Source organism: Pantoea sp. VS1 (assembly GCF_002207995.1).
GTDB lineage: Bacteria > Pseudomonadota > Gammaproteobacteria > Enterobacterales > Enterobacteriaceae > Pantoea > Pantoea dispersa.
The window spans coordinates 448144-505814 of record NZ_NHZE01000013.1; the positions used below are offsets into that span (position 1 = coordinate 448144).

General features: G+C 58.0%; 49 protein-coding genes and 2 tRNA genes (2 of these 51 only partly in view). 27 read left to right on the forward strand and 24 right to left on the reverse strand.

What is annotated here, in order from left to right; genetic code table 11:
• The 7 genes from cmoM to CBW22_RS08240 all read left to right on the forward strand — a co-directional run.
• A protein-coding gene (cmoM, locus tag CBW22_RS08210) for a tRNA uridine 5-oxyacetic acid(34) methyltransferase CmoM (RefSeq protein ID WP_058769552.1) crosses the window boundary here: on the forward strand, positions 1-427 show its 3' portion. Its footprint begins 344 nt before the window's first position; 427 of the gene's 771 nt are visible here — the last part of the coding sequence; its start codon lies beyond the left edge, outside the window; the stop codon is at positions 425-427.
• 11 nt (positions 428-438) lie between these two features.
• Complete coding sequence (mukF, locus tag CBW22_RS08215; RefSeq protein WP_058757757.1) at positions 439-1761, forward strand: chromosome partition protein MukF; 1323 nt, start codon at positions 439-441, stop codon at positions 1759-1761.
• A complete protein-coding gene (gene mukE / locus CBW22_RS08220) occupies positions 1742-2470 on the forward strand; it encodes a chromosome partition protein MukE (protein ID WP_031279857.1) in 729 nt (242 codons plus the stop codon). The genes mukF and mukE overlap by 20 nt, the downstream gene beginning before the upstream one ends.
• Positions 2467-6933, forward strand: coding sequence for a chromosome partition protein MukB (mukB, locus tag CBW22_RS08225; RefSeq protein ID WP_088516426.1), 4467 nt, complete (start codon positions 2467-2469; stop codon positions 6931-6933). Before mukE ends, mukB begins: the two co-directional genes overlap by 4 nt.
• A gap of 156 nt (positions 6934-7089) precedes the next feature.
• Positions 7090-8892, forward strand: coding sequence for a L,D-transpeptidase (gene ldtD / locus CBW22_RS08230; protein WP_088516427.1), 1803 nt, complete (start codon positions 7090-7092; stop codon positions 8890-8892).
• Positions 8893-9080: 188 nt separating this feature from the next.
• A complete protein-coding gene (locus CBW22_RS08235) occupies positions 9081-9632 on the forward strand; it encodes a YcbK family protein (RefSeq protein ID WP_031279855.1) in 552 nt (183 codons plus the stop codon).
• A gap of 36 nt (positions 9633-9668) precedes the next feature.
• Positions 9669-10298: an MBL fold metallo-hydrolase gene (locus CBW22_RS08240; RefSeq protein WP_088516428.1), complete on the forward strand. Its 630-nt coding sequence runs from the start codon at positions 9669-9671 to the stop codon at positions 10296-10298.
• A gap of 32 nt (positions 10299-10330) precedes the next feature.
• Here the strand turns inward: CBW22_RS08240 and CBW22_RS08245 are convergent, their stop codons facing one another.
• From CBW22_RS08245 to pncB, 4 genes are all read right to left on the reverse strand, one after another.
• Entirely contained in the window at positions 10331-11521 is a 1191-nt protein-coding gene (locus tag CBW22_RS08245; protein ID WP_088516429.1) for an amino acid aminotransferase, read from the reverse strand.
• Positions 11522-11721: 200 nt separating this feature from the next.
• On the reverse strand, positions 11722-12843 hold the full coding sequence (ompC, locus tag CBW22_RS08250; RefSeq protein WP_021508329.1) for a porin OmpC: 1122 nt from the start codon (positions 12841-12843) through the stop codon (positions 11722-11724).
• Between the two features lie 300 nt (positions 12844-13143).
• Positions 13144-14544 (reverse strand): asparagine--tRNA ligase, encoded by a 1401-nt coding sequence (gene asnS / locus CBW22_RS08255; protein ID WP_031279853.1) that lies wholly within the window; start codon positions 14542-14544, stop codon positions 13144-13146.
• 155 nt (positions 14545-14699) lie between these two features.
• Positions 14700-15905 carry a nicotinate phosphoribosyltransferase gene (pncB, locus tag CBW22_RS08260; RefSeq protein WP_058780857.1) on the reverse strand — a complete coding sequence of 402 codons (1206 nt, stop codon included), beginning with the start codon at positions 15903-15905 and terminating at the stop codon, positions 14700-14702.
• Positions 15906-16150: 245 nt separating this feature from the next.
• Here pncB and pepN point away from each other — a divergent pair, with 245 nt between their 5' ends.
• A complete protein-coding gene (pepN, locus tag CBW22_RS08265) occupies positions 16151-18766 on the forward strand; it encodes an aminopeptidase N (protein ID WP_088516430.1) in 2616 nt (871 codons plus the stop codon).
• A gap of 79 nt (positions 18767-18845) precedes the next feature.
• Here pepN and ssuB read toward each other — a convergent pair whose 3' ends face one another.
• Genes ssuB through ssuE form a run of 5 tightly spaced genes read right to left on the reverse strand, consistent with a single transcriptional unit; the run spans position 18846 to position 23114 of the window.
• Positions 18846-19637 (reverse strand): aliphatic sulfonates ABC transporter ATP-binding protein, encoded by a 792-nt coding sequence (gene ssuB, locus CBW22_RS08270; protein WP_021508325.1) that lies wholly within the window; start codon positions 19635-19637, stop codon positions 18846-18848.
• Positions 19634-20425 (reverse strand): aliphatic sulfonate ABC transporter permease SsuC, encoded by a 792-nt coding sequence (gene ssuC, locus CBW22_RS08275; RefSeq protein WP_058769561.1) that lies wholly within the window; start codon positions 20423-20425, stop codon positions 19634-19636. Before ssuC ends, ssuB begins: the two co-directional genes overlap by 4 nt.
• 10 nt (positions 20426-20435) lie before the next feature.
• The gene (gene ssuD / locus CBW22_RS08280) at positions 20436-21581 is read right to left on the reverse strand and encodes an FMNH2-dependent alkanesulfonate monooxygenase (protein ID WP_058775379.1); all 1146 of its coding nucleotides are present in this window, start codon (positions 21579-21581) and stop codon (positions 20436-20438) included.
• Between the two features lie 11 nt (positions 21582-21592).
• The gene (locus tag CBW22_RS08285; protein WP_021508322.1) at positions 21593-22552 is read right to left on the reverse strand and encodes a sulfonate ABC transporter substrate-binding protein; all 960 of its coding nucleotides are present in this window, start codon (positions 22550-22552) and stop codon (positions 21593-21595) included.
• A 10-nt stretch (positions 22553-22562) separates the two neighbouring features.
• Entirely contained in the window at positions 22563-23114 is a 552-nt protein-coding gene (gene ssuE / locus CBW22_RS08290; protein WP_088516431.1) for an NADPH-dependent FMN reductase, read from the reverse strand.
• A 731-nt stretch (positions 23115-23845) separates the two neighbouring features.
• On the opposite strand from ssuE, the gene CBW22_RS08295 reads away from it, so the two are divergent.
• The 5 genes from CBW22_RS08295 to CBW22_RS08315 all read left to right on the forward strand — a co-directional run bounded on the left by CBW22_RS08295 (position 23846) and on the right by CBW22_RS08315 (position 29085).
• Complete coding sequence (locus CBW22_RS08295; protein ID WP_141097300.1) at positions 23846-24640, forward strand: hypothetical protein; 795 nt, start codon at positions 23846-23848, stop codon at positions 24638-24640.
• Positions 24641-24742: 102 nt separating this feature from the next.
• Entirely contained in the window at positions 24743-26260 is a 1518-nt protein-coding gene (locus tag CBW22_RS08300) for a lipopolysaccharide biosynthesis protein (RefSeq protein WP_021508319.1), read from the forward strand.
• Positions 26257-27261, forward strand: coding sequence for a glycosyltransferase family 2 protein (locus tag CBW22_RS08305; protein ID WP_088516433.1), 1005 nt, complete (start codon positions 26257-26259; stop codon positions 27259-27261). Before CBW22_RS08300 ends, CBW22_RS08305 begins: the two co-directional genes overlap by 4 nt.
• A gap of 120 nt (positions 27262-27381) precedes the next feature.
• Positions 27382-28392, forward strand: coding sequence for a quinone-dependent dihydroorotate dehydrogenase (gene pyrD, locus CBW22_RS08310; protein ID WP_021508317.1), 1011 nt, complete (start codon positions 27382-27384; stop codon positions 28390-28392).
• Positions 28393-28542: 150 nt separating this feature from the next.
• Positions 28543-29085, forward strand: a complete 543-nt coding sequence (locus tag CBW22_RS08315; protein ID WP_088516434.1) for a cell division protein ZapC — start codon at positions 28543-28545, stop codon at positions 29083-29085.
• Positions 29086-29088: 3 nt separating this feature from the next.
• On the opposite strand, the gene CBW22_RS08320 is transcribed toward CBW22_RS08315, so the two are convergent.
• Positions 29089-30198, reverse strand: a complete 1110-nt coding sequence (locus tag CBW22_RS08320) for a YcbX family protein (protein WP_088516435.1) — start codon at positions 30196-30198, stop codon at positions 29089-29091.
• Positions 30199-30294: 96 nt separating this feature from the next.
• Here CBW22_RS08320 and rlmKL point away from each other — a divergent pair, with 96 nt between their 5' ends.
• The 6 genes from rlmKL to rmf all read left to right on the forward strand — a co-directional run bounded on the left by rlmKL (position 30295) and on the right by rmf (position 38238).
• Positions 30295-32412, forward strand: coding sequence for a bifunctional 23S rRNA (guanine(2069)-N(7))-methyltransferase RlmK/23S rRNA (guanine(2445)-N(2))-methyltransferase RlmL (gene rlmKL, locus CBW22_RS08325; protein ID WP_088516487.1), 2118 nt, complete (start codon positions 30295-30297; stop codon positions 32410-32412).
• A gap of 5 nt (positions 32413-32417) precedes the next feature.
• Complete coding sequence (locus tag CBW22_RS08330) at positions 32418-34325, forward strand: ABC transporter ATP-binding protein (protein ID WP_058775386.1); 1908 nt, start codon at positions 32418-32420, stop codon at positions 34323-34325.
• Positions 34326-34341: 16 nt separating this feature from the next.
• Positions 34342-35625, forward strand: coding sequence for a membrane integrity-associated transporter subunit PqiA (pqiA, locus tag CBW22_RS08335; protein ID WP_088516436.1), 1284 nt, complete (start codon positions 34342-34344; stop codon positions 35623-35625).
• Positions 35597-37240, forward strand: coding sequence for an intermembrane transport protein PqiB (gene pqiB, locus CBW22_RS08340; RefSeq protein ID WP_021508311.1), 1644 nt, complete (start codon positions 35597-35599; stop codon positions 37238-37240). The genes pqiA and pqiB overlap by 29 nt, the downstream gene beginning before the upstream one ends.
• Positions 37237-37803 carry a membrane integrity-associated transporter subunit PqiC gene (gene pqiC, locus CBW22_RS08345; protein WP_021508310.1) on the forward strand — a complete coding sequence of 189 codons (567 nt, stop codon included), beginning with the start codon at positions 37237-37239 and terminating at the stop codon, positions 37801-37803. Before pqiB ends, pqiC begins: the two co-directional genes overlap by 4 nt.
• Before the next feature lie 267 nt (positions 37804-38070).
• On the forward strand, positions 38071-38238 hold the full coding sequence (rmf, locus tag CBW22_RS08350; protein ID WP_013508548.1) for a ribosome modulation factor: 168 nt from the start codon (positions 38071-38073) through the stop codon (positions 38236-38238).
• A 65-nt stretch (positions 38239-38303) separates the two neighbouring features.
• On the opposite strand, the gene fabA is transcribed toward rmf, so the two are convergent.
• A complete protein-coding gene (fabA, locus tag CBW22_RS08355; RefSeq protein WP_010616565.1) occupies positions 38304-38822 on the reverse strand; it encodes a bifunctional 3-hydroxydecanoyl-ACP dehydratase/trans-2-decenoyl-ACP isomerase in 519 nt (172 codons plus the stop codon).
• A gap of 67 nt (positions 38823-38889) precedes the next feature.
• Complete coding sequence (locus tag CBW22_RS08360; protein ID WP_088516437.1) at positions 38890-40752, reverse strand: AAA family ATPase; 1863 nt, start codon at positions 40750-40752, stop codon at positions 38890-38892.
• A 53-nt stretch (positions 40753-40805) separates the two neighbouring features.
• On the opposite strand from CBW22_RS08360, the gene matP reads away from it, so the two are divergent.
• Positions 40806-41273, forward strand: coding sequence for a macrodomain Ter protein MatP (matP, locus tag CBW22_RS08365; protein ID WP_021508308.1), 468 nt, complete (start codon positions 40806-40808; stop codon positions 41271-41273).
• 69 nt (positions 41274-41342) lie between these two features.
• Here the strand turns inward: matP and ompA are convergent, their stop codons facing one another.
• Entirely contained in the window at positions 41343-42413 is a 1071-nt protein-coding gene (ompA, locus tag CBW22_RS08370) for a porin OmpA (protein WP_058759727.1), read from the reverse strand.
• A gap of 348 nt (positions 42414-42761) precedes the next feature.
• Entirely contained in the window at positions 42762-43253 is a 492-nt protein-coding gene (gene sulA, locus CBW22_RS08375) for an SOS-induced cell division inhibitor SulA (protein WP_031279848.1), read from the reverse strand.
• A 224-nt stretch (positions 43254-43477) separates the two neighbouring features.
• On the opposite strand from sulA, the gene CBW22_RS08380 reads away from it, so the two are divergent.
• Positions 43478-44107 carry a TfoX/Sxy family DNA transformation protein gene (locus CBW22_RS08380; protein WP_021508305.1) on the forward strand — a complete coding sequence of 210 codons (630 nt, stop codon included), beginning with the start codon at positions 43478-43480 and terminating at the stop codon, positions 44105-44107.
• Here CBW22_RS08380 and yccS read toward each other — a convergent pair.
• Together yccS and CBW22_RS08390 are read right to left on the reverse strand one after the other, a co-directional pair.
• Positions 44104-46242 carry a YccS family putative transporter gene (gene yccS / locus CBW22_RS08385; RefSeq protein WP_088516438.1) on the reverse strand — a complete coding sequence of 713 codons (2139 nt, stop codon included), beginning with the start codon at positions 46240-46242 and terminating at the stop codon, positions 44104-44106. The genes CBW22_RS08380 and yccS overlap by 4 nt on opposite strands.
• 8 nt (positions 46243-46250) lie before the next feature.
• Positions 46251-46694 (reverse strand): YccF domain-containing protein, encoded by a 444-nt coding sequence (locus CBW22_RS08390; protein ID WP_021508303.1) that lies wholly within the window; start codon positions 46692-46694, stop codon positions 46251-46253.
• A gap of 123 nt (positions 46695-46817) precedes the next feature.
• On the opposite strand from CBW22_RS08390, the gene helD reads away from it, so the two are divergent.
• Entirely contained in the window at positions 46818-48872 is a 2055-nt protein-coding gene (helD, locus tag CBW22_RS08395) for a DNA helicase IV (RefSeq protein WP_088516439.1), read from the forward strand.
• A gap of 4 nt (positions 48873-48876) precedes the next feature.
• Here helD and CBW22_RS08400 read toward each other — a convergent pair whose 3' ends face one another.
• Both CBW22_RS08400 and CBW22_RS08405 read right to left on the reverse strand, forming a co-directional pair.
• Complete coding sequence (locus CBW22_RS08400; RefSeq protein WP_088516440.1) at positions 48877-49338, reverse strand: methylglyoxal synthase; 462 nt, start codon at positions 49336-49338, stop codon at positions 48877-48879.
• A gap of 68 nt (positions 49339-49406) precedes the next feature.
• Positions 49407-50033: a YccT family protein gene (locus CBW22_RS08405; RefSeq protein WP_021508300.1), complete on the reverse strand. Its 627-nt coding sequence runs from the start codon at positions 50031-50033 to the stop codon at positions 49407-49409.
• A gap of 174 nt (positions 50034-50207) precedes the next feature.
• On the opposite strand from CBW22_RS08405, the gene CBW22_RS08410 reads away from it, so the two are divergent.
• Positions 50208-50621 (forward strand): CoA-binding protein, encoded by a 414-nt coding sequence (locus CBW22_RS08410; protein WP_088516441.1) that lies wholly within the window; start codon positions 50208-50210, stop codon positions 50619-50621.
• Positions 50622-50652: 31 nt separating this feature from the next.
• On the opposite strand, the gene hspQ is transcribed toward CBW22_RS08410, so the two are convergent.
• On the reverse strand, positions 50653-50970 hold the full coding sequence (gene hspQ, locus CBW22_RS08415) for a heat shock protein HspQ (protein WP_021508298.1): 318 nt from the start codon (positions 50968-50970) through the stop codon (positions 50653-50655).
• Positions 50971-51029: 59 nt separating this feature from the next.
• On the reverse strand, positions 51030-52220 hold the full coding sequence (gene rlmI, locus CBW22_RS08420; protein ID WP_031279846.1) for a 23S rRNA (cytosine(1962)-C(5))-methyltransferase RlmI: 1191 nt from the start codon (positions 52218-52220) through the stop codon (positions 51030-51032).
• Positions 52221-52302: 82 nt separating this feature from the next.
• On the opposite strand from rlmI, the gene yccX reads away from it, so the two are divergent.
• Positions 52303-52581 carry an acylphosphatase gene (yccX, locus tag CBW22_RS08425; RefSeq protein WP_058780790.1) on the forward strand — a complete coding sequence of 93 codons (279 nt, stop codon included), beginning with the start codon at positions 52303-52305 and terminating at the stop codon, positions 52579-52581.
• Here the strand turns inward: yccX and tusE are convergent, their stop codons facing one another.
• Entirely contained in the window at positions 52582-52908 is a 327-nt protein-coding gene (gene tusE / locus CBW22_RS08430; protein WP_010616552.1) for a sulfurtransferase TusE, read from the reverse strand.
• 100 nt (positions 52909-53008) lie between these two features.
• Positions 53009-53665 (reverse strand): FtsH protease modulator YccA, encoded by a 657-nt coding sequence (yccA, locus tag CBW22_RS08435; protein ID WP_021508295.1) that lies wholly within the window; start codon positions 53663-53665, stop codon positions 53009-53011.
• A gap of 223 nt (positions 53666-53888) precedes the next feature.
• Between yccA and CBW22_RS08440 the strand changes: the two genes are divergently transcribed.
• The 3 genes from CBW22_RS08440 (at position 53889) to agp (ending at position 55982) form a co-directional block, all read left to right on the forward strand.
• Positions 53889-53976: transfer RNA gene (locus CBW22_RS08440), tRNA-Ser, on the forward strand.
• Positions 53977-54015: 39 nt separating this feature from the next.
• Positions 54016-54103, forward strand: a tRNA-Ser gene (locus CBW22_RS08445).
• A gap of 256 nt (positions 54104-54359) precedes the next feature.
• Complete coding sequence (gene agp, locus CBW22_RS08450; RefSeq protein ID WP_176428092.1) at positions 54360-55982, forward strand: bifunctional glucose-1-phosphatase/inositol phosphatase; 1623 nt, start codon at positions 54360-54362, stop codon at positions 55980-55982.
• Positions 55983-56101: 119 nt separating this feature from the next.
• Here the strand turns inward: agp and CBW22_RS08455 are convergent, their stop codons facing one another.
• A complete protein-coding gene (locus tag CBW22_RS08455) occupies positions 56102-57475 on the reverse strand; it encodes an NAD-dependent succinate-semialdehyde dehydrogenase (RefSeq protein ID WP_058775396.1) in 1374 nt (457 codons plus the stop codon).
• Between the two features lie 52 nt (positions 57476-57527).
• Positions 57528-57671, reverse strand: partial view of a YccJ family protein gene (locus CBW22_RS08460; RefSeq protein ID WP_021508292.1) — the 3' portion only. It continues 87 nt past the right edge of the window; the window shows 144 of its 231 coding nt (coding positions 88-231); the start codon falls outside the window, past its right edge; it ends in the stop codon at positions 57528-57530.

Consider the following 57671-nt stretch of genomic DNA (forward strand, 5'->3'; position numbering starts at 1 on the left):
GGTATTGTTTCACGCTGTGCTTGAGTGGGTGGCGGATCCGCTGGCGGTGCTGCAGGCGCTGTGGCATACGCTGAAACCCGGTGGTGTGCTGTCGCTGATGTTTTATAACGCGCACGGCCTGACGTTCCGCACCCTGACGCTCGGCAATTTCGGCTATCTGCGCGCCAACATGAACAAGCGCAAAAAACGCACGCTGTCGCCGGATTTCCCCCGCGATCCTGACGATGTACAGCGCTGGCTGACGCAGTGCGGATTTATCACCGAGCAGCGTGCCGGTATCCGCGTGTTCAGTGACTACATGAAGCCGCAGCCCGGCGCCGGGAAGAGCGTTGAGGAAATTATTGAGATGGAACGGCGCTACTGTCGTCAGGAGCCCTTTTTGAGTTTAGGGCGCTATATCCACGTGACTGCGCGCAAACCCAGGTAGAAGGATCAACTATGAGCGAATTTTCCCAGACGGTCCCCGAACTGGTGGCATGGGCGCGCAAGAATGACTTTTCCCTTGCGCTGCCGGTAGAACGTCTGGCGTTTTTGCTGGCCATCGCCACCCTCAACGGGGAGCGCATGGACGGCGAGATGAGTGAAGGTGAGCTGATTGACGCCTTTCGTCACGTCAGCAAAGCGTTTGAACAAACCCACGAAACCGTTCAGGTCCGTGCCAACAACGCCATCAACGACATGGTGCGTCAGCGCCTGCTTAACCGTTTTACCAGCGAGTTGACCGAAGGTCACGCCATCTATCGTCTGACGCCACTGGCGATCGGCATCACCGACTATTACATCCGCCAGCGCGAATTTTCCACGCTGCGCCTGTCGATGCAGCTGTCGATTGTCGCGCAGGAGCTGAAGCGCGCCGCCGACGCCGCCGAGGAAGATGGCGACGAATTTCACTGGCATCGCAACGTCTTTGCGCCGCTGAAATATTCGGTCGCGGAAATCTTTGACAGCATCGACATGACGCAGCGCCTGATGGACGAACAGCAGCAGGCGGTAAAAAGCGATATCGCCGATCTGCTGAATAAAGACTGGCGCGCGGCCATCTCCAGCTGTGAGCTGCTGCTGTCGGAGACCTCCGGCACGCTGCGCGAACTGCAGGATACGCTGGAAGCGGCAGGCGACAAGCTGCAGGCTAACCTGCTGCGGATTCAGGACGCCACGCTGAGCAGCCCGGATCTGGGCTTCGTCGACAAGCTGGTGTTTGACCTGCAAAACAAGCTCGATCGCATTATCAGCTGGGGCCAGCAGGCCATCGATCTGTGGATCGGTTACGACCGCCACGTGCACAAATTTATTCGTACCGCCATCGACATGGATAAAAACCGCGTGTTCGCGCAGCGTTTACGCCAGTCGGTGCAGAACTATTTCGATCAGCCGTGGGCGCTGACCTACGCCAATGCCGACCGTCTGTATGACATGCGCGATGAAGAGATGACGCTGCGTAACGACGAGGTGATGGGCGAGCTGCCGCCGGAGATGGAGTACGAAGAATTTAACGAAATCCGCGAGCAGCTGGCGGCGATGATTGAAGAAGCGCTACAGATTTACAAGCAGCAGCAGAAGCCGCTGCATCTCGCCACGGTGATGCGTGACTATCTGGCGCAGTATCCCCGCGCGCGCCACTTCGACCTCGCACGCATCGTCATCGATCAGGCGGTGCGACTCGGCGTGGCCGAAGCTGATTTAGCCGGTCTGCCTGCGGAATGGCAGACCATCAATGATTACGGAGCCAAGGTGCAGGCACATGTCATCGACAAATATTGAACAAGTGATGCCGGTCAAACTGGCGCTGGCACTGGCAAACCCGATTTTTCCCGCGCTTGATAGCCAGTTACGCGCCGGCCGCCACATTGGTATTGAAGAGCTGGATAATCACGCTTTTCTGATGGATTACCAGCCGTTTCTGGAAGAGTTTTATGCGCGCTACAACGTTGAGTTGATCCGCGCACCGGAAGGTTTTTTCTATCTGCGTCCGCGCTCAACCACGCTGATCCCGCGCTCGGTGCTGTCCGAGCTCGACATGATGGTGGGTAAAATTCTTTGTTATCTCTACCTCAGCCCGGAGCGGCTGGCCAATGAGGGCATTTTCACCCAGCAGGAGCTGTACGACGAGCTGCTGTCGCTGGCGGATGAAAGCAGGTTGCTGAAGCTGGTTAACCAGCGATCCACCGGGTCGGACCTGGATCGCGCCAAACTGCAGGAGAAGATGCGTGCGTCGCTCAGCCGTCTGCGCCGTCTCGGCATGGTGTGGTTTATGGGCAACGACAGCAGCAAGTTCCGCATCATGGAGTCCGTCTTCCGCTTTGGTGCGGATGTGCGCAGCGGTGACGATGCACGTGAAGCGCAGCTGCGCCTGATTCGTGATGGTGAAGCGATGACGCTGGAGAACGCACCGGTCGCCAGTGAGAGCGACGAGGCAGAAAATGACAGCGAACACGACGCGAGCGAGCGCGCGGAGGATGAACAGGCATGATTGAACGCGGTAAATTTCGATCGCTCACGCTGATCAACTGGAACGGTTTCTTTGCCCGCACCTTTGATCTGGATGAGCTGGTCACCACGCTGTCCGGCGGTAACGGTGCCGGTAAATCGACCACCATGGCGGCGTTTGTTACGGCACTGATTCCGGACTTAACCCTGCTGCATTTCCGTAACACCACCGAAGCCGGTGCCACGTCCGGCTCGCGCGACAAGGGCCTGCACGGCAAACTGCGCGCGGGCGTCTGCTATGCGGTGCTGGATGTGGTCAACTCGCGCCATCAGCGCGTGGTGGCTGGCGTGCGCCTGCAGCAGGTGGCCGGACGCGATAAGAAAGTCGACATCAAGCCGTTCAGTATTCACGGCCTGCCGACCGATACGCTGCCAACCGATATGCTGACCGAAATTCTCGGCAGCCGTCAGGCGCGCGTGCTGCCGCTGGCAGAAGTGAAGGAGCGGGTGGAAGCGCAGGAGGGCGTGCAGTTCCGCCAGTTCAGCTCGGTCACGGACTACCACGCCATGATGTTTGAGCTCGGCGTGGTGCCGCGTCGTCTGCGCACCGCCGGCGATCGCAGCAAATTCTACCGTCTGATCGAAGCCTCGCTGTATGGCGGTATCTCCAGCGCCATTACCCGCTCGCTGCGCGATTACCTGCTGCCGGAAAACGGCGGCGTGCGTAAAGCGTTCCAGGATATGGAAGCGGCGCTGCGCGAAAACCGTATGACGCTGGAAGCGATTCGCGTCACGCAGTCGGACCGCGATCTGTTTAAGCATCTGATCTCTGAAGCCACCAGCTACGTTTCTGCCGACTACATGCGCCACGCCAACGAGCGTCGCATCCATCTCGACGGTGCGCTGCAGCTGCGTAACGAGCTGTTCACCAGCCGCAATCAGCTGGCATCGGAACAGTATCGTCACATCGAAATGGCGCGCGAACTCTCTGAGCACAACGGCGCAGAGAGCGATCTGGAAACCGATTATCAGGCGGCGAGCGATCACCTTAATCTGGTCCAGACAGCGATGCGTCAGCAGGAGAAGATCGCGCGTTACGACGCCGATCTGGAAGAGCTGACTTATCGCCTCGAAGAGCAGAATGAAGTGGTGGCCGAAGCGCGTGAGGTGCAGGAAGAGAACGAAGCGCGCGCTGAAGCGGCGGAAATTGAAGTCGACGAGCTGAAAAGCCAGCTGGCCGATTTTCAGCAGGCGCTTGATGTGCAGCAAACCCGCGCCATCCAGTATCAGCAGGCGCTGCAGGCGCTGGAAAAAGCGCGGGCGCAGTGCCAGCTGCCGGACCTCACCATCGACAACGCCGCAGAGTGGCAGGAAACTTTCCAGGCGCGCGAAGAAGAGGCCACCGAACGGCTGCTGCGCCTGGAGCAGAAGCTGAGCGTGGCGGAAGCGGCGCACAGCCAGTTTGAACAGGCGCTGGCGCTGGTCACCAGCATTGCCGGTGAGGTAAGCCGGCAGGATGCGTGGCAGGTCGGGCGCGAATTGCTGCGCGATGCCGCTAACCAGCGCCATCATGCCGAGCAGCTCTCTTCGCTGCGTCTGCGTCTCAATGAACTGGAAACCCGCCTGCGTGAGCAGCATGACGCCGAACGTCTGCTGGCCGACTTCTGTAAACGTCAGGGCCAGCAGTATGACGCTGACGCGCTGGAAGGCCTGCAGCGTGAGCTGGAAGCGCAGATAGAGCAGCTGAACGAAAGCGTGGCCGACGCCGGTGAACGCCGCATGCTGATGCGCCAGGAGCTGGAGCAGCTGCGCGAGCGCATCACTGCGCTGACCGCGCGGGCACCGCACTGGCTGGCGGCGCAGGAGATTCTTACCCAGCTGAGCGAGCAGACCGGCCAGACGCTGAGCAGCAGCCAGCAGATCACCGAATATATGCAGCAGCTGCTGGAGCGCGAGCGTGAAACCACCGTTGAGCGTGATGAAGTGGCGGCGCGCAAGCGTGAAGTCGAGCAGCAGATTGCGCGACTCAGCCAGCCGGGCGGTGCGGAAGATGCGCGCCTGACTCAGCTGGCGGAGCGGTTTGGCGGCGTGCTGCTGTCAGAAATTTACGATGACGTGACGCTGGATGATGCGCCGTACTTCTCCGCGCTGTATGGCCCATCGCGTCACGCCATTGTGGTACCGGACCTGTCGCTGGTGCGCGAGATGCTCGACGGCCTGGAAGAGTGTCCGGAAGATCTCTATCTGATCGAAGGCGATCCGCAGTCGTTTGATGACAGCGTCTTTAGCGTTGACGAGCTGGAAAATGCAGTCGTCGTTAAAGTGGCGGAGCGCCAGTGGCGTTATTCGCGCTTCCCGAAAGTGCCGCTGTTTGGTCGCGCGGCGCGGGAAAATCAGCTGGAGCTGTTGAACAATGAGCGCGACCAGCTGGCCGAACGTTTTGCCACGCTGTCGTTTGACGTGCAGAAAACCCAGCGTCTGCATCAGTCGTTTAGCCGCTTTATCGGCAGCCACCTGGCCGTGGCCTTCGACGAAGATCCGGAAGCGCAGATGCGTCAGCTCAACAGCCGTCGGGGCGAGCTGGAGCGTGCGCTGGCGCAGCACGAGAATGACAACCAGCAGCAGCGTGCCCAGTTCGAGCAGGCAAAAGAGGGCGTGGCGCAGCTCAACCGCCTGCTGCCGCGCGTTAACCTGTTGCTTGACGACTCGCTGGCCGACCGCTGCGAAGAGATTCGTGAGCGGGTGGAAGAAGCCCAGGAAGCCGCGCGCTTCCTGCATCAGCACGGCGCGAAACTCAGCAAACTGGAGCCGCTGGTGGCGGTGCTGCAGAGCGATCCGCAGCAGCACGAACAGCTGACGCGTGATTATCAGCAGGCGCAGCAGCAGCAGCGCGAAGCGCGTCAGCAGGCATTTGCCCTGACCGAAGTGGTGCAGCGCCGCGCGCACTTCAGCTATGAAGATTCGGCCGGCATGCTGACCGGTAACAGCGATCTCAACGAAAAACTGCGCCAGCGTCTGGAGCAGGCGGAAGGCGAACGCAGCCGCGCGCGCGAACGTCTGCGCGAACATCAGGCGCAGCTGACGCAGTATTCCCAGGTGCTGGCATCGCTGAAGAGTTCGTACGACGCCAAGCGCGACATGCTGAAAGAGTTGCAGCAGGAGATGCAGGATATTGGCGTGCACGCCGATGCCAGCGCCGAGGAGCGCGCGCGCAGCCGGCGTGACGAACTCTACACGGCGCTCAGCCACAACCGTGCGCGTCGCAATCAGCTGGAGAAACAGCTCACCTTCTGCGAAGCCGAGATGGATAGCCTGCAGAAGAAGCTGCGCAAGCTGGAGCGCGATTATCACCTGATGCGTGAGCAGGTGGTCAGCGCCAAAGCGGGCTGGTGCACCGTGCTGCGTCTGGTGAAAGAGAACGGCGTCGAGCGCCGTCTGCATCGCCGCGAACTGGCTTACCTGAGCGGCGACGAGCTGCGCTCGATGTCGGATAAAGCCCTCGGTGCGCTGCGCCTGGCGGTCGCGGATAATGAACACCTGCGCGATGTGCTGCGCATGTCGGAAGATCCAAAACAGCCGGAGCGCAAGATTCAGTTCTTTATCGCTGTCTATCAGCATCTGCGTGAACGTATCCGTCAGGACATTATTCGTACCGACGATCCGGTTGAAGCCATCGAGCAGATGGAGATTGAGCTGAACCGCCTGACCGAAGAGCTGACGGCGCGTGAGCAGACGCTGGCGATCAGCTCGCGCAGTGCGGCCAATATCATCCGCAAAACCATTCAGCGCGAGCAGAACCGCATCCGTCAGCTGAACCAGGGCTTGCAGGCGGTGAGCTTTGGCCAGGTGCGCAGCGTGCGGCTGAACGTCAACGTGCGCGAAACGCACGCCATGCTGCTGGATACGCTGTCGGAAGAGCATGAACAGCATCAGGATCTGTTTACCAGCAATCGACTCACGTTCTCGGAAGCGCTGGCGAAGCTGTATCAGCGTCTCAATCCGCAGATTGATATGGGCCAGCGCACGGCGCAGACCATCGGTGAAGAGCTGCTCGACTACCGCAACTACCTTGAGATGGAAGTGGAAGTGAACCGCGGCTCAGACGGCTGGCTGCGCGCCGAAAGCGGGGCGCTGTCGACCGGTGAAGCGATCGGTACCGGTATGTCGATTCTGGTGATGGTGGTGCAGAGCTGGGAAGAGGAGTCACGGCGTCTGCGCGGTAAAGATATTTCACCGTGCCGCCTGCTGTTCCTTGATGAAGCCGCGCGTCTTGATGCGCGCTCCATCGCCACGCTGTTCGAACTGTGCGAGCGTCTGGAAATGCAACTGGTGATCGCCGCGCCGGAGAATATCAGTCCGGAAAAAGGCACCACTTATAAGCTGGTACGTAAAGTCTTTAACAATACGGAGCATGTGCACGTGGTCGGACTGCGCGGTTTCTCCGCCGATCCGACGCCGGTGAAACAGGAAAATCCCGGCGCAGGCGTGGCCACTGAAAATAGCTAGCAGCAAATCTGGTTAAAAATTCAGGCTGCGGTTAATCTGTAAACGGCATCGGCCCTGCGAGGCGGATGCCGTTTTTTATTTTATACTCAACCATAAGAGTAAAGGCGGTACACGGCGTTTTCAGGATGCTGTGTCTTTGGTAAGAAGGGGGCAGGGATGTTGCTGAACAAGAAGAGCAGAGTTAATCGTGCTGCAATAGCACTCAGTTTGTCACTGATGGCGGCACCGCTGGCTATCAGCCAGGCGGCAGACGTCGGCGCGCTGCCGCATAGCACGCTGTCAGTGGCCGCCAGCCAGCAGCAAATTCAGCAGGCATTTAGCCCCAGCGAACGACCCTTTTATCTGCCCGGCCTCGCCGGCATCTATGCGGCACGCAACATGGCGCCGCTGTGGCAGGATCGCGATGCCGTGCAGGCTTTCCAGCAGCAGCTGGCAGAAGTGGCGCTCTCCGGCGTACAGCCGCAGTTTACCCGCTGGGTAGAGTTGCTCACCAATCCGGATATCAAAGGCTTCTCGCGGGACGTGGTGCTGAGCGACGCTATGCTTGGCTATCTGCAGTTTGTCGCTAACGTACCGACCCAGGGCGAAACCTGGCTGTACAGCAATGTGCCGTACAAGCTGACCATGCCGTCACTCTCCGCCATTAATCAGTGGCAGAACGCGGTGAACGGCGGCGGCAGCCGCGCCTTTGTGGTGTCGCTGCAACCGCAGCATCCGCAGTACGCACCGATGCACAGCGCGTTAAAAGCGTTGCTGACCGATAACCGGCCATGGCCGCAGCTGCGCGATAAGGGCACGCTGCGCCCGGGTCAGATCAGCGATGATGTGCCAGCGCTGCGTGAGATTCTGCAGCGCACCGGGATGCTGACCGGCACGCACAGCGCGACGCCCACGCCAGCCGACGATGCCGTCCCGACGGCGCCGCAGCCGGTGAGCCAGAGCGATCAGCCCGTGGCCGTCAGCCCGTCGGCCACCAGCGTCAGCGATCTGCCGGCGCAGGTACCGCAGGCCAGCGGCAACATCAGCACGGTAACCCCGGCTGCCAGCAATAATGTCTACGACAACACGCTGGTGGAGGGGGTAAAACGCTTCCAGCACTGGCAGGGACTGGCAGACGACGGTGCCATCGGCCCGCGTACCCGCGAGTGGCTGAATGTTTCGCCGCAGATGCGTGCGGCGCTGCTGGCGCTGAATATTCAGCGTCTGCGTCTGCTGCCGGATGACATGCACAACGGCATCATGGTGAATATTCCCAACTATTCCCTGACCTACTACAACAACGGCAATACCATTCTGTCCTCGCGGGTGATTGTCGGTCGTCCGGACCGCAAAACGCCGCTGATGCGCAGCGCGCTCAACAATGTGGTGCTCAATCCACCGTGGAACGTGCCCACCACGCTGGTGCGGCAGGATATCGTGCCGAAGGTGAAGCAGGATCCGAGCTATCTGTACAAGCACGGCTACACGCTGCTGTCGGGCTGGAGCGCTGATGCGGAAGTGATCGATCCGTCGATGATTGACTGGCACATGGTGTCCGCCGCCAGTTTCCCGTATCGCATTCGTCAGGCGCCGGGTGCCAGCAACTCGCTGGGCCGCTATAAATTCAACATGCCGAGTTCAGATGCGATTTATCTGCACGACACGCCGAACCATGGCCTGTTCCAGCGTGATATCCGCGCGCTCAGCTCCGGCTGTGTGCGCGTTAACAAAGCTTCTGAACTGGCCGATCTGCTGTTGCAGGACGCGGGCTGGAACGACAGCCGTATCTCCGACACGCTGAAGCAGGGCGATACGCGCTACGTGCCGATTCGCCATCGCATTCCGGTCAATCTCTACTACCTTACGGCCTGGGTGGCGGACGACGGCCAGCCGCAGTATCGTACAGATATTTACAATTATGATAACCCGGCGCGCTCCGGCAGCCAGGTGCTGACCAAAGCGGGGCAGCTGCTGCTCTAAGCGTTGATTTCCCTGTTATCCTTCCCTTAAAGAAAATGGCAAGACCGGTCTGGAAAATTGATTTCAGACCGGTTTTGCGCATTCTGTGACAGATTGCGGGTTGACTGCTCTCCAGGCTGCGGTTACTGTTCGGCCTTGTGTACTTTTTGCACATATTTTTATCGTTTTATATTAGGTAACCCCGCTTCATGGCTAATTTTGATTCTCAACGTCGTCGTTTATTGCTGCTGGGTGGCGCAGCGGCTGGATTGTCACTGCTGCCAGGTGCAGCACTGGCGTCAGTTTCCACCTCCCGCCCCCGGGTATTAACGCTCAGTAACATGCATACCGGTGAAACCCTCAAAACTGAGTTTTTTAACGGTAAGAGTTATGACAAGGATGAGTTAGCTCGCTTAAACCACTTCTTCCGTGATTATCGCGCCAATCAGGTTAAACACATCGATCCGCATCTGTTTGACCAGCTGTATCGTTTGCAGACGCTGCTCAACACGCGCAAACCGGTGCAGCTGATCTCCGGCTACCGTACGCTGGCGACCAATAATATGCTGCGTGAATCGGGCCCTGGCGTGGCTAAACACAGCTATCACACCAAAGGGCAGGCGATGGATTTCCACATTGAGGGCATTTCTCTCAGCAATGTTCGCAAAGCGGCGTTATCTATGCGCGCCGGTGGTGTAGGATATTACCCGCGCAGCAACTTCGTACACATTGATACCGGGCCTGCAAGGCACTGGTCCTGATACCGGCAGCGCTGCGTGTGTCGGTCATGGAGCGCTATGAATTACCTGATTATTCCGGTCACCGCCTTTTCACAGAACTGTTCCGTTATCTGGGAGGACGAGACGCAACAGGCTGCGCTGGTTGATCCCGGCGGCGATGCCGAAACCATTATTGCCATGCTGGCGGAGCGAGGCTTAACGCCGTCGCAAATCCTGCTGACCCACGGCCATCTCGATCACGTCGGTGCCGCTGCGGAACTGGCGCAGCACTATCAGGTGCCGATCGTCGGGCCGCAGCCAGCCGATGCCTTCTGGCTGGATAACCTGCCCACTCAAAGCCGGATGTTTGGTTTGCCGGAGTGCGCGCCGCTGACGCCAGATCGCTGGCTGGAAGAGGGCGAAACGGTACAGCTGGGCAACGTGACGCTGGAAGTGCTGCATTGTCCAGGGCATACGCCTGGCCATATCGTGTTCTTTGACCGTGCTGGCCGTCTGCTGATCTCAGGTGATGTGATTTTTAACGGTGGCGTCGGACGCACCGATTTTCCGCAGGGCAGCCACAGCGATCTGATCGCCGCCATCCGGGATAAACTTCTGCCGCTGGGTGATGATGTGACGTTTGTCCCCGGCCATGGCCCGATTTCCACCCTCGGCCACGAGCGCGTCAGTAATCCTTTCCTGCAATAAAAAAATGGGCCATCAGGCCCATTTTTCGTTGGTCACAGCACCGCGACTATCGCTTCGCACAGTGCCGACATATTATCCGGCGTCATGCCTGCCACGTTAACGCGACCGGAATTCACCGCATACACGCCAAACTCTTCACGCAGACGCACCACCTGATCTTTGGTCAGACCGCTGAACGAGAACATGCCGTTCTGTTTGATGATGAAGCTGAAATCGCGCTGTGCGCCTTTCTCCGCCAGGGTATTCACAAACAGCTGACGCATGCGCTGAATGCGCTGACGCATGTCGGTCAGCTCCTGCACCCAGATGGTACGCAGCGCGTCGTTACCGAGAATGGTGGCGACCACGGCAGCACCGTGCGACGGCGGGTTAGAGTAGTTGGCGCGGATGCTGTATTTCACCTGGCTGAATGCTGTCTTCGCCACGTCGGCCGTTGCCGCCACCAGCGTCAGCGCACCGACACGCTCGTTATACAGACCAAAGTTCTTCGAGTAGGAGCTGGCGACAATCAGTTCCTGATGGGATGCGGCGAAAATGCGCAGGCCTTCAGCATCTTCATCCAGACCGCGCGCGAAGCCCTGGTAGGCGAAGTCGAACAGCGGCAGCCAGCCTTTCTCCAGCGACAGCTGCGCCAGCTGTTGCCACTGGTCAGCGGTAGGATCGATACCGGTCGGGTTATGGCAACAGCCGTGGAACAGCACCACGTCGCCCGCCTGCGCTTCCTGCAGCGAGGCCAGCATGCCGTCGAAGTCGAGGCTGTGGTTCGCCGCATCGTAATACTGGTAATCACACACTTCCAGACCGGCGGCGTTAAACACGTTTTTGTGGTTCGGCCAGCTGGGATTGCTCACCCAGACGCGTTTCACGTTGGTTTGCGTAGCGAGGAAATCCGCGGCGACGCGCAGCGCTCCGGTGCCGCCCGGCGTCTGCGCGGTGCAGGCGCGGCCAGCGCTAATCAGCGCGTTCTCTTTGCCAAACAGCAGTTCCTGCGTGCAGCGCGCGAAATCAGCCAGACCATCAATGCTGAGGTAGTTTTTGGTGGTCTCGTTCTCCAGCAGATACTGCTCAGCTTTTTTCACACTGGTCAGCACCGGCGTTTTGCCGGTTTCATTTTTATAAACACCAATGCCAAGATTGATTTTATTCGGGCGGTCGTCGGCGCGAAACAGGTCAGCCAGTCCCAGAATAGGATCGGCTGGTGCGGCAGAGATTGATTCAAACATGAGTCAGTTCCGTTAGGGTGAACTTTAGCAAAATGAGCTATCAGGTTAACGTCAGACGCAACGCTTGCCAACCGCTGACATAAAAAAGAAATAACTGTGGCGTATAAAGTAATGGCGCTAATCGGGAGCCCGATCACTGAAATGCAAAACGGAGCCCGAAGGCTCCGTTTCTGAGGTGTTACGCAGTTCGAATCGGCAGATTAGAACTGGTAAACCAGGCCAACGCCAACCACGTCGTCGGTAGAAGTACCGGTAGAACGGGTGAAGTCGTTGTCGTCCAGCAGGTTGATTTTGTAGTCAACGTAGGTGGACATGTTTTTGTTGAAGTAGTAGTAGGTACCCACTTCGATGTATTTAACCAGGTCAGCATCGCCGCCGCCGAAGGTACCTACAGAGTTCAGGTCCTTGCCTTTAGACTGCAGGTAAGCGATGGATGGACGCAGACCGAAGTCGAACTGGTACTGAGCAACCACTTCGAAAGCCTGAGCTTTGTTAGCAGCAAAGTTATATGGAGTGCTTACACCATCAACAATATTGGAACCGTTGTTGCCGTACTGAGTCAGGTTACGAGATTCGCCGTAGAATGCTGCCAGGTAAACGTTGTTGGCGTCGTATTTCAGACCGAAACCGTATGCATCTGCTTTCTCACCGTTGCCATCCAGCTGCTGCTGATTGGTACGATCTGAAGAGAAGTATGCACCCACTGCGCTGATGCCCATGCCAGTGTCATAGGACAGAGAGGTACCCCAGCCATCACCGTTGTCGTAACGTGGACCGCGGCCTTCGTTTTTGCCCTGATACTGAACAGCAAAGCCCAGACCGTCAACCAGACCGAAGAAGTTGCTGTTGCGGTAAGTTGCCAGGCCGTTTGAGCGACCGGTCATGAAGTTGTCATTGTCCTGATACAGGGTATCATCACCAAACACTGGCAGCTGGTCAGTGTAAGACATTGCGTCGTACAGTACGCCGTAGTTACGGCCGTAATCGAAGGAGCCTGCATCAGCAAATTTCAGACCGGCGAAGCCCAGACGGGTTTTAGAACCGCTGGTACCCTGAGATTCAGCTACGTTAGCCTGTACGTTGTATTCCCACTGGCCGTAACCGGTCAGCTGGTCGGTAATCTGAGTTTCACCCTTGAAGCCAAAACGAACATAAGATTTGTCGCCGTCATCATCAGTGTTGTCAGAGAACTGGTGACGCGCATCAACTTTACCGTAGAGGTCCAGTTTGTTGCCATCTTTGTTATAGATTTCTGCTGCGTTTGCTGCGCCGGCAGCTAACAGAGCAGGGATAACCACTGCAAGAATGTTGCGCTTCATCATTATTTATTACCCTCATTGGAGTTATTTGGACATCTGCCACTGCCGTCAAGAAACCTTTACGGGAACCTTGAAAGAAGTTTGATGTCTCCTGTGTCTGCACGCATCTTTCCATCACGGGGTTGCTAATTCTAGCCCGAAAATGATTCAATTCTCGTAATTACGTATCAAAAAGCAAAATTGTATTACAATTTGTAAAATATCGGGAACTTTGTGAGAGAACTCAAAATTTACAAAAATAAAAAAAGGCCGGCAGGGCCGACCTCAATATATATATGAATTTCTTATATTTAATCTTAAATCTTAGAAATTCGCGTTACGTGGCGTGCGTGGGAACGGGATAACGTCTCTTACATTTTGTACGCCGGTGACATAGGCGATTAAACGTTCGAAACCTAAACCGAAGCCGGCATGCGGCACGGTGCCATAGCGACGCAGGTCACGATACCACCAGTAATCTTCTTTATTCAGGCCCATTTCAGCGAGGCGCGCATCCAGCACATCAAGACGCTCTTCACGCTGGGAACCGCCGATGATTTCACCGATGCCCGGTGCCAGCACGTCCATCGCCGCCACGGTTTTACCGTCGTCGTTCATACGCATGTAGAACGCTTTGATATCTTTCGGGTAGTTCTTCACCACCACCGGCGCTTTGAAGTGTTTCTCCGCCAGATAACGCTCGTGTTCGGAAGAGAGATCGACGCCCCATGACACCGGGTTCTCGAAGCTCTGGCCGCTTTTCAGCAGAATGTCGACGGCGTCGGTGTAGTCTACCTGGGCGAAATCCGTGGTGATGAAGCGCTCCAGACGGGCGATGGCTTCTTTATCCACGCGCTCGGCGAAGAACGCCATATCATCAGCACGCTCTTCCAGTACCGCTTTAAACACATACTTCAGCATCGCTTCCGCCAGGGCAGCCGCATCGTCCAGCGTAGCGAACGCCACTTCCGGTTCCAGCATCCAGAATTCCGCTAAGTGACGGCTGGTATTCGAGTTTTCGGCACGGAACGTCGGGCCAAAGGTATACACTTTGGACAGCGCACAGGCGTAGGTCTCGGCGTTCAGCTGGCCGGAAACGGTCAGGAAAGCCTCTTTACCAAAGAAGTCTTTATCGAAATCGACTTTGCCCTGCGGGTCGCGCGGCAGGTTTTCCAGATCCAGCGTTGAGACGCGGAACATCTCGCCGGCACCTTCGGTGTCAGAGGCGGTGATCAGCGGCGTGGAGACCCAGAAATAGCCGTTTTCATGGAAGAAGCGATGCAGCGCCTGCGCCAGCGTATGACGTACGCGCGCCACGGCACCGACAATGTTGGTGCGCGGACGCAGGTGCGCCACTTCGCGCAGGTATTCGATGCTGTGACGTTTAGCCGCCATCGGATAAGTATCCGGATCGTCTACCCAGCCGGTGACTTCAACCTGGGTCGCCTGCAGTTCGAATGCCTGACCTTCACCCGGCGACTCCACCACTTTACCGGTGACGATCACCGAACAGCCGGTGGTCAGACGCAGCACTTCATCCTGATAATTATTCAGAGAATTATTGACGACGGCCTGAACGGGATTAAAGCAGGAACCGTCATAAACGGCGATGAAGGAAAGACCGGCTTTGGAATCTCTTCGGGTACGTACCCAACCACGTACGGTGACTTCACTGTCAACCGCGACACGGCCGTGCAGTACATCCGCTACAGGCACTACGCTCATAAAAATCTCTCTATATAAATGAAGATGGAGTGAAATAAGCCCCATTCCGGGGTTTAGCTATGTTACTTGCGAGCCACCAGGAAACAAGCAAAATTGCCGGGGAATAAAGAGATTTTCTGGCGCAGAGCAGGGCGCAGGCACCCTGCTCAGGCCAATTAGCTGGCGCGTTTGACCAGCGGCAGGTCGAAGGCTTTGCGCAGGGCGCGCACGAAGGCTTTATCCTGGCAGATGGTTTTACCGGGACTGTCGGAGAGTTTGGCCACCGGTTTGCCGTTGCAGCTCACCAGTTTGATCACGATATTCAAAGGCGTGACGCCGGGAATATCGCAGGTGAGGCGGGTGCCGATGCCAAATACCACGTTCGCACGCTGACCGAAATGACGATACAGCGCCAGCGCTTTATCGAGGTTGAGATTGTCGGAGAACACCAGCGTTTTGCTGAGCGGATCGATATTCAGCCGCTGATAGTGCGCAATGGCTTTTTCTCCCCACTCCACCGGATCGCCCGAATCATGGCGCAGGCCCTGATAGCGATGGGCAAAACCGGGGCCGAAATCACGCAGGAAGGCGTCCATCGTGATGCAGTCGGTCAGGGCAATGCCGAGCTGGTTATCGTACTCATCCAGCCACGACTGCAGCGCCGCGCGCTGGCTGTTGGCCAGTACCGGGCTGATCTGCTGATGTGCCTGGAACCATTCGTGTGCCTGGGTTCCGACCGGGTTAAGCTGCAACCGGCGCGCCAGATCGTAGTTACTGGTGCCCAGCAGCCACGGGAATTCGTTTTTCAGCGTGCTGACAATCGCTTCCTGCACCGCGCGCGAATAACGACGGCGCGTGCCAAAGTCCATCAGCTGGAAGCGCGACATATCGAGATCGCCCACCTGCTCACGGAAGTGCACCAGCTTCTGCTGCAGATGCGCCACCGCCTGTTCCGCGCCGCTTTCCGGCGTCCGGTGGCGGTGTACCACTTCGCTGATCAGCGCCAGCAGCGGCACTTCCCACAGAATCACTTCACGCCACGGGCCGCGAATCTGAATGCGCAGATGTCCGTGATCGTCGCGCACCTCAACCTGCGAGGCATCGAAGCGGAACTGGCGCAGCCAGTCGAGATAATCCTGCTGGAAAAACGGTAAGCTGCTGAGGTAACGATATTCGTCATCGCTCAGCGCCAGAGATTGCATGGCAGTAATGTGCGTGCGGATGGCGTCGGCATACTGGCCGAGCTGCTCATCGCTGCGGCAGCGAAATTCTGCCGTTACCGGGACATCGTAGTAACGATGATAAACGGCCTGCTGCATGTGAAGCTTATAGGCATCGGTATCAAGCAGCGTGGTCAAAATCGGGGAAGCGTGTCCAGTCATGGTGCGTTTCAGCATCCTCTTCCGCGGAGCAGAGCCCGGTATTCAACAAAGTCATAAAGACGCAGGAGTATAAAACAGTAATCACCGCGATCACACCATAATTGCAGGTGACAGGTCGAGGGTCATTTGTGCCATTGTTAATGAATTGTAGACTTTTGGCGCAACGCACGCATTGTGCGTGGCAACCCGGGCGCAACCCGCTTAGACTCTGAGGGTTGACTATATTAACGATGCGAGAAGGATTTATGACGCAACAGCCGCAAATTAAATATCGCCACGACTACCGGGCGCCGGATTACACCATCACCGATATCGACCTGACGTTTGATCTTGATGCGGCGACCACGCGCGTCACCGCCGTCAGTCAGGTAAAACGCCTTGGCGCGCAGCAGGCTGAACTGCGTCTGGACGGTGAGGCGCTGACGCTGCTGTCGCTGGCGGTGGATGGCAATCCGTGGCCGCACTACCGCGAAGAGCAGGGCGCACTGATCATCAGCCAGCTGCCGGACAACTTTACCCTGACCATCATTAATGAAATCCATCCGGATAAAAACACCGCGCTGGAAGGGCTGTATAAATCCGGCGAGGCGCTCTGCACCCAGTGTGAAGCCGAAGGCTTCCGGCATATCACCTGGTATCTCGATCGCCCGGACGTGCTGGCGCGTTTCACCACTACCCTGATCGCCGACGCGGCTAGCTATCCGTACCTGCTGTCCAACGGTAACAAGCTGGAGAGCGGTCAGCACGAGGATGGGCGTCACTGGGTGAAATGGCAGGATCCGTTCCCGAAACCCTGCTACCTGTTTGCGCTGGTCGCCGGCGATTTCGATGTGCTGCGTGACAGCTTTACCACCCGTTCCGGCCGTAACGTGGCGCTGGAAATTTTTGTCGATCGCGGCAACCTGGACCGCGCGGACTGGGCGATGACCTCGCTCAAAGCCAGCATGAAATGGGACGAAGAGCGTTTCGGCCTCGAATATGACCTCGATATCTTTATGATCGTCGCGGTGGATTTCTTCAACATGGGCGCGATGGAGAATAAAGGCCTCAACGTCTTCAACTCCAAATACGTGCTGGCCAAAGCGGAAACCGCCACCGACAAAGATTATCTCGGCATTGAAGCCGTGATTGGTCACGAATATTTCCACAACTGGACCGGCAACCGCGTGACCTGCCGCGACTGGTTCCAGCTCAGCCTGAAAGAGGGTCTGACGGTCTTCCGCGATCAGGAGTTCAGCTCCGATCTCGGCTCGCGCGCGGTCAACCGTATTGATAATGTGCGCGTGATGCGCGGCGCGCAGTTCGCCGAGGATGCCAGCCCGATGGCCCATCCGATCCGTCCGGATCAGGTGATTGAAATGAACAACTTCTACACCCTGACGGTGTATGAAAAGGGTTCTGAAGTGATTCGCATGCTGCACACGCTGCTGGGTGAAGAGCAGTTCCAGCAGGGGATGCAGCTCTATTTCGAGCGTCACGATGGCAGCGCCGCCACCTGTGATGATTTCGTGCAGGCGATGGAAGATGCCTCCAACGTCGATTTGTCACAATTCCGCCGCTGGTACAGTCAGTCGGGCACGCCGGTGCTGACGGTGCGTGATGACTACAACCCGGAGCTGGAGCAGTACACGCTACACGTCACGCAGCACACGCCCCCGACCGCCGATCAAAAAGAGAAGCTGCCGCTGCACATTCCGCTGGATATCGAACTGTATGACGGTGAAGGCAAGGTCATTCCGTTGCAGCACAACGGTCATCCGGTTCATCACGTGCTGAACGTTACCGACGAGTTCCAGACCTTCATTTTCGACAACGTCTATTTCCAGCCGGTGCCGTCGCTGCTGCGGGAATTCTCCGCACCGGTGAAGCTCGACTATAAATGGAGCGATGCGCAGCTGACTTTCCTGATGCGCCACGCGCGCAACGACTTCTCGCGCTGGGATGCCGCGCAAAGTCTGCTGGCGACGTATATCCGCCTCAACGTGGCGCGCCATCAGCAGGGCCAGCCGCTGTCGCTGCCGCTGCACGTCGCCGATGCTTTCCGCGCGGTGCTGCTGGATGAGCAGGGCGATCCGGCGCTGATGGCGCTGATCCTGTCGCTGCCGTCAGAGAATGAGATCGCCGAGCTGTTCGAGGTGATCGACCCGCTGGCGATTGCCGCAGTCCGCGCGGCGCTGGTGCGCACGCTGGCGAATGAGCTGAGCGATGAATTCTATGCGGTGTATCTCGCCAACCAGAGCAGCGACTACAAAGTCGAGCATGCCGAGATCGGCAAGCGCTCGCTGAAGAATGTCTGCCTGAGCTATCTGGCGTTTGCGGACGCGGAGCAGGCCAGCAAACTGGTGCAGGCGCAGTACGACAAAGCCAGCAACATGACCGATGCGCTGGCCGCGCTGTCTGCAGCGGTGGCGGCGCAGTTGCCGTGCCGTGATGCGCTGCTGGCGGCGTACGACGAGCGCTGGCATCAGGATGGTCTGGTGATGGATAAGTGGTTTATGTTGCAGGCCACCAGCCCGGCGGCAGACGTGCTGAGCAAGGTACGTAGCTTGCTGACGCATCGCTCGTTCACCATGGGTAACCCGAACCGCATCCGTTCATTGATTGGCGCGTTTGCCTCGGCCAACCCGGCAGCCTTCCACGCCAAAGATGGCAGCGGCTACCAGTTCCTGGTGGAGATGCTGACCGATCTCAACCGCCGCAACCCGCAGGTGGCAGCGCGCATGATTGAGCCGCTGATTCGTCTGAAGCGTTATGATGCCGACCGTCAGGCGCTGATGCGCAAGGCGCTGGAGACGCTGAAAGGGCTGGAGAATCTGTCCGGCGATCTGTACGAGAAGATCACCAAAGCGCTGAACGCGTAAGAAAACAATGCGCAATAAATTGCGCCGCTACAAAGAGTTGCAATCCTCTGTAGCGGCGCGATTTATCGCGCGTCCTGAATTAACGCTGCTGCGCGAACTGCAGGGGCTGCTCTGAGGTTCCCCGCTTCATCACCCGATCCAGCACCTCGGCCTCCAGCTCGGCAAGGCGCGCCGATCCTTTGCGGCGCGGACGCGGTAAATCCACCGCCAAATCCAGCCCGATCTGACCCTCTTCAATCAGCAATACGCGATCGGCCATCGCCACCGCTTCGCTGACATCGTGCGTCACCAGCAACACGGTAAAATTATGCTGCTGCCACAGCGACTCAATCAGGCCCTGCATTTCAATGCGCGTTAGCGCATCAAGTGCGCCGAGCGGTTCATCGAGCAGCAGCAGGCCGGGACGATGAATCAGCGCCCGCGCCAGGGCCACCCGCTGTTTCTGTCCGCCGGAAAGCGCTGCCGGCCATTCATGTGCACGATCGGCCAGACCGACCGCCGCCAGCGCCTCAAGCGCGGCGCTGCGCCACTCGCGGCCTTTCAGACCGAGGCCAACGTTATCGATCACTTTCTTCCACGGCAGCAGACGCGCATCCTGAAACATCAGGCGGGTATCTTCGCGCGCCTCGGCCAGCGGCGCGTTGCCCGCCAGCAGTTCACCGTGCGTGGTGGATTCCAGCCCGGCCAGCAGGCGCAGCAGGGTACTTTTACCGCAGCCGCTGCGGCCGACCACCGCGACAAACTGGCCGGCTGGAATATGTAAATCGATATGATTCAGGATGGTGCGATTGCCATACTGCTTGGTGACGCCATTGACGCCCACCGGGGTACCGCGGTTCAGACGCGCCGGGCTTAGCGTTGCGTTGCTCATGCGTTCTCCTCCTTCAATTGGTAAGCCGGATGCCAGCGCAGCCAGACACGCTCCAGCAGCTGTGCCGTCACGTCGGCCAGTTTGCCCAGCAGGGCATAGAGAATGATGGCGACCACCACCACATCGGTTTGCAGAAACTCACGGGCGTTCATTGCCAGATAGCCAATACCGGAGTTGGCCGAGATGGTTTCGGCCACGATCAGCGTCAGCCACATCAGACCGAGGGCAAAGCGCACGCCAACCATGATTGACGGCAACGCGCCCGGCAAAATCACCTGAATAAACAGGCTCCAGCCGGAGAGACCATAGCTGCGCGCCATCTCCACCAGGCCGCGGTCAATATTCCGTATGCCGTGATAGGTATTGAGGTAGATAGGGAACAGGGTGCCGAGCGCCACAAGAAAAATTTTGGCTGACTCGTCGATGCCGAACCATAGAATCACCAGCGGGATTAGCGCCAGGTGCGGCACGTTACGCAGCATCTGTACCGAGGTATCCAGCAACCGTTCACCGGTGCGCGACGTGCCGGTAATCAGCCCGAGAATCAGGCCAATCGAACCGCCAATGGCAAAGCCGATTGCCGCTCGCCAGCCGCTGATGGCGAGGTGTTGCCACAACTCACCGCTGGCCGCGAGATGCCAGAAAGTGATGACAATATTCTCCGGCGAGGGCAGGATGCGCGTCGACAGCCAGCCGGCCTGTGAGGCAACCTGCCACACCACCACCAGCAGCACCGGCAGCGCCCACGGCAGCAGGGCATTGCTCAGCTGTTTATTGACCTTTGCCATATGCGACTCCTTAACTCTGCGCGACTTTTTGCGGGGTGAAATCATTGGCGACCGCTTCACCGTGCGCCTGCACCACGCGGGGTTGCGGGATTTCCGGCACGGCCAGGTCGAGATGCGGGAACAGCAGCTCGCCCACGCGATAGGCCTCTTCCAGATGCGGATAGCCAGACAGAATGAAGGTCTCGATGCCGAGATCCTGATACTCCTGCATACGCGCCGCGACCGTCGGACCGTCGCCCACCAGGGCAGTCCCGGCACCACCGCGTACCAGACCGACGCCGGCCCACAGGTTTGGGCTGATCTCCAGCCGATCGCGCCGTCCGCCGTGCAGCGCGGCCATGCGCTGCTGACCGACTGAATCGGTGCGGGCAAAAGCCGCCTGCGCTTTAGCAATGGTGGCATCGTCAAGATGGGCGATGAGCCGGTCTGCTGCCTGCCATGCTTCCTCATTGGTTTCACGCACAATTACGTGCAGACGAATGCCGAAGCGCACCGTGCGCCCCTGCGCCGCCGCTTTGGCGCGCACCTGTTCAATCTTCTCTTTGACCAGCGCGGGCGGTTCGCCCCAGGTCAGATAGACATCCACCTGCTCCGCGGCCAAATCCTGCGCGGCATCCGAAGAGCCGCCGAACCACAGTGGCGGACGTGGCTGCTGCACCGCTTTAAACATCAATCGTGCACCGCGCACTTTGACGTACTTGCCTTCGTAATCGACCGTTTCGCCTTCACTCACCCGGCGCCAGACGCGGGTAAACTCCGCAGATTCGGCATAACGCTCGCGGTGATCGAGGAAAACGCCGTCGCCTGCCAGCTCTTCCGGATCGCCGCCGGTAACGAGGTTAAACAGCGCGCGCCCGTTGGAGAGACGATCGAGCGTGGCGGCCTGCCGTGCGGCCTGCGTCGGGGAAATCACTCCCGGGCGCAGCGCCACCAGAAAACGCAGGCGCTGCGTCACCGGAATCAGGGAGGCGGCCACCAGCCACGCATCTTCACACGACCGGCCGGTGGGGATCAGCACGCCACCAAAACCGAGGCGATCGGCGGCCTGCGCCACCTGTTGCAGATAACCGTGATCCACCGGGCGCGCGCCTTCGGCGGTACCGAGATAGTGGCCGTCGCCGTGGGTAGGAAGAAACCAGAATACGGATACGCTCATGATAAATTTCCTTATGGCCGGGCCGGCTGTGGCTGCCAGATGCGATCGGCAATGGTGACTTTGACCGGCATTAAATGGTTGGCATAAAACAGATCGGCAGTTTGCTGTTGGGCCTGCGCCGTGTGGGCGCTGACCGGCGTAATGGTGGTCGGAGGACGATGGTCAAGGTAGCTGGCGATCACCGGCTTCGGCAGGCCCATCGCCTGTGCCAGCAGATCGATACTTTGCTGGCGCTGGCTGCGCGTCAGCGCATCGGCTTCGCTAAAGGTGTGCAGCACCTGCTGCACGAAGTCACCGTGATCGGTAGCAAAGCTGCGCGTGGCGAGGTAGAACGAACCGGTCTGGTTCAGCTTACTGCCGTCCACCAGCACACGGACGTTGCCCTGCAGCAGCGCAGCGGAATAGTAGGGGTCCCAGATCGCCCAGGCGTCAACATCACCCTGCTGAAACGCGGCGCGCGCATCGGCTGGCGTCAGATAAGTCGGCTGAATATCGTTAAAGCTCAGGCCGGCCTGTTCCAGCGCGCGCAGCAGCAGATTGTGCGAACTGGAGCCTTTCTGGAACGCCACTTTATGGCCTTTCAGTTGCGCCACGCTGTGGATGGGACTGTCCTTCGGCACCAGAATCACCTCGGCCTGCGGCTTCGGTGGCTCCGAGCCGACATACAGCAAATCCGCCCCGGCGGCCTGAGCAAACAGCGGCGGGATGTCGCCGGTGCTGCCCAGGTCAATGCTGCCCACGTTCAGCGCCTCAAGCATTTGCGGACCGGCCGGAAACTCGATCCACTGAATGTTGGTGGCCGGGAAGCGCTGCTCCAGCAGCCGATGCGATTTGGCCAGCACCATGCTGACCGATCCTTTCTGATAGCCGATACGGAATTGTGCCGGCGCTTCGGCAGCCTGAGCCGCGAGGGTCAGGGCAAACAGCGCGGTAACGGTTGGCAGCAGCCAGCGGGTTAACATCCTTTTCATCGCGGTTCCTTTATACAGCCTGAGCATAGGGTTGATGACGACGGTGCAGCGCCTGCCAGAAGGTTCCCAGCGCTTCATCAATGCGCTCGCTCAGCAGCGCATCCAGCTCAGGCTGGCGGTCGTAATGGGTGATTTGCGTATCACTGGCGAACACGCCGTGCAGAACTTCCTGCGCTTTCAGCGCGTTCAGCACCGGTTTCAGCGCGTAGTCAACGGCCAGCATGTGCGCCACGCTGCCGCCGCTGGCCAGCGGCAGCACCACTTTATGTTCCAGCGCGCGTTCTGGCAGCAGGTCGAGCAGGGTTTTCAGCGCGCCAGAGAAAGAGGCTTTATAAATCGGTGTGGCGACGATCAGCCCCTCCGCGAGCGCTAAATCTGCTTTCAGCGCGGTCAGTGCCGGTGAGTCAAAGCGCGCATACAGCAAATCTTCCGGCTGAAAGTTGTGAATGTTCCACGGAATCACCTCAACGCCACGCGCTTCCAGCGCCCGCTGGCACACACTCAGCAGCGCCGTGGAACGTGAAGGAAAACGCGGACTCCCCGCCAGCGTAATAACCCGCATGGTCACTCCTTATAACTGAAAGTTATTGATTAGCAATTATTGAGAACTGATGCGTTCAATCCTGACAGAGCAGGCGGCGAGGCGTAAATGATTTATCCGGCAATGGATAGCCGTCAGGCGGGAATAGCCCGCGCTTATAAAGGAAGGGAAAAGCGCCTCTAAGGTTAATCTGAATTGCACCCACAGGTTGCCGGGTTTTCATTAGCGGCTTCCGTCACGGGCAAGGTGAGAATGATTAAAAGCGCTGTTGCCTGGTTAAATCAGAGGTGTAACCGTCGACACATATCGCCGGGCGCGCCATTGTCGTCAGGCTTAAGAAGAAATAGATGAGGTAATTTAAGGAGTAGCAAACAAACGCTGACGTAAGTTTAAAGCGTGCACCAGGATTTTTCGTAGTGGCTGTTTAGAATGTTCCATTTTAAGCTGGTCTCAAATTAGCGAATAAGTGTGTCAAAGCGTGGCGTTTTATTAAAATCGCACCGTTTAACGCGTTTCCTGTTACCGATATTACGTATCACTTCTGCACTATGACCGGGATTGCTTCAGTTGCGCTTAACAATAAACGGTAAATTATCAGCCAGTCTGGCAAGGGCCAATAGTCATGCCGTCGGCGGGCTGTTTATAATTGATTGAGTTTTCTTACGCTAAAAAAAAGTCACTGCCTTATTTGCGCCTTAATTGGGCGGATTTTTGTCTGGCCATTATTCAGTATTATTTTTAGGGAGAGGAATATGGGAAGGTCTGCTCTGTTAGTGCATCCGGCTGAGCCGGTTGCCGATCAGCCTGCGCGCGTCGCGGCTGATAACGTTAATCCACTATTGTGTTATCTGCTGCAGCCGGATGCCGCGCACAGTCAGTTTACCGCTGTGCCACAGCCAGCGGCGGAGAGCGTCAGCGACGACGCGTTTTTACTGTTTGCCGCTGATGGTTTTGTGCCCTCTGCGGCACTGTTGCAGGAAGTGGCAACGCTCAGCCATCAGCGCCCGGAGCTCAACTGCATGCTGGTTTCACTGGCACCACGCGCACTGAGCAGCGGCCTGCAGCCGTCGCTGCAGCTGTTTCAGCAGCTGCAGGCGCAGCGCCTGTGGCAGCAGAATAATTACGCCGTTATCCTGCGCGCCGCGCTGGTGAAAAATGCCGCTCCGCTGGTACGCATTCAGGATGTGATGCTGGCCGGCCTGTTAAATACGCAAACGGTATGGCTGCTGGATGCCCGCGCGGAGCATGAGGTCACCACGGTTAATCCGCCGCCCAGCTATCAGCAATTTATGACGGAGTATGAAAAGGTCACCCGTTTGTCACACTTTATTCCGGAGCGAAACCGCTATCGCCAGAGTTATTTACGCAGCGGGTTATTACAGCTGGTACAGCAGGAATTAAACGCTGAAACGCAGTTCTCTAATAATGTGCGGCACGCGGTGCGCTACTTTGCCGATCAGTTTTCACCGCAGAGCACAATGGAAAAACTGTTACTGAAACAGCCCGACCTCTATTTCTCACTGATGAAAATGAGAAAAAGCCGCTGAGATAGCGCCAGCGTTAATTTTAAGAATTACTCCCGTGGGCGCTGGGGTATTTTTGTGTCACGCTGTTAACACTGAGAAAAATACCCAGACGCCAGAGTTTTTATGTCTATCAAACGTAACGCGATTGCCAACTATGTTGGCCAGATCTATCTGACGCTGTCAGGTATTTTAGTGGTTCCCCTGTATATTCAGCATTTAGGTATGGAAGCTTACGGTCTCGTGGGCTTCTTTTCTATATTGCTGACCTGGCTGCAGCTGCTCGACGCGGGCGTTTCCACCACGCTGATGCGCGAGGCGGCACGCTACCGGGCAAATCAGGCAGAATTTGTCTGGTTTCCGGCGCTGTTTGCCACGCTGACCCGCTTCTTCCTGTTCTCCACCCTGGTGCTGGTGGTGCTCGGCTGGCTGGCGACGCCATGGATTGCCACGCACTGGCTGGATGCGCAGCACTTACCCGCCAGCGATGTGGTGGTGGCCGTGGCGATCATGGTGATCACCGCCGCGATTCGCTGGCGTACCAGCCCGTATCGCAGTGTGATTGTCGGTTTTGAGCATCAGGTCTGGCTCAACGGCGTGAACCTGATCATTACCACGCTGCGTACTTTTGGCGCGGTACTGGTGATCCAGCTGTTCCCGAATCCGCTGCTGACCTTCTTTATCTGGCAATTGCTGGTGTCGATTGCCGAAGCCGCCTGCTGTATCTGGAAATCCTGTCAGCTGGTGCCCCGCGCAGCGCGCAAAGAGAAGCGCGACGACCTGAAAGGCGTGCTCAAACCCTTTATCCGCTTCGCGCTGAGCGCCGCCTTCTCCAGCGCCGTGTGGACCTTTATTTCGCAGATTGACCGGCTGGTGCTGTCAAAAACCCTGCCGCTGAGCGAGTACGGCTCGTTCACCGTGGTCGCCACGGCTGCGACCGGGATCCTGCTGCTGAGCAGTCCGATTATGCAGGCGATTGTGCCGCGCATGACCGGCATGAAAACCCGTCAGCAGGGCGATGCCGAATCGCTGAAGCTCTACCGCTATACCACCCAGGCGGTGGCGATTTTTATGGCCCCGCTCAGCATCACCATTGCCTGCTATGCCGGACCGCTACTGTGGGCGTGGACGCAGAAACCGCAAATTGTCGAAGAGATGGCGTTTGTGCTTAGCCTCTATGCGCTCGGCAGCGGCATCCAGGCGATCTGCGGCCTGCTGTATCACCTGCAATACGTTAACGGCAATCTGAAACTGCACATGCAGGGATTCACCTGTTTTGCCGTCGTGCTGGTGCCGCTCAACATCTGGTGTGCCGTCCATTACGGGGCGCTGGGCACCGGCTGGCTGTGGCTGGGGCAGAACATCTTCTATTTAGTTGGCTGGGCGTGGCTGGTGCATCGCCGCTTTGCGCCGGGCATCCATTTCAGCTGGCTGACGCGCGACGTAGCGCTGATTTGGGCGGTGTCGGCGCTGATTGCCTGGCTCAGCACGCTGCTGCCCATCGAGTGGAACCAGAATCGCTGGATCAACCTGCTGTGGCTGGGGCTGATCGGGGCCTTTAACCTTGGCGTGTGCTGTCTGTTACACAGCCTGGTGCTAAAACGCCTGCGCGCGCCGCTTGTTAACGCAGAGGAAAGAGGATGAGCATGACATCACGCCGCACGCCGACGGTTTCGGTAATTATCCCTAACTGGAACTGCGCGCCCTGGCTGCCGGAAACCCTGGGGTCGCTGTTACGTCAGTCATCGCCGCCGGAAGAGATCATCATTATTGATGATGGCTCAAGCGATGACAGCGTGGCCTGGCTGACGGCGTTTGCTGCGCAGCATCCGCAGGTGACGCTGCTGAGTGGCGGACGCGGCGGCGTCAGTGCCGCGCGCATGAAGGGGCTGGCTGCAGCCAGCGGCGATTTCGTCTATTTTATGGATGCTGACGACTTCGTCTCGACAGAACTGTTCGCCGATTTCCGCCGCGTACAGGCGCGTCATCCGGAGATTGATCTGTTCTGCTTTGGCGCGAAGATGTTTTTCGACCTGCCAGCGCCGCAGCGCCATTATCAGACCATCCATCAGCGCCACGTCAGCGGCCTGCTGCCGGGCGGCAGCGCCACGCTGCGCACGCTGATTCAGCATCAGTCGGCGCATCGGGTGATCTGGAGCAGCATCATTTCGCGTCGCCTGATTGACCAGCTCGATCTGCAGTTTCTGCCGATTCAGAACCATGAAGACGCGCCTTTTATGTTCGCCCTCTATCTGCAGGCGCACGCGCTGTACTGCACCAGCCAGAGCTACTACTACAAACGCTTTATGCTGAGTTCACTGTCGCAGAGCACGCGCGACTTCTCATGGGTGAAAAATTACTTTATCGCCCGCGCCGGCAGTGAGCAGTTCCTGCAGCAGCAGCAACTGCCGCACGATGAGGCGCTGCTGGATGACTATTACCAGACGGTGATGCACGGCTGCCTGACGCAAATCCGCAAAAATCACATGACGGTGCCCGCCGAGTGGCAGCCGCAGGTGAATCAGCTGGTGCGTAAAGTGTTACAGCACAACGCGCGACTGAAACTGCTGTGGTATTGCCCGGCGATTTACAGCGGCTTACAGGCCTGCCGCGATCGTCTGGGACGCTATTCCGCCCGACGCTGATACCGATCAAATTGTTGCATCCCAGAGTAATTTACTTTTGCGCCAGAGCACCTTACCATTCTGGCGCACAAATTCCCGTGCACCCGACTTTCACGAAGCTTCCGCCATTCAGGAGAGTGCATGCTATATCCTATCGTCCGGCCGGCGCTGTTTAAGCTCGATCCAGAGCGCGCGCACGAACTCACCTTTCAACAGTTACGCTTCATCAGCGGCACGCCGCTGGAAGGGCTGATTCGTCAGTCGCTGCCGTCACGCCCGGTGACCTGTATGGGGCTGACCTTTCCGAACGCGCTGGGTCTGGCTGCGGGTCTGGATAAGAACGCGGAGTGCATTGATGCCTTTGGCGCCATGGGCTTTGGCTTTGTCGAAGTGGGCACGGTGACGCCACGCGCGCAGCCGGGCAATGACAAACCCCGCATGTTCCGGCTGGTGGCGGCGGAAGGTATCATCAACCGCATGGGGTTTAATAATCTCGGCGTCGATCACCTGGTTGAGAATGTGAAAAAGGCGCGCTTTAAAGGCGTGCTCGGCATCAATATTGGTAAAAATAAAGACACGCCGGTGGAGCAGGGCAAAGACGATTATCTCACCTGCATGGAAAAGGTGTATGCGCACGCCGGTTATATTGCCATCAATATTTCCTCACCGAATACCCCCGGATTACGTTCGCTGCAATATGGCGAAGCGCTGGACGATCTGCTGTCGGCGATTAAATTAAAACAGCGGGCGCTGCAGGAAAGCCATCTGAAATATGTGCCGGTGGCGGTGAAGATCGCACCGGATCTTTCTGAAGAAGAATTGATCCAGGTTGCCGATAGTTTAGTGCGCCACGAAATAGACGGCGTGATCGCCACCAATACCACGCTCGATCGTTCGCTGGTGAGCGGGCTGAAATATGCCGACGAAGCGGGGGGATTAAGTGGCCGTCCGGTTCAGTCGCGCAGCACCGAGGTGATTCGCCGTCTGGCGCAGGAGCTGCAGGGACGTCTGCCTATTATTGGCGTCGGTGGCATTGATTCGCTGGTCGCGGCACGGGAAAAAATGGCGGCTGGCGCAACGCTGGTACAGATATACTCTGGCTTTATTTATAAAGGTCCGGGTTTAATTAAAGATATCGTGACCCATCTCTAAGACATTTCTCACTTTCCCTGGCCGGGGGGTTTATTTCTCCCTCCGGCTCGTTTATATTTTGTCCTGTTCGTACAATTTTCAGCTTTTTCCTTAAAGCAATATTTTAAATTTCAGCGCCGTTTAGCGCAGCGTAAATCCACAGGGCACCCCATGAAAATCAAACCCGATGACAACTGGCGTTGGTATTTCGACGCAGAGCATGACCGGATGATGCTGGATCTGGCCGATGGAATGTTATTTCGCTCGCGCTTCTCGCGCAAAATGCTGACGCCCGATGCCTTTAATGACAGCGGTTTTTGCGTTGATGACGCTGCGCTTTATTTTACTTTTGAAGAGCGCTGTCGCCAGAGCGGTTTAAAAAGCGATCAGCGCGCCGAGCTGGTGCTGAATGCGCTGGTAGCCAGCCGTTTCCTTAAGCCGCTGATGCCGAAAAGCTGGCACTTCACCAGCCATGCGCACAGCTGGCAGCCCGTCGCGGGCGATATGGTGGCGGTAACGCTGGCCGACAGCGGCGAACAGGCACAGCTGCTGGTGGTCGAGAGCGGCGAGAATGCCGCGCTCTGTCTGCTGGCGCAGAGTGCGCTGACGGTGGCGGGCAAAGGGATGCAGCTCGGCGATGCCATCAAGATCATGAACGATCGCCTGCAGCCGCAGTTGCAGGAGAACAGCGCGCCCTTCGCCCGCGCGGTGTAGCGCTTACGCCAGTTCGATATCTCCGTTCGGAATACAGCTGCAGCTGAGAATGGTGCCGTCGCCGCGCACCGCGCTCTGCTTCAGCGCCTTCACGTCACCCGACACCAGCGTCATTTTGCAGCTGCCGCAGATTCCGGCACGACACGAATAGGGAATGCGAAAGCCCTGCATCTCCAGCTGTTCCAGTAATACCTGCTGATTATCGCCGGCAAACTGCTGACCCTGATAGCCAATGGTCACGGCGGCCGGCGCGCTGCTGGCGGCCTGCAGCGTTTCCACCACCTCACCGGCACCGTAAGCGCGCGGCGTCTGCCGTTCCAGCACTTCAACCGTATCGCCGACGCGCACGATGCCGCTGTTAAGCGCAATCAAATTGAGGCCGAAATCGATATCACCGCTGCCGTCCTGCGCGCTGCGAAAGCGCTGCAGCGTGGCGAGCGGTTCGCCCTGCGGATGCTTGTGGCCGCTTTCGGTGCCGATGGTGGTAAACACGCAGCGGCTGCACGGCTTCGGCATCTCGAAGGTGATCTCGCCGATCTTAATACGTTTCCAGCTGTCCTCGTCCCAGGCGCTGGCGCCGCTGACGATCAGATTGGGGCGGAACTGCTCCAGCCGCACGCTGGCCGGACAGCGCTGCTGCAGATCCTGCAGCGACGCCATGTTGACCAGCAGGTAAGGGAAGCCGTCGGCGAACCCCAGCGGGACCTGGTCGAAGCGTTTTACCCGGCGTGACGGCTCAGCGCCAACCCAGCGCAGCTGCACCGGGCGCGGGAAAAAGCCGCTCAGCCACTGGTTGATGGTGTCAGGCGCAATGCACGCAGTGAACTGGTTGCCCCACACTTCGGTCGGTGCCGGCTGGGTGCTGAAATCGCTGAAGCGGATCAGCGCCTGGCTGCCGTCCGGCGCGGTGATGAATAGCCCGTCGGGCAGCAGGGCGGGCGTGAAACGCACCATCTCCGGAAACTGGCGGGCGGTAATAAAGGTCCCGTCCGCTTCGGTCACCATAAAGATGCGATCGAAGGCCAGACCGCTTTCCAGCACCTGTGCGTGTGACAGCTGCAAACCACGCATCGATTTAACCGGGTGAATATACAGGCGAGACAGGGTAATCATCACAACTCCGTACAGACAAAAAGAAGCTAACTTTATGACATAGGACGCTGATTCGCTATAATGCGCAACAATTTTAGCAAGAGTAAAAGTGACGATATGAATTCTCTGTTTGCCAGTACGGCGCGTGGGCTCGAAGAGCTGTTGAAAACTGAGCTGGACGCGCTGGGTGCGCAGGATTTGCAGGTGGTGCAGGGCGGCGTCCACTTCCGAGCCGACGACCGCGTAATGTACCAAAGCCTGCTGTGGAGCCGTCTGGCTTCACGTATTTTGCTGCCGCTGGGAGAATTCGGCGTCTGGAGCGATCTTGATCTCTACGTCGGCGCGCAAAGCATCCCGTGGAGCGAGCTGTTTGACAGCAACACCACGTTCGCCATCCACTTCAGCGGCACCAATGAGGTGATTCGCAACAGTCAGTTTGGTGCGCTGCGCATCAAAGATGCGATTGTCGATAGCTTTACCCGGCAGAATCTGGAGCGTCCGAGTGTCGATCGCGAGCAGCCGGGCATCCGCATTAACGCGTGGCTGAACAAAGATCGCGTTAGCATCGCGCTGGATCTGAGCGGCACTGCACTGCACCAGCGCGGCTATCGCCAGCAAACCGGCCAGGCACCGCTGAAAGAGAACCTGGCGGCGGCGATTGTGATGCGCTCCGGCTGGCAGAACGGCACGCCGCTGGTCGATCCGATGTGCGGCTCCGGTACGCTGCTGATTGAAGCGGCGCTGATCGCCTGCGATCGCGCGCCGGGCCTGCTGCGTTCGCACTGGGGCTTCAGCCGCTGGAAACGCCACAACAATGCACTGTGGCAGGAGGTGCGCAGCGACGCGCTGCAGCGTGCGCGCGCCGGCACGGCCGCCACCACGTCTCGCTTCTTTGGCTATGATAATGATGGTCGCGTGCTGGAATGGGCACGTGCCAACGCACGCCGCGCCGGCGTGTTTGATCTGTTCACCTTCGCGCAGCAGGATGTGCTGCAGCTGAAAAATCCGCTGGCGGGCGAAGCGATGCGCGGTACGGTGCTGAGTAACCCGCCGTACGGTGAGCGTCTGGAGAGCGAGCCGGCGCTGATTGCGCTGCACAGCCAGCTGGGCCGCATCATGAAACAGCAGTTTGGCGGCTGGAATTTGTCGCTGTTCAGCGCCTCACCCGAGCTGCTCAGCTGCCTGCAGCTGCGCGCCGATCGCCAGTTTAAAGCGAAAAACGGTCCGCTGGAGTGCGTACAGAAGAACTACCAGCTGGCGGAGAACAGCGCCGAAGGCGGCGCACAGATTGCCGAAGACTTTGCTAACCGCCTGCGTAAGAACAGCAAAAAACTGGACAAGTGGGCGCGCCAGTCGAATATTGACTGCTACCGCCTGTATGACGCCGATCTGCCGGAGTATAACGTGGCGGTCGATCGCTACGCCGGCTGGGTGGTGGTTCAGGAGTACGCGCCGCCGAAAACCGTGGATGCGACCAAAGCGCGTCAGCGCCTGTTTGACGTGATCGGTGCCACGCTGAGCGTGCTGGAGATACCGGCCAATCGCCTGGTGCTGAAAACCCGCGAACGGCAGAAGGGCAAAAACCAGTACCAGAAGCTGAGCGAGAAGGGCGAATTCTTTGAAGTGCAGGAGTTTAACGCGCGGCTGCTGGTGAACCTGACGGATTATCTTGATACCGGCCTGTTCCTCGACCACCGTATCGCGCGCCAGATGCTGGGCCAGATGAGCCAGGGGAAAGATTTCCTTAACCTGTTCTCCTATACCGGTAGCGCCAGCGTGCACGCCGGGCTGGGCGGCGCCAAATCCACCACCACGGTTGATATGTCGCGCACCTATCTGGAGTGGGCCGAACGTAACCTGCGCCTGAACGGATTAACCGGGCGCCAGCATCGCCTGATGCAGGCGGACTGCCTGAGCTGGCTGCGCGAAAGCGATGAGCAGTTCGATCTGATCTTTATCGATCCGCCGACCTTCTCCAACTCCAAACGTATGGAAGATGACTTCGATGTGCAGCGCGACCACCTGATGCTGCTGCAGAACCTGAAGCGCATGCTGCGTCGCGGCGGCACCATTATGTTCTCCAATAACAAGCGCGGCTTCAAAATGGATCTGGACGGCTTGCAGCGTCTGGGTCTGCAGGCGCAGGAAATTACGCAAAAAACGCTGTCGCAGGACTTTGCGCGCAACCGTCAAATTCACAACTGCTGGCTGGTAAGCCACGCCGGTAAGGAATAAGTTTTATGTCACTGATCAGTATCCATGGCGCTTACCTGTCGTTCAGCGATGCGCCGCTGTTGGATAACACCGAACTGCATATCGAAGAGGGCGAGCGCGTCTGTCTGGTTGGGCGCAACGGCGCCGGTAAATCGACGCTGATGAAAATCATCAACGGCGAACAGCCGCTGGATGACGGCCGCATTATTTATGAGCAGGATTTGGTGGTTGCGCGGCTGCAACAGGATCCGCCACGCAATATCACCGGTTCGGTGTACGACTTTGTCGCCGAAGGCGTGGCTGAACAGGCTGAACACCTCAAGGCTTACCACGCCATATCGCACCTGGTGATGGAAGATCCGAGCGAGAAAAACCTCAACGAAATGGGGCGACTGCAGACGATTCTCGACCATCACAACCTGTGGCAGCTCGATAGCCGCATCAACGATGTGCTGCAGCAAATCGGGCTGCAGCCGGACACCGAGCTGTCGTCACTCTCCGGTGGCTGGCTGCGTAAAGCCGCGCTGGGCCGTGCGCTGGTCAGCAACCCGCGCGTGCTGATGCTCGACGAACCGACGAACCACCTCGATATTGAAACCATCGACTGGCTGGAAAGCTTCCTGAAAACCTTCAACGGCAGCATCGTGTTTATTTCGCACGACCGCTCGTTTATCCGCAATATGGCGACGCGCATTGTCGACCTCGATCGCGGCAAGCTGGTGTCATGGCCGGGCGATTACGATCAGTTCCTGCTCGGCAAAGAGGAAGCGCTGCGCGTTGAAGAGATGCAAAACGCCGAATTCGACCGCAAGCTGGCGCAGGAAGAAGTGTGGATTCGCCAGGGCATCAAAGCGCGTCGCACCCGTAACGAAGGCCGCGTGCGCGCGCTGAAAGCGCTGCGTCGTGAACGTTCCGAACGGCGTGACGTGATGGGCAAAGCCAATATGCAGGTCGGTGAAGCGGCGCGTTCCGGCAAAATCGTCTTTGAGCTGGAAAACGTGGATTACGGCGTTGACGGCAAAACGCTGGTGAAGGATTTCTCCACCCAGGTGCAGCGCGGCGACAAAATCGCCCTGATTGGCCCGAACGGCTGCGGTAAAACCACGCTGCTGCGCCTGATGCTCGGCCAGCTGAAGGCGGATGCCGGTCGCGTGCACTGCGGCACCAAACTGGAAATCGCCTACTTCGATCAGCACCGCGCGGAGCTCGATCCGGATAAAACCGTGATGGATAACCTGGCGGAAGGCAAACAGGAAGTGATGGTCAACGGCAAGCCGCGCCACGTGCTCGGCTATCTGCAGGACTTCCTGTTCCACCCGAAACGCGCCATGACGCCGGTGCGTGCGCTGTCCGGCGGCGAGCGTAACCGCCTGCTGCTGGCGCGCCTCTTCCTCAAGCCCAGCAACCTGCTGATCCTTGACGAACCGACCAACGACCTCGACGTCGAAACGCTCGAGCTGCTGGAAGAGCTGGTGGATGGCTATCAGGGAACCGTACTGCTGGTGAGCCACGATCGTCAGTTTGTGGATAACACCGTGACCGAATGCTGGATCTTTGAAGGCAACGGCGAGATCGGTACCTTCGTCGGTGGCTACCATGATGCGCAGCAGCAGCGCGCCGCTTACAAGCAGACCAAAGCTGCACCGGTCAAAAGCGCAGCGACTAAACCGGCAGAAAAAGCCGACGCCCCCAAACGCAGCGCAGGCAAGCTAAGCTATAACCTGACGCGTGAACTGGAACAGCTGCCGCAAAAGCTGGAGCAGCTGGAGACGCGTATCGGTGAGCTGCAGGCGCAGATGAGTCATCCGGACTTCTTCAGCCAGCCGCACGACAAAACGCAGCCGGTGCTGGATGCGCTGGCGCAGGCGGAGCAGGAGCTGGAAACCACCTTTGAACGGTGGGAAGAGCTGGAAGCGCTGAAAAACGGCGCATAACGCAGAGGGAGTCAGCATGTGTGCCACGCATCAGACGCAGCACTGGATGCTCTGTCCGCAGTGTGATTTAACCGTAAAACTGCCCGCCGTACCGGTGGGCAGCCGTGCGCGCTGTCCACGCTGTCACACCACGCTGGTGGCTAACTGGCACGAACCGCGTAAACGTCCCACTGGCTATGCGCTGGCGGCGCTGTTTATGCTGTTGCTGGCCAATCTGTTTCCGTTTATCAGCATGCATGTGGCCGGTCTCAGCAGCCAGATCTCGCTGATGGCTATCCCGCAGGTGATGGATCGCGAGGATTATCGCAGCCTCGCCACGCTGTTCCTGCTGTTTGTGCAGGGCATTCCGGCTTTCTGCATGATCGCCATTCTGCTGCTGGTGAATCCGGTGCGCCTGCCGCACAGCCTGCGACTCGGGCTGGCACGTATTCTGTTTCAATTGCGCAGCTGGGGTATGGCGGAAATTTTCATGGCCGGCGTGCTGGTCAGCTTCGTCAAACTGATGGCCTACGGTGAAATTGGCCTTGGCAGCAGCTTCTGGCCATGGTGCCTGTTTTGTCTGCTGCAGCTGCGTGCGTTTCAGTGCGTCGATCGCCGCTGGGTCTGGCAGCGCATCGATCCGCTGCCGCCGCTGGCGCAAACGCCGCAGGCGGGCATCAGCGGACTGAAGCAGGGGCTGCGCAGCTGTCCGTGCTGCACCGCGATTCTGCCGGCCGCGCAGACAACCTGTCCGCGCTGCGGCGTGAGCGCTGCGCCGCGCAGGCAGCACAGCCTGCAGTGGACGCTGGCACTGCTGATCACCTCGGTGATGCTGTATATCCCGTCGAATATTATGCCGATCATGGTGACCGAAACGCTCGGCTCACAGTATCCGTCCAACATTATGGCCGGCGTCATTTTGCTGTGGAGCGATGGCTCCTGGCCGGTCGCGCTGGTGATTTTTATCGCCAGTATTATGGTGCCTTCGCTGAAGATGGTGGCGATTGGCTGGCTGTGCTGGCACGCCAGCGGCCGCGGCCGGCGCGACAGCGAGAAGATGCACCTGATTTATGAGGTGGTGGAGTTTGTTGGCCGCTGGTCAATGATTGATGTGTTTGTGATCGCTGTGCTTTCTGCGCTGGTGCGCATGGGCCAGCTGATGAGTGTTTACCCTGCGCCAGGCGCGCTATTGTTTGCGCTGGTGGTGATCCTGACTATGTTCGCCGCCATGACGTTTGATCCGCGCCTGATTTGGGATCGCCTACAGGAAACTGAACGTAAGGAGCCGCGTCTTGACGGACAACCAACACGGCATTGCTAACGTCGACCAGATTAAACGCTGGTCGCCGGTGTGGATCGTACCTATCGTCACGCTGTTAATCGGCGGATGGATTCTGTTTTATCACTTCAGCCATCAGGGACCGCAGGTCACGCTGATCACCGAAAACGCCGAAGGCATTGTTGCCGGTAAAACCACCATTAAAAGCCGCAGCGTCGACGTGGGCACCGTTGAAAGCGCGGTACTGACGGACGATCTGCACCATGTGGAGATCACCGCGCGCCTGAATGCCGGCATGGAAAAACTGCTGCATAAAGACAGCGTGTTTTGGGTGGTGAAGCCGCAGATTGGCCGGGAAGGGGTGACGGGCCTCGGTACGCTGCTCTCCGGCGCCTACATTGAACTGCAGCCGGGCGCCAAAGGGGATAAGCCAGAGCACTATCAGCTGCTCGACGCGCCGCCGCTGGCACCGCCGGATGCCAAAGGTATTCGCGTCATCCTCGACAGCAAAAAAGCCGGCCAGCTTAATCCGGGCGATCCGGTGCTGTTCCGCGGCTATCGCGTCGGCACGGTGGAAACCAGCACCTTTGATACCGACAAGCGCATGATGACCTATCAGCTGTTCATCGCCGCGCCTTACGATCGGCTGATTACCACCAATGTGCGCTTCTGGAAAGACAGCGGCATTGCGGTGGATATGTCCGCTTCCGGCATGCGCGTCGAAATGGGCTCGCTGACGACCCTGTTTAGCGGTGGTGTGAGCTTTGACGTGCCGGACGGCTGGGAACTCGGCGAGCTGGCCAAAAACCAGGACGACTACCACCTGTATGATGACCAGCGCAGCATTCAGGATTCGCTGTACACCAAGCACACTGATTTCCTGATGTTCTTCAGCGACTCGATTCGTGGTCTGCAGGTCGGCGCTCCGGTAGAGTTCCGCGGCATTCGTCTTGGTACCGTGGCTCAGGTGCCTTACATGATCCCGGGCGTGAATCAGGCGCTGAACACCGATTACCGCGTGCCGGTGCTGATCCGCATTGAGCCGGACCGCTTTATCAGCCGTCTGGGTGGCGACTTCAATCTTGAACAGCATCTGCAGGATGGTAAGAAACGCGGCCTGCGCGCCACGCTGAAAACCGGCAACCTGCTGTCCGGTGCGCTGTTTGTCGATCTCGACTTCTATGACAATGCACCGGCTTACAAAGGACCGAACGAAGTGGCGGGGCTGGAGGTGATTCCGACCGTGAGCGGCGGTCTGAGCCAGATTCAGCAGAAACTGATGGCGGCGCTGGATAAGATCAACGCGCTGCCGCTCAACCCGATGATCAACCAGGCCACCGGCACGCTGAAAGAGAGCCAGCGCACCCTGCAGCAGCTGCAGAAAACGCTGGATAACCTCAATCAGATCACCGCCAACCCGGCGATGAAAACGCTGCCGGCCGATATGCAGCAAACCCTGCGCGAGCTTAATCGCAGCATGAAGGGGCTGCAGCCGGGATCGCCAGCCTATAACAAACTGGTGGGCGATATGCAGCGCCTTGACCAGGTGCTGCGCGAATTGCAGCCGGTGCTGAAAACGCTCAACAGTAAGAGCAACGCGCTGGTATTTGAAGCCAAACCGGGTCAGGATCCGCAGCCAAAGAGGGCGAAACAGTGAAAAAAGGGCTGATTATCGGTGCTGTGCTGCTGCTGGCGGGCTGCAGCAGCACCATCGACACCACTTATTACCAGCTGCCTGCGGGCAGCAATATGGCGCGCGTCAGCAGTGACGCCTCCGCCAGCCAGCCGATGATTTGGGTTGAACAGGTGAGCGTGCCGGATTATCTCGCCGGCAACGGGCTGGTTTATCAAACCAGCGACGTGAAGTACGTGATTGCCGCCAACAATCTGTGGGCCAGTCCGCTCGACCAGCAGCTGCAGCAGACACTGGTGAGTAACCTCGGCCAGGCGTTGCCCGGCCGGCTGGTGGCCAGTCAGCCGCTGGGTGACACGCACGATACGCTCAGCGTGCATGTCACCGGCTTCCACGGCCGTTATGACGGCAAGGTGGTAGTAAGCGGTGAATGGCTGTTGCAACATCAAGGCCGGCTTATCAAACATGGCTTTAATCTGACGCTGCCGCAGACCGAAGATGGCTACGATGCGCTGGTGCGCACGCTGGCGCTCGGCTGGCAGCAAACGGCACAGCAAATCGCTAACAGCGTGGTGACGCTAAATTAGGATTTGTTCGATGCTTATGCTAAGTCCCTGATTTGCCGTTATGTGACGGCGCGCAAATCAGGGACTTTTTTATTGCGGAATCAGCCAGATATGGCGGCAGCACTGAGGGATTTGTGTCGATTTCACGGCAAATTGATGACATTGGCGTGAATTTTGCGCATTGACCTTTCACCCACCACAGGTTAGAACATTACTGTGGTTGAACATTAATTCACCACTCTTTCTTTCCACCAGATTCCACCAGACCTGAAATGAGGGAAACGAGGTATGAAGAGACAGAAGAGAGACCGCCTGGAACGAGCACATTCACGAGGCTATCAGGCAGGCATTACCGGCCGCTCAAAAGAGATATGCCCTTATCAAATGATCGATGCCCGGTCTCACTGGTTGGGAGGTTGGCGACAAGCCATGGAGGACAGGTCGGCGGTGGCTTAGGCACCGTCGGATGTCTGTAAACAGGAAAAAAACCTCCGCTGCGTGCGGAGGTTTTTGTTGGCGGGTCAGAACGCTGAAGTGTCTTTAAACAGGCCCACTTTCAGGTCAGTCGCGGTGTAAATCAGGTTACCGTCGACGAACACTTCGCCATCGGCCACGCCCATCACCAGCTTGCGGTTGATGACGCGTTTGAAGTGAATTTTGTAAGTAACCAGCTTCGCCGTCGGCAGAACCTGGCCGGTGAATTTCACTTCACCCACACCCAGCGCACGGCCTTTACCTTCCGCACCCAGCCAGCCGAGATAGAAGCCAACCAGCTGCCACATAGCATCCAGACCCAGACAGCCTGGCATCACCGGATCGCCTTTAAAGTGGCAATCAAAGAACCACAGGTCAGGGCGGATATCCAGTTCGGCTTCCACATAACCTTTATCGAATTTGCCGCCGTCTTCGGTCATTTTGACCACGCGGTCCATCATCAACATGTTGTCAGACGGAAGCGGTGGGCCATTCTCGCCAAACAGTTCGCCGCGACCAGAGGCAATCAGGTCTTCTTTGCTATAGGATTCGCGTTTATCTACCATGTTCTCAATATGCCTTCTTTTAGTGAAGCCCGAATATTAGCGAACAGTTGTACGCTGGGCAATGTAATCAGCTGTGGTTGAACCAGTTGAGCCAGCGTAATGGCCAGGGCCGCGGTCGGTTTTCCTGCTGATTGAGCTGAGTAATGCGCTCCTGAATGGTGCTCAGCAGCGAGTCGCCGCTTTCGCTCTGCCAGGCAATACCGGTTAACAGCGGCAGCGCTTCGTCAACGCGCTCAATCGCCCAGATATGGAACTGGCCCTGCTGCACCGCTTCTACCACGTCGTCGCTGAGGCTGAGATGGCGCACGTTGCTGGCAGGCAGAATCACGCCCTGTTTGCCGGTCAGCTCGCGCGACTGGCAGATATGGAAGAAGCCTTCGATTTTCTCATTCAGACCACCCACCGGCTGCACGTTACCAAACTGGTCCACCGAACCGGTAACGGCAATCTGCTGGTTCAGCGGCTGGTTTGCCAGCGCGCTGATCAGCACACACAGCTCGGCCAGCGAAGCGCTGTCACCGTCGACTTCGGAGTAAGACTGTTCAAACACCAGCGATGCCGAGAAGGGCAGCTGCTGTTCCAGCTCCAGCTCGGAAATCAGATATGCCTGCATGATCATCATGCCTTTGGCGTGGATGTTGCCGCCAAGCTCCGCTTTGCGCTCCACGTCGGTAAATTCGCCATCGCCCGGGTGCACAACACAGGTGATGCGTGATGGCTCGCCCCACGGACGTGGATGGCCAGGGAATTCAATCACCGACAGGCCGTTGATCTGCCCGACCACTTCGCCTTCCGTTTCGATCATGATCTGATTTAACAGGATCTCATCGCGCATCCGGTCGGCGAGGAAACTCTCGCGCCACTGGCGTGCTTCCAGCGCCTCTTTCAGCGCCTCGCCATTCAGCGTCTCACCGTGCAGCGCGGCTTCCTGCAGCTGACGGCGCAGCCAGCGCGGGCACAGCGGCAGCGTGTCCTGATCGCCGGTCAGACGCACCGCTTCCTGGATCAGCAGCGGCCAGAAATCAGCTTCGGGTGGCGTCAGGCCGGCCCGTTCCGCCTGGCATAGCGTCCAGCGACACCAGTTGGCCATGTCATCCTCATCGACCAGCTGGAGATTCTCTTCGAACTCGCTGTAGAGCGCCATTTCGTGCACTTCAACGTCCAGTTCCTGGAAGCTGGCCAGCGCCTCGCGATCGCCGCATAAAATCAGACGCAGCTGCAGCGGCAGTGGGGGAATGGTCACCGGCAGGGGACGGCGCTCGTCCGGTGAGTACCAGTCGAAGCGGCCCAGTTCGATCACTTTGCGCAGGCGTAGCCACAGCAGCGGCTGCGCCAGCAGGGTATTGATCGACAGAATCAGCGTGCCACCGTTAGCCTGATGCAGCAGACCGGGCTCCAGCTGTACGCGATCTTTATACTGACGCACGCAGCCAAACAGCTGCTCGGACTCAATCCAGTCGGCGTAATGCACGCCGCCGGTGCTGGTGAAGGGACGGCTGGCATCGACAGGTGGCTGCAGGCTGACGTTGTCGCCCATCACATGGTAATCACCGCCGTACAGCGCGTCCTCGTCAGGCTGAAAGCGCTGCGCTGCTTCGGCAATCCACGCCAGATAATCACTGTTTTCCTGGCTGCGTAACAGCAGCAGCGGAAAGCCCAGCGTTTGATGATGTAAATGCGCCAGCGCATTCAGCAGACGCGGCTGAACCGCGGCAAGCGTATCGCTATCTTCCAGAGAGACGGTTGAGAAAAGTGATTGGTAGCGTGAGCTATCCGGCTGCAGGGCTTGCCACGTAAGTTGAGTGCTGGTCAAAATATTCGCATTAGTCTGGTTCAGGAAAAGCGCGATTATACAGGATTCAACCCGGTTAAGCACGGCGCACTTCCGGCCTGAACTGTGATGGCCGCAACATGTTTTTCCTTGCTGCATCCGGGAAAAAAGCTGTTATTCTTAGTTTGTTACGTGATCACGATGAGATTCCGATGAAATACCAGCAACTCGAAAATCTTGAAAGTGGATGGAAGTGGAAATACCTGGTGAAAAAGCATCGGGAAGGTGAGTTGATCACCCGGCATATTGAGCTGAGCGCTGCGCAGGCGGCGGTAGAGACGTTGCTGGCGATGGAGAATAACCCGGTTGAGGTCGGTGACTGGATCGCAAAGCATATCCATCCGGAGCTGGAAAACCGTCTGAAGCAGACCATACGCGCGCGGCGTAAACGCCATTTCAACGCAGAGCATCAGCACACGCGGAAAAAATCGATCGATCTGGAGTATCTGGTGTGGCAGCGTCTGGCCGGTCTGGCGCAGCGTCGTAACAGCACCCTGTCAGAGACCATTGTTCAGCTGATTGAAGATGCAGAACGCAAAGAGAAGTATGCCAGTCAGATGTCGACGCTGAAGCAGGATCTGCAGGCGATTCTGGGTAAAGGCGGCGCGGATAACGAATAGCAAAAAATTGTGTGTGATAAAAAGCCAAAAAAAACCCCGCCGAAGCGGGGTTTTTTATTGCGCGATAACTTAAGCCTGTGGCTGAGTTACAACGTCTTTGATACCTTTCACGTCGATTTCTACGCGACGGTCTGGCGCCAGGCAGTCGATCAGGGCATTGCGGCCTTTCACGCTGTCACAGGTGTTGCCAGTAACTGGGTTAGATTCACCCATGCCACGTGCAGAGATCTTGTTAGCCGGGATACCTTTAGATACCAGGTAGTCGACAACAGACTGAGCACGTTTCTCAGACAGTTTCTGGTTGTACTGGTCTGAACCGATGCGGTCGGTGAAGCCCAGAACCACAACAGAACCGTCTTTCGGATCCATTGAGCTCAGCTGGCTGTACAGCTGATCCAGAGCCTGCTGGCCTTCTGGCTTCAGGGTAGATTTGTTGAAGGTGAACAGCACGTCAGACTTCAGAGTGAAACGCTTGGTTTCAACAACCGGAGCCGGAGCTGGCGCTGGAGCAACAACTGGTGCAGCAGCTTCGTCCTGACCGAAACGGTAAGAAACGCCGACGCTCAGCATGCTGTTGTCTGGACGCGCACCAACGGTACCTGCGTCACCGATGTTGTTAACCCACTGGTAGTCCAGGCGAGTCGCCCAGTTTTTGGTCAGTGCGTATTCAACACCAACAGCAGCCAGCGGAGAAACGCCGGTGTCGTGGTTGCTGATGCGGCCGTTGTCTGGGTTGGTCTGAGTTGAATCAGCACGCCATACCATGCCGCCCAGACGGGTGTACACGTCCAGATCGTCAGCAATTGGGTAGCTCAGTTTAGCTGCCAGCTGAACGCCCTGTGCTTTGAATGCGCCATTGGTCACGTTGCCTTTGTTCGGCATACGGCCCAGCCAGTCGTAGCCCAGCTCGAAGCCCAGGTATGGGTTAGCCTGGTAGCCCAGGAAAGCACCTGCGCCCAGCTGAGATTCGTGAGTTGGACCGTCGTTGTTTTCGTAACCGTTACCGTAGTAACCAGTATCGTGATACTGAGACCAGCCCAGTTTAGCACCGGTATACCAGGTGTCATCTTTAGGAGCGGCCTGCGCTACGGTAGCGAAGCCAGCCAGTGCCACTGCAATTGCGATAGCTGTCTTTTTCATTTTGCGCCTCGTTATCATCCAAATAGGCAATGAGCAAAAAGGTTGCTCTTGGTTGTAATCCTTCGCCGGGTCTAAACGCTCGCTTATGACTCTACCGAAAAAACGGAGGTTATTGAGCACCCTGGCGAGGTAAAGTCTACAACGAGATTGGAAACTTACAAGTATGATGTGACGTCAGCGGATAAAAAAACAGGGATTTATACACACATTTTAACAAATGACATGGCAAAATTTTCGCTACCGGAAAAGAAAAATGCGGCTAAGCCATTGTCATAGCTGGCGGGAAAAGAATCAGTGGCTTAGCCGCAACTTTGTGAAAAAATAGCGTGAGAAAAATCTTAGTTTTACTTAATGAAACAAATCAGAGGGAATTTTTGCGCTGTTTGGCTGTCTGGACAGAGCAAGATCCCGCCCCTGAGGACGCATAATCAATCCCAGCGCTTCGCCTTCGGCGGCTGCCTGCTCAAGTTCCAGGCGCTCTTCATTGCTCAATTCATAAGGAATCCAGGCAAGGACCACGCTGTAGTTGCCGGTGCGCAACGCTTTCACCATGCTCTCAACCGTGCTTAAACGCTCGGATTCCGTAATATGCATACTCTTTTCCAGCGGTAATCCTGACTGCTGCATCCAGCTGCGGTTCAGTTTGTGCGCTGGCGTCAGCCACAGCTGCCAGCGTGACTGGGTGCTCAGCTGCTTGAGGACCGGCAGTAACAGCAGCGGCATGATGCCGGGCTGCTCGCTATAACGCAGTTCAGTAATACCACCCAGAGAAGGTTGCGTTAAGCCAGTCGCAGCGAAACGGTGAGCACGATCAGCAGGGCCAGAGTATTGAGTACGCATATTTTAATCACTCAGTAATGAACTGTATGAATATACAGTAATGAGTTCCTGGATAAAGATCAACCTCAATTTCTGAAAATGCATCGCAAATTCCGCACAAGATCCGCGCGTTGCCGCTTTTATTCATTGAACAGCTAAATCGTTTTTTCTATCTTCTAACCAGATGAATCTCTGAGCTTTTTATAGGAAATTTCCCGCGCAAGGAATGAGGAAAAGGGGACGTTATGAAGAAAAATAATCCGGTGGTTGAGCAGTCCAAAGCCCAGTTGGCGGCATTGGGAAAAATTGAATCGCGCACCCAGTTTGGTGGTTACGCGCTGGCGGTCGAAAAGGTGGTGTTTGCTTACATCAATGAGGATGCGCTCTATCTGCGCGCCAGTGAGGCGCTACAGCACTATGCCGCACAGCGCCCGCTGGAACCGTTGATATACCGCAAGCGCGGCATGCCGGTGACGCTCAGCTACTACAAAGTGGATAATCAGCTCTGGCAGGACGCCGATCAGCTGCTGCGCTTATCGGCCAGTTCGCTGTCTGCGGCGCGCGCCGAGGCGGCGAACAGACTTGTCTTGCTCAGGCTGAAAGATCTGCCCAATCTCAGCCTGCGCATGGAGCTGATGCTGCACAAAGTCGGAATCAATTCTGTTCGCTTGCTGTATGAAATGGGCTCGCGTCAGAGCTGGCTGAAGCTGCGGGCGGTGAATAAAGATATCGGCCTGAAAACACTGCTGGCGCTGGAAGGGGCCATTTCCGGCCATCATCAGGCCGCTTTGCCGGCGGCGGTACGTGAAGAGTTGAGCGCCTGGTATCAGGAAACGCTCCGCCAGCACGCCGCGGCGGAGCGCCTGTTGCCTTAAGCGGCGGCGAGGGTGCGGCGCAGGCGGGCAATTTCCGGCAGCAGCGCAATCAGTAGCCCCAGCTGCTGCAACACCAGCGGTGCCTGCGCCTCCTCACTGGTTTTCAGCGCGCTCAGGCGCTGCATCAGTGCCTGCTGCATCGTTTCCGCCTGCGCTTCGCTGACGCGATCGATCTGCAGCACATCCTCGACGAAGCATACCGCGTCATCTAAAAGTGTCAGCAGTTCGCCCTGCGTCAGCCGCTCCCGGTGCGCGCCCAGCGCCGAAATGTAGCTGAGAAACGAGTGGTTGAGGCACATCAGACGGAACGCATTCTCGCGCAGCGGCGGCTGTTGCTTCAGTTCGCCGCTGATATTGGACACCACGGACGCCAGTTCCGCATCGGCGTTATGCGCGTCACGGCGCGCCACGCGGTAGGCGAGACGGTTATCTTTACCCTGATGATACTGTTCCAGGATGGCATCAAGATAACGACAGTTGGCATTCAGCGTGCGATCGGCAACCGTCGTCAGCTGCCGGAAACGCCAGTCAGGCCAGACAAATGCCACCGCCAGCCAGGCGAGGCCACAGCCGAGCAAGGTATCCACCACGCGCGGCAGGGCGACATCAAAGCCTTCACCCAGCAGATTGAAGCACAGCAGCACCAGCAGGGTGATGAATAGCGTCGCCTGCGCGTACTGAATCTGGCGGAAGGCAAAAAACAGCACGCCGCTCAGCACAATCAAAACCAACTGGCCCTCGATAGAGGGCACCAGCCACAGCACCGGCAGGCCAATCGCAATACCGGCCAGGGTTCCGCCAATACGCAGCGCCAGCCGCCGTCGTGTGGCGTTGTAGTTAGGCTGGCAGACAAACAGGCTGGTCAGCAGGATCCAATAGCCGCGATGCAGGCCGGTAAGCTGAATGAAGGCGTACCCCACGCACAGCACCAGCGACATGCGCACCGCATGGCGGAACAACGCCGAGGTCGGACTCAGATGGCGACTGAGGCGCAGCCGGATATCCGCCCAGCCACTCAAGCCTTCACGCGACAGATGGTGATCGCTCTGCGTCAGCGGTTCTGCCAGCCGCTGCTCAGATTCGATCGACGCCAGCTGCGCATCAATGGCGCGTAAGTTGCGCAGCAACCAGAACAGCGGACGAATGTGCGTCGCCTGCGGATCGTTATGTTGCAGGCGCTGCAGGGCGGTCTCCAGCCGTTCAAAGCTGCGCGCAAAGTGACTATCGTGGTGCCACGGCTGGCGCAGCACGATATTCTCTGCCAGCTGGCGACAGGCCTGCGCCTGCATGTTCAACAGTCGCTGAAAGCGAAACAGCACCTCGTTGTAGCGCCAGTCATCGCGCAGCAGGTGATATTGCAGATGCGACGAGCTGGCGCGCTCGTGAATATCCTGCGCCACAAAATAGTAATGCAGGCTGCGCCGCGTGCTGCGCGAGCCGCGATCGCCGCGTAAACGGCTCTGTATGGTGGTTTTCGTCAGGTTGAGCTGCGCCACCAGCTGACTATTGACCATCGCGGTGGCGATCAGCGCCGCGTCATCCTGCTCACCGCCGTCGGGATCAAACAGATTGGCCTTGGCTTCCAGATAGCGCGCCAGCTGGGAAAAGCTAGCGGCCAGCTGCTCCTGCACCGGGCGCACCGGAAACATCAGGTGGCCGATAAAGGTCAGCAGGTTGTACCACAACGCGCCAATCAGCAGCAGCGCCGGCTGCATCCACCACTGCGGAAACAGGCCAATGCCCAGCATGGTGTACACCGCGATCAGCAGGGCACCAAACGCAATGGTGGCGTAGCGCTGCCCCAGCGCGCCCAGCAGAATAAATCCCCAGCTGGAGAGCGCAAGACCGATAGCAAATAGCCACGGGTGCGGAAACAGCAGCTCGACCGAGACCGAGGCAATGCAGAAGCACACCAGCGTGATGAGCAGGTTGCGCACGCGGCCGGTCCAGCGATCGTCAAGATCGGCCAGCGCCGCCGCCACGACGCCGAGCGTCAGCGGGATGGTCCACTCAATCTGCTGCAGCCACCAGGGAACGGCGGCACAGCCGGCCAGCGCGAAGAAGATGCGCAGCAGATAGCGCAGGCTGCTGTTGAACAGATAACGGCGCCAGCCGGGCATAGCGTCAGGCATCATCTTCAGCCTCAGTAGCGGCGCCGCGCGTTGGCTTCACGCGCCGCCTGCGCTTCTTCCACTGACACCACGCGGCGACCTACCGGCCACAGCGCGATAGCGGCGATTTTAAAGTGGGCAATGCCGGTCGGAATACCGATGATGCTCAGACACTGCAGGATGCCGGTCGAGATGTGCATCAGGCACAGCCACCAGCCAAAGAAAATCAGCCAGAACAGGTTGAGGAAGGTCCCTCCGGCGTTCAGCACGTGGCTTTTGCTCTCCGGGCGCAGCACGTCAACGTGAACCGCTTCGTTGCCAAACGGCAGCAGGGACAGTTTGGTGATCTCCCAGCAGGAGCGGGTCAGCGGCAGGGTAAAGATCAGCACGATGCTGATCAGCGTGGCCAGCAGCCAGCCGAGGGTGGTGATAAAGCCGCCAAGAACAAAATTCAGAATATTAAGCACGGTGCGCATAACGCGATTTTCCTTTTGCAATCCGCAATATGTGTCGCCCAGTTTAGCGTGTTTTAAGGCTGGAGCGCTAAGGGTCTGACAGGTAAACTGCGCGATAATTGAATTCCACATGACGGTGCGGAGATGGAACTAAAAGCAACATCCATGGGCAAACGGCTGGCACAGCATCCCTATAACCGGGTGCGATTGCTGGCTGCCGGTGTGGAAGTCAGCGGCGATCGCCATGAGTACCTGATCCCGTTTAATCAGCTGATCGGTATTACCTGCAAACGCGGCCTGGTGTGGGGCGAGCTGGAGTTTTTGTTACCGGAAGAGAAAGTGGTGCGGTTGCACGGCACCGAGTGGCAGGAAACCCAGCGTTTTTATCATTACCTGCAGCAGGCGTGGCAGCAGTGGAGCCTCGAGATGAGCGAAATCAGCGCGCAGGTGCTGAGCGCGCTGCAGCAGGAGATCGTCGCGTTTACCGGCCAGGATCGCTGGCTGAAGCGCAGCGAGTTGGCGGCGCTAAAAGAGACCATCACGCGCCAGTTTTCCGCCTTACCGCTGCCGCTGGCACGGCTTGAGGAGTTTGATAACTGCCGCACGCTGTGGCGCTTTTGCCAGCAGTGGCTTGAGCAGGGCGAGAGCGCGATTCGGCAGCGCAACCGTGAATGGAGCGCGCGGGTGATCAGCGATAATCACGCCTTCTTCTCCACCGTTGAAACCACGCCGCTCAATCCATCGCAGTGTGAGGCGGTGGTCAACGGTGAAGACGCGCTGCTGGTGCTGGCTGGCGCGGGCAGCGGTAAAACCTCGGTGCTGGTGGCGCGCGCCGGCTGGCTGTTACAGCGCAAACTGGCGCAGCCGGAGCAAATCCTGCTGCTGGCTTTTGGTCGCCAGGCGGCGGAAGAGATGAACGATCGGATCCAGACGCGGCTGGGTGAGAGCGCGATTCAGGCGCGTACGTTTCACGCGCTGGCGCTGCACATCATTCGTGAAGGCAGCAATAAGCAGCCGGTCATCAGCCGGCTGGAAAGTGACAGCAGCGCACGACGTCAGTTGCTGATCGAAAACTGGCGCGAGCAGTGCAACAGCAAAAAGGCGCAGGCCAGCGGCTGGCGACAGTGGTTGCAGGAAGAGCTGGCGTGGGACGTGCCGGAAGGTCCGTTCTGGCAGGATGATAAACTGGCGCAGCGTCATGCCGTGCGGCTGGAGCGCTGGCTCGGCCTGATGCGCATGCACGGCGGCGCGCAGGCGGCGATGATTGCCGATGTGCCGGAACCGCTGCGCGACAATTTCACGAAGCGCGTCAGGCTGATGGCACCGCTGCTGAAAGCATGGAAAAGCGCACTGAAAACCGAGGGCGCGGTGGATTTTTCCGGGCTGATCCACCAGGCGATCGCTGTGCTGGAGAAGGGCCGCTTTATCAGCCCGTGGAAGCACATTCTGGTGGATGAATTCCAGGATATTTCCCCGCAGCGGGCGGCGCTGCTCAGCGCGCTGCGGCAGCAAAATAAGCGCACCAGTTTGTTTGCGGTCGGCGATGACTGGCAGGCAATCTATCGCTTTAGCGGCGCGGAGATGAGCCTGACCACCGCGTTTCATCACTATTTTGGCGAAGGCGACCGCTGCGTGCTGGATACCACCTACCGCTTCAACGATCGCATCGGTGACATTGCCAACCGCTTTGTGCAGCAGAATCCGCATCAGCTGCGCAAGCCGCTCAACAGCCTGAGCAAAGGGAACAAGAAATCCATTACGCTGCTGCCGCAGGAGCAACTGGAAGCGCTGCTCGACAAACTGAGCGGTTACGCGAAGCCGGACGAGCGCGTACTGCTGCTGGCGCGTTACCATCATCTGCGTCCGGCGATGCTGGATAAAGCCAAAACCCGCTGGCCGAAACTGCGTATCGACTTCATGACCATCCACGCCAGTAAAGGTCAGCAGGCGGATTTTGTCATCGTGCTGGGGCTGCACGAAGGGCGTGACGGTTTCCCGGCGCAGGCGCGCGAGTCGATCATGGAAGAGGGATTGCTACCGCAGCCGGAGGATTTTCCGCATGCCGAAGAGCGGCGCCTGGCCTACGTGGCCATCACGCGCGCGCGTCAGCAGGTGTGGCTGATGTTTGATAAAGAGCGGCCTTCCGTGTTTGTTGAACACCTGCGCGAACTGGGCGTTGCGCAGAGCCGGAAGGCCTGAGATATCAGGCTTTCAGGCGTTCCGTCAGGTAGCGCTGATAATCGGGGATCTGGATGGTCACTTCGCTGGCAAACATCGGCGAATGGATAATGAAATCAGCGGTGGCGCGGTTGGTCGCCACCGGGATATTCCATACGGTGGCCAGGCGCAGCAGCGCTTTGACGTCCGGATCGTGCGGTACTGCATTGAGCGGATCCCAGAAGAAGAACAGCACATCAATTTTACCTTCAGCAATCAGCGCGCCGACCTGCTGATCGCCGCCCATTGGCCCGCTGAGCATGGCATTCACATCCAGTCCGGTATGACGATCGATCAGGTTGCCAGTGGTGCCGGTGGCGTATAGCACGTGAGGTTGCAGCGCATTTTGATTGATTTTCACCCAGTCCAGCAGCGAGGCTTTGCAGTGGTCGTGGGCAACGAGGGCGATGTGTTTCTGAACTTTCAGGGTACGAACGGTCTGCTCCATGGGGCTTCCTGTTTCGGCGCGTGCAAACGTAGTGAATGCACGAGTTTACCCCTGGCGTTCAGCTGCTATCAACTTGCGCGTAGGGTTTTCACCCAACTGATAAAACGCTGCCGCGTGGCGGCATCAACACGCTGCAGCCAGCGTTGCAGCGCGGGCAAATTACTGGCGTCCTGCCACACCATATCCAGACTGAGACTGGCGTCCGGTACGCTGGCCGCCTGCAGCGCAAAGCGCGGCACGCTGGCCGCCTGCGCCGTACGGTTGTAATTGATCATCGCCTGTTCAACATTGCCGCTGCTCTCACCCGGCAACCGATCGCGAATGCTGGCTATTTCATTACCACGCTCATCAATCAGCTGAAAATTTAACGACTTATCAAACAGGCTGCGTTCGCGGCGGTTATTCAGCGCCGGCAGGCGAATCGCTACGGAATGGGCGTCGGCGGTGAAGGTGACGATCATCAGTTCTGAGCGGAAGTGGGTGGCATCGGCGCAGGGTTTATCCACGCGAAACAGAAACTGATGCTGACCGCGCTCCAGCTCAAGGCTGTCCGCGCCTTTCAGCAGCGAACCTGAGATTTTGCGCCCATCCAGCACCAGCAGGTCGATCTGCGGATCGAGCTTCAGGGTGATGGCATGGCAGGTTGCCGATACGAGCAACAACAGCAAACCCGTAACAGCCAGAGACAGCTTCATTTCAACTCCCGGAACAGGGGAAAAAGGGCGATGTGTAGCAAATTATTACATTATGGCAGTTAATTTACATTTTAACATATTTATTCGTGTCGCCGCGCAAACTTTTCGTGCGCTGCGCTTGCACTTTAGCGCGCAATGGCATCTACACTCAGGCGAGTGAACAAGGAGAAAAACATGAACGATCAAACGATTCGCGATGTCCTGACGCAAACCCAACGCATCGCGCTGGTCGGTGCCAGCGATCGCACTGAGCGTGCCAGCTATGGCGTAATGAAATACCTGCTCGATCAGGGTTATGACGTGGTGCCGGTGAGCCCGAAGCTGGCGGGACAGCAGCTGCTGGGCCAGCCCGTGTATGGCACGCTGGCGGACATCCCGGGCAAGATAGACATGGTGGATGTGTTCCGCAATTCCGAAGCGGCATGGGGCGTGGCGCAGGAAGCGATTGCTATCGGCGCCAAAACCCTGTGGCTGCAGCTGGGCGTGATCAATGAGCAGGCGGCGGTGCTGGCGCGTGATGCCGGGCTGACGGTGGTGATGGATCGCTGCCCGAAGATAGAAATCCCGCGGCTGGGCATAACGCGGTAAAGACAAACGGCGACGCGCAGTCGCCGTACCCTCAATGCCGCAGGCTGGGCGCCTGCAGCTGCTGGCGGATCGAGGCGGCCAGCTCATCCATGGAGGGCTGTTCCGGATGTTCGAACGAGGTTTCGCCGGCCAGCTGAATCTCAGCGATATAGGTATGCACCTGTTCGCCTTCCTCATCTTCCATCACCACGTGATACCAGGGAGCGGCACGCAGCGATTCCGTCGCGCCGACCTCATCCAGCTGCGGATCGTCCAGCGAATACTCCGGGTCGACATCCACAATCACGCCGAGCACCCCGGAGAGACGGTGCCGGACCTGCTGTCCAATTCCAAATTTACTGGCAATCATTGTGACCTCCCAAAACTTTGCCCTGCCACCGATATGGGGGCAGGGACAGCGTTTTCAAGTCACAGTACGCGACAGGCAAAGCCTTTCAGATAAAGCCCTTCAGGATAGCTGGCGATCACCGGATGGTCGGCTGCCTGACGGAACTGCTCTATAAATTGTACATCACGACCGGCATCAACAGCGGCATCGGCGATAATTTTCTGGAACAGCTCGGTGGCCATCAGCCCGGAACAGGAGAAAGTCAGCAGAATGCCGCCTGGATTCAGCAGCTGCATCGCCAGCATGTTGATGTCTTTATAGCCGCGGCAGGCACCCATCAGCTGGTTTTTATTCTCAACGAATTTCGGCGGATCCATGACGATCATGTCGAACTTTTCGCCGCTGTCGCGGTAGCGACGCAGCAGTTTGAACACATCGTCACGCAGGAACTGCGCGCGTGAGACATCCAGCCCGTTAAGCGCCACGTTCTGTTTTGCTACGTCAAGGGCGTCCTGCGAGGTATCCACGCTGATCACTTCCCGGCAGCCGCCGAGCAGAGCAGAGACCGCAAAGCCGCCGGTGTAGGAGAAGCAGTTAAGCACGCGGGCATTTTCCGCGTAACGACGGGTGGCAAAACGGCTGTCACGCTGATCGAGGTAATAACCGGTTTTGTGACCGCCCTGAATATCCACCAGCAGCTGCATGCCGTGCTCGGTTATCGGCAGCAGCGCAGGCGGCAGCTCACCGCTTACCGGGCCCTGCGCCAGCTCCAGTCCCTCTTTCTTGCGCACCGCCACGTCAGAGCGGTCGTAGATGGCGCAGTCGGGATAGCACTGCTGCAGCGCCGAGACGAGAGCCGGGCGCTGATACTCCGCCCCGGCCGACAGCAGTTGCAGCACGAGGAAGTTACCGAAGCGATCAATCGTGACGCCCGGCAGTCCATCGGACTCGCCGGCAATCAGGCGATAGCTGTCCAGCCCGTCGCGCTGCGCCAGCCAGTCGCGCCACTGCTGGGCTTTTTGCAGCGTGCGCACAAAGAAGGCGATGTCGATTGACTCATCCTGCTGCCAGCTCCAGACGCGCGCGCGAATTTGTGACTGAGGAGAGTAGGCGGCGCGGGCCAGCCATTTGCCGTTGCTGTCACAGATATCAATGGTTTCACCCGACTGGGCTTTACCTTCCATACGGGCAACGGCCCCGGAGAACACCCACGGATGGCGGCGGAGCAGGGATTTTTCACGTCCCTTAGCGAGAATCAATCGAACGGTCATGTTTGCTATGCTTACCTGAAAAAATGAGGCGCCATTTTCCGGTGGATGGCGGCAAAATGCAACGCACAAAGGGGAGATCGCCATGGCGACGACAGGTTACAAAATCTGGGTTCACGGCAGGGTGCAGGGCGTGGGCTTCCGTTATTACACCCAGGCGCAGGCGAACGCGCTGGGCGTCACCGGCTATGCGCATAATCTGGCGGATGGCAGCGTGGAGGTCCTGGCGGCGGGAGAAGCGCAGCAGGTGGAGTCACTGATTACGTGGCTGAAGGCGGGTGGACCGCCCAGTGCCCGGGTCGATAAGGTGCTGGTGGAGCCGCATCAGCTGGCGGAGCGGCCGACGCGGTTTACTACCGGATGATCACAGACACTTCGCCGGTTTTGGCAGGCCGGCGATTTTAGTGGCCTGTTTGGCCGGACCTTCCGGGAACAGGCGAAACAGATAGCGGCTGTTGCCTTTCTCTTCGCCATATTTTTGCGCCATGGCTTTGACCAGCATGCGCACCGCCGGCGAGGTATTAAACTGCTGATAAAAATCACGCACAAAGTGCACCACTTCCCAGTGCGCTTCACTCATCTCAATCGCTTCCTGCTGGGCGATGGCCTGCGCCAGCGCTTCACTCCAGTCGGCGCTATTTTTCAGATAGCCTTCCGCGTCAGTGGCAATCTCTTTACCGGCAAAAATCACGTTGTTTCCTCATATCGTCAGCGCGCCCATTGTAAAGGCGGCGGCGGATAAAAAGCAAAAACCCCGCCGGAGCGGGGTTTAACGGTGCGTGCTTTACGTCTTAGTCGCGGTTGGCGAAGCCCAGCAGGCTCAGCAGGCTGACAAAGATGTTGTACAGCGAGACATACAGGCTGACGGTGGCGCGAATGTAGTTGGTTTCACCGCCCTGAATGATGTTGCTGGTTTCCCACAAAATGGCACCGGCAGAGAACAGAATAAACAGGGCGCTGATCGCCAGGTGCAGCGCGGGCAGCTGCAGGAAGATATTGGCAACCACGGCCACCAGCAGCACCACAAAGCCAGCCATCATCATGCCGCCAAGGAAAGACATGTCGCGACGCGTGGTCAGGACATAGGCGGAACAGCAGAAGAACACCAGCGCGGTGCCGCCCAGCGCCATGGCGATAACATCACCCATACCGGCGGTGAGGAACGAGCTGAGAATCGGGCCGAGGCAGTAACCAAGGAAGCCGGTAAAGGCAAACGCGGCCAGAATACCCGCCGGGCTGTTCGCCAGGCGATAGGTCAGAAACATCAGCCCATAAAAGCCCACCAGCATCAGAATCAGTCCCGGCGAGGGCAGGGCGTAAACGGTGCTGAGCGTGGCGGTGACGGCGGAAAACGCCAGCGTCAGGCCAAGTAAGAAATAAGTATTGCGCAGCACTTTATGGGTGCTGAGTAGCGACTGCTGCTGTGACGAGCTAATTATTCTGTCCATCATGCGCTCCTGTTAGAGAGAGAACACCAAATATGGCCTGAGAATACGCAACGGTCGGAGGACAGAAAAGGCGTTTTACCCATCTTTACGCGATAAATTGCTGTTTCACTGAGCAGAATGACGATTAAGACGGCAAAAAAATCATTTTTGACTGTTTTTCAGGCGAACGAATCACTGGATGCTTTACATCGTTCGGGGGGATGTTTATAGTGCGCCTCATTGCGGAGGGGTGGCCGAGCGGCTTAAGGCAGCGGTCTTGAAAACCGCCGATGGGAAACCATCCGAGAGTTCGAATCTCTCCTCCTCCGCCACTTCACACTCTCGCAGTGTGAGGTGACAAAAAGATTTCAGGAGGGATGGCCGAGTGGCTTAAGGCAGCGGTCTTGAAAACCGCCGATGGGAAACCATCCCAGAGTTCGAATCTCTGTTCCTCCGCCATATAAGAGAAGCCCGCAGCGATGCGGGCTTTTCGCTTTTCTGCTTTCCATCCTTCTGAAAAACATCCTGAAGCTTTTCAATCTGCTGCCGTAACCCGACGGCCAGCGCGTTTACTGCTATAGTCGATGCACGGTTTTTGCAAACATCTGGCGATTTTCTCAGGCAAGCTGGGTTACACTGTGCGGTAATTCGCTCTTTGGCGAGCTAATCGCTTGAATGCCAGAGTGTTTCCCTGATGAATTATGGAATAGGCACAATGATCAAGAAACTGAGTCTTTGCGCGCTGTCAGTGATCGCGGCGCTGCCGATGGGTATGAGCGCTTACGCCGCGGATGGCGACATGCAACTGCAGCAGGTCCTGATGCTGAGTCGTCACAACCTGCGTGCCCCGCTGGCCAACAACGGCAGCGTGCTGGAGCAGGCGACAAAAAAAAGCTGGCCGCAGTGGGATGTGCCCGGCGGTGAACTGACCACCAAAGGCGGCGTGCTGGAAGTCTACATGGGTAACTACACCCGTCAGTGGCTGGCCCAGCAGGGGCTGGTACAGAACGGCACCTGTCCGGACAGCAGCAACATCTTTGTCTATGCCAACAGCCTGCAGCGCACCGTCGCAACGGCGCAGTATTTCGTCACCGGTGCTTTCCCGGGCTGCGATATCGCTGTCACCCATCAGGATGCGATGGGCACCATGGACCCGATCTTCAATCCGGTAATCACCGATGGCAGCGAAGCGTTTAACAAGAAAGCGCTGGCGGCGATGACCGCAGCCAATGAGAAGCTGGCGCTGAAGCCGGCCTTCCAGCGGCTGGAAAAAATCGTGGATTACAAATCAGCCCCGGCCTGTAACGGCAAGAAACAGTGCGACCTGAGCAGCGGCGACAACACCTTTAGCGCGGAAAACGGCAAAGAGCCCGGCGTCAATGGCCCGCTGAAAGTGGGTAACTCGCTGGTCGACGCCTTTACGCTGCAGTATTACGAAGGTTTCCCGGCGGATCAGGTTGCCTGGGGACAAATCAAAACGCCGGAACAGTGGAAAGAGCTGGCGGCGATCAAGAATGGCTATCAGGATGCGCTGTTTACCGCGCCGGAAGTGGCGCGTGACGTTGCCGCCCCGCTGGTGGATTACATCCGTAGCCAGCTGGTCGATCAGGATAAAGCCACCGCGCCAAAAGTCACGCTGATGGTCGGACACGATTCGAATATCGCGTCATTGCTGAGCGCGCTGCAGGTTAAGCCATACGAGCTACCGGGTAACGACGAGAAAACCCCGATTGGTGGCCAGGTGGTGTTTGAACGCTGGCATGATGCGAAGAACAATAAAGATCTGCTGAAAGTGGAGTATGTCTATCAGACGGCGGATCAGCTGCGTAATGCCGATGTGCTGAGCCTGAAGAACCCACCGAAGCGCGTTACGCTGCAGCTGGCGGGGTGTGACACTGACGCCAACGGCTACTGCAGCTGGGATCAGTTCACCAGCGCGCTGAACAACGCGCTGCAGGGTACACCGCTGCAGCCAGCCGCAACGGCACCGGCCGCACAGCCTGCTGCCGCGCCGGCAGCCAGCGATGACGCACAGGCCAAAGCGGATCAGGCCAGCGCAGATAAAGCGGCAGCTGACAAAGCGGCGGCTGATAAAGCTGCAGCGCAGAAAGCCGCTGACGCCAAAGCCGCTGAGGAAAAAGTGAAGGCGGACAAGGCCGCGGCGCAAAAAGCGGCGGACGACAAAGCCAAAGCTGAGAAGGCCAGCGCTCAGAAGGCCGCTGAGGAGAAGGCGAAAGCCGATGCTGCAGCAGCGCAGAAAGCGCAGGCTGAGGCAGCGCCGGCGAAGCCGGAGGCGGACGCTAAACCCGTGCAACAGCCGGCAGCGGCCAGCAACTAAAACGCCAGCAGGGTCGCCATGCGCGGCGACCCTGCTTTGTTGTTACCGGCTGCGCATTGACGCACACCGCAGTGAATCGAATAAAACCACCGTTCAGTTCAACGGTGGTTTTATGTCGTTTAACCGGCTACTACGACCAGTTTCTGGTTAGCAAACTCCTTCAGCCCGAGATCGGACAGTTCACGGCCATAGCCGGAACGCTTCACGCCGCCGAACGGCAGCTCAGCCGCGGTATCGCTCTGCGAATTGATAAACACCATGCCGGTCTCAATCTGCGAAGCCATGTTGCGCCCGCGCGCAATGTCCCGCGTCCACACGGAACCGCCCAAACCGTAGTGCGAATCGTTAGCCAGCGCCACGGCAGCACGGTCGTCCGCCACCACATACACCTGCGCCACCGGGCCGAAGAACTCCTGATAGTAAGCCGGGTTATCCGGCGTCAGGCCGGTCAGGATGGTTGGCTGGTAGTAGCAGCCGACGCCGTCGATTACGCGTCCGCCGCACTCCACGCGTGCGCCATGCGCCACCGCCTCGTCCACCTGTTTCACCAGCCGGTCACGTGCATCCTGTGACGACAGCGGCCCCAGCGTGGTTTTTTCATCTAACGGATCGCCGGGCGTAGCGGATTGCAGCGCCGCGCTAAACTTAGCCATAAAGCGATCGGCAATCTTTTCATGCAGAATAAAGCGCTTGGCCGCGGTACACACCTGACCGCAGTTGCTGAGCCGGGCCTGCGCGCCCTGGCGCACCGCTTCATCAATGTCGGCATCGTCCAGCACCACAAACACATCGTTACCACCCAGCTCGAGCGTGGATTTTTTCAGGTGCTTACCGGCCTGCTCAGCCACCGCGCTGCCGGCGCGCTCTGAACCGGTGAGCGCCACACCCTGCACGCGCGGATCGGCAATCAGATCGGCCACCTGCTGGTTAGAGATAAACAGATTGGTCCACGCGCCCTGCGGCGCACCGGCTTCCAGCACCAGCTTTTCAAACACGTCGGCACAGTGCGGCACAATGTTGGCATGTTTCGCCAGCACCGGATTGCCCAGTGCCAGATTCGGTGCCAGCACGCGCATCAGCTGATAATAGGGAAAATTCCACGGCTCGACGGCCACTACCACGCCAATCGGATGGTATTCGAGCCAGGCGTCACCGACATCGCTGGGATAGGGCTGTGCCTGTAACAGCCTTGCCGCGTGTTCGGCGTAATAGCGCGCGATGCTGGCGCAGATTTTCACTTCGCCGCGGCTCTGGCCAATCAGCTTACCCATCTCTTTGCTGGCGATGGTGGCCAGCTCTTCGCTGCGCTGGTCGATCAACTCTGCCAGACGCTGCAGCACCTGCAGACGCGGCTGAATATCGCCTTTGCTCCACGGCGAATGGTAGAGCGCATCGGCGGTATGCAGCGCCTGCTGTGCGTAGCTGTCATCGTGTGATGGCCAGGTTTTCAGCAGCTGATTATTGGCCGGATTAATGCTTTGATAGGCTGACATAAAAGCTCCCTGACGGCTAAAAATGAGAAGGCGGGACATGCCCGCCTGTGCTTTAGATGTTTTTACGTTCGACCGGCTTATCGTCCCACGTCAGGACGTCCTGGTCGGTTTTCTCAAACGCGCGGAATAACACCTCATCGCTGCCTTGCTGGCGCCAGATCTCTTCGGCAAGCCGTTCGTCATAATTCGCCACTTC

Bases quoted from the DNA above. Each gene is read 5' to 3' on its own strand.
- mukF (WP_058757757.1), top strand. From the start codon at position 439: ATGAGCGAATTTTCCCAGACGGTCCCCGAACTGGTGGCATGGGCGCGC.
- mukE (WP_031279857.1), top strand. From the start codon at position 1,742: ATGTCATCGACAAATATTGAACAAGTGATGCCGGTCAAACTGGCGCTG.
- mukB (WP_088516426.1), top strand. From the start codon at position 2,467: ATGATTGAACGCGGTAAATTTCGATCGCTCACGCTGATCAACTGGAAC.
- ldtD (WP_088516427.1), top strand. From the start codon at position 7,090: ATGTTGCTGAACAAGAAGAGCAGAGTTAATCGTGCTGCAATAGCACTC.
- CBW22_RS08235 (WP_031279855.1), top strand. From the start codon at position 9,081: ATGGCTAATTTTGATTCTCAACGTCGTCGTTTATTGCTGCTGGGTGGC.
- CBW22_RS08240 (WP_088516428.1), top strand. From the start codon at position 9,669: ATGAATTACCTGATTATTCCGGTCACCGCCTTTTCACAGAACTGTTCC.
- CBW22_RS08245 (WP_088516429.1), bottom strand. From the start codon at position 11,521: ATGTTTGAATCAATCTCTGCCGCACCAGCCGATCCTATTCTGGGACTG.
- ompC (WP_021508329.1), bottom strand. From the start codon at position 12,843: ATGATGAAGCGCAACATTCTTGCAGTGGTTATCCCTGCTCTGTTAGCT.
- asnS (WP_031279853.1), bottom strand. From the start codon at position 14,544: ATGAGCGTAGTGCCTGTAGCGGATGTACTGCACGGCCGTGTCGCGGTT.
- pncB (WP_058780857.1), bottom strand. From the start codon at position 15,905: ATGACTGGACACGCTTCCCCGATTTTGACCACGCTGCTTGATACCGAT.
- pepN (WP_088516430.1), top strand. From the start codon at position 16,151: ATGACGCAACAGCCGCAAATTAAATATCGCCACGACTACCGGGCGCCG.
- ssuB (WP_021508325.1), bottom strand. From the start codon at position 19,637: ATGAGCAACGCAACGCTAAGCCCGGCGCGTCTGAACCGCGGTACCCCG.
- ssuC (WP_058769561.1), bottom strand. From the start codon at position 20,425: ATGGCAAAGGTCAATAAACAGCTGAGCAATGCCCTGCTGCCGTGGGCG.
- ssuD (WP_058775379.1), bottom strand. From the start codon at position 21,581: ATGAGCGTATCCGTATTCTGGTTTCTTCCTACCCACGGCGACGGCCAC.
- CBW22_RS08285 (WP_021508322.1), bottom strand. From the start codon at position 22,552: ATGAAAAGGATGTTAACCCGCTGGCTGCTGCCAACCGTTACCGCGCTG.
- ssuE (WP_088516431.1), bottom strand. From the start codon at position 23,114: ATGCGGGTTATTACGCTGGCGGGGAGTCCGCGTTTTCCTTCACGTTCC.
- CBW22_RS08295 (WP_141097300.1), top strand. From the start codon at position 23,846: ATGGGAAGGTCTGCTCTGTTAGTGCATCCGGCTGAGCCGGTTGCCGAT.
- CBW22_RS08300 (WP_021508319.1), top strand. From the start codon at position 24,743: ATGTCTATCAAACGTAACGCGATTGCCAACTATGTTGGCCAGATCTAT.
- CBW22_RS08305 (WP_088516433.1), top strand. From the start codon at position 26,257: ATGAGCATGACATCACGCCGCACGCCGACGGTTTCGGTAATTATCCCT.
- pyrD (WP_021508317.1), top strand. From the start codon at position 27,382: ATGCTATATCCTATCGTCCGGCCGGCGCTGTTTAAGCTCGATCCAGAG.
- CBW22_RS08315 (WP_088516434.1), top strand. From the start codon at position 28,543: ATGAAAATCAAACCCGATGACAACTGGCGTTGGTATTTCGACGCAGAG.
- CBW22_RS08320 (WP_088516435.1), bottom strand. From the start codon at position 30,198: ATGATTACCCTGTCTCGCCTGTATATTCACCCGGTTAAATCGATGCGT.
- rlmKL (WP_088516487.1), top strand. From the start codon at position 30,295: ATGAATTCTCTGTTTGCCAGTACGGCGCGTGGGCTCGAAGAGCTGTTG.
- CBW22_RS08330 (WP_058775386.1), top strand. From the start codon at position 32,418: ATGTCACTGATCAGTATCCATGGCGCTTACCTGTCGTTCAGCGATGCG.
- pqiA (WP_088516436.1), top strand. From the start codon at position 34,342: ATGTGTGCCACGCATCAGACGCAGCACTGGATGCTCTGTCCGCAGTGT.
- rmf (WP_013508548.1), top strand. From the start codon at position 38,071: ATGAAGAGACAGAAGAGAGACCGCCTGGAACGAGCACATTCACGAGGC.
- fabA (WP_010616565.1), bottom strand. From the start codon at position 38,822: ATGGTAGATAAACGCGAATCCTATAGCAAAGAAGACCTGATTGCCTCT.
- CBW22_RS08360 (WP_088516437.1), bottom strand. From the start codon at position 40,752: ATGCAGCAAGGAAAAACATGTTGCGGCCATCACAGTTCAGGCCGGAAG.
- matP (WP_021508308.1), top strand. From the start codon at position 40,806: ATGAAATACCAGCAACTCGAAAATCTTGAAAGTGGATGGAAGTGGAAA.
- ompA (WP_058759727.1), bottom strand. From the start codon at position 42,413: ATGAAAAAGACAGCTATCGCAATTGCAGTGGCACTGGCTGGCTTCGCT.
- sulA (WP_031279848.1), bottom strand. From the start codon at position 43,253: ATGCGTACTCAATACTCTGGCCCTGCTGATCGTGCTCACCGTTTCGCT.
- CBW22_RS08380 (WP_021508305.1), top strand. From the start codon at position 43,478: ATGAAGAAAAATAATCCGGTGGTTGAGCAGTCCAAAGCCCAGTTGGCG.
- yccS (WP_088516438.1), bottom strand. From the start codon at position 46,242: ATGATGCCTGACGCTATGCCCGGCTGGCGCCGTTATCTGTTCAACAGC.
- CBW22_RS08390 (WP_021508303.1), bottom strand. From the start codon at position 46,694: ATGCGCACCGTGCTTAATATTCTGAATTTTGTTCTTGGCGGCTTTATC.
- helD (WP_088516439.1), top strand. From the start codon at position 46,818: ATGGAACTAAAAGCAACATCCATGGGCAAACGGCTGGCACAGCATCCC.
- CBW22_RS08400 (WP_088516440.1), bottom strand. From the start codon at position 49,338: ATGGAGCAGACCGTTCGTACCCTGAAAGTTCAGAAACACATCGCCCTC.
- CBW22_RS08405 (WP_021508300.1), bottom strand. From the start codon at position 50,033: ATGAAGCTGTCTCTGGCTGTTACGGGTTTGCTGTTGTTGCTCGTATCG.
- CBW22_RS08410 (WP_088516441.1), top strand. From the start codon at position 50,208: ATGAACGATCAAACGATTCGCGATGTCCTGACGCAAACCCAACGCATC.
- hspQ (WP_021508298.1), bottom strand. From the start codon at position 50,970: ATGATTGCCAGTAAATTTGGAATTGGACAGCAGGTCCGGCACCGTCTC.
- rlmI (WP_031279846.1), bottom strand. From the start codon at position 52,220: ATGACCGTTCGATTGATTCTCGCTAAGGGACGTGAAAAATCCCTGCTC.
- yccX (WP_058780790.1), top strand. From the start codon at position 52,303: ATGGCGACGACAGGTTACAAAATCTGGGTTCACGGCAGGGTGCAGGGC.
- yccA (WP_021508295.1), bottom strand. From the start codon at position 53,665: ATGGACAGAATAATTAGCTCGTCACAGCAGCAGTCGCTACTCAGCACC.
- agp (WP_176428092.1), top strand. From the start codon at position 54,360: ATGATCAAGAAACTGAGTCTTTGCGCGCTGTCAGTGATCGCGGCGCTG.
- CBW22_RS08455 (WP_058775396.1), bottom strand. From the start codon at position 57,475: ATGTCAGCCTATCAAAGCATTAATCCGGCCAATAATCAGCTGCTGAAA.